This window comes from Psychrobacillus sp. 05T411 (assembly GCF_056396485.1).
Window position 1 is genome coordinate 115,343 of the sequence record NZ_JBFTLO010000002.1, and the last position, 57,671, is coordinate 173,013.

Consider the following 57,671-nt stretch of genomic DNA (forward strand, 5'->3'; position numbering starts at 1 on the left):
GGGCCAAGGACAACACCAACGTAATTTAAATCGAAGCCTTGAATTGTATAAATAGAGCCAGCTTCATGAACTGTCTCCGCTTTTTCAGCCCATGTGTATTTGGTGCTTGTTGTGTTCCATGGCATTTTGTATTCTCCAGTGGATTCTTTCACGTAATATGTACCGCCATCTTTTTTATGTAAGTAATCGAATGTTGATACAACACGACTTAGACCAAATGCATTGTTTTGCTCCTTAATTTTTTCGTGCATATCTTTCATATTTTCAAACACTGCAAATTCATAGTTCTTATCTTTCGGAATTGGCTTTAACTTTTTACGTTTAAAAGAGTTAATCCAGTTAATCACATCATCGTTTGCTTGCATACGGAACTGGTTTGTTAATTGGTATTCCTCATGATAGGTACTATGCTTCTTTAATTGCTGTAACGTTGCTGCCCCCCATAAGCTTTTCAACTTTAATACTTGATCCTGATCATAAATTATGACAACTACCTTCGCTAACTTCAGTAGTTCCTCTAAGTGATTGTTGCCGTGGAAGTTATTGTACGTATCAGATTTCGTTAATAATAAATGCGCCTCATCCACGAAAATGATATCTACTTTTTTGCTCTCTTTTTGCAACCTATTTACAAGAGGAGTGGGTTTTGCAAAGTTCTTCCCTTTTAGATGTTTCACTTGTTTCGCAATGCCTTTGTACGTCTTGAACATTTCTTCATGGTTCACGACTAAATAATTTTCTGTACCAAAAAGATTAGAGGATGCTTCCTCTGCACGTTCCTGAATCGTATTAAAAATCGAACTTAGCACGACGCTTTTTCCAACGCCAGCCTCACCTTCAATGACTAATAAGCTGCCATATTCACTTGTAGTTGCTTTTACCTGCTTCTCACAAAATTCGAGTACTTTTTCTTTTAATTCGAGTTGTTCTAGGGATAGTTCTTTAAATGGAGATAATTTAAAAATGTCTTTGTTTTCGATTACATGTAACTCATGGTCGACAAGCTTTTGTTCATGCAACTTCTGCCAAAGTTCTTTAAATAATTGTTGATCGTAATATGGCTTGTTGTAGTAGTTGTGGGTAAAATCACTTGCCGTTTTACTTTTATTTTGAAGTGTATATTTTTCATCACCTAGGAAGTAGTTAATGAGTTTCGTCTCTAAGTGGAACGTTGCCGAACGATTAAACTTCTCATGTTTAATGAGATTAATTTGGTCAATATTTTTACGTCCTTTAAAATGTGCCTTCATTCGATTTTTAAAATAAACCGTCTCACCGATGTAAGCTTCCTTATTGCCATTTAACACGTAAATAACTGGATAATTTAAAAATTGCTCGTTATTGCTAATTTGGCTCATGCTTTCAGGTTTAAACGGCCATGAAAGTACTTCAATTGCTGTCAAACTGACACCTTCTTTTAATTAAAATAATGTATTTTTAGATAATAGAAGTAAAGATAAATGTAATCTATTAAAATTTAATTTGTCTTCATCCATTATTAACATGCCTAACTGACCCTCTCTTAAAACTACCTCACCTACGCAAGTCACAATTAATTCTTCCCCATTATCATGAAGTTTCTTTAATCCCTCCAGCATAGGATTTATAGTTAAACTCGAATTTACATAGAATGCTTCTTCAAGATATAGAGTAAATGTCAATCTATCATAATCATCAGTTAAAGTAATAATTGAGTATTTTTCTCTTATTTTTACTTCCTATAAATACCCACCTGTACTCATGGTTAATCCAATATCGGCAAATTCAAAATCTAGTATTGATAATCTTTTTCTAACGGTTGGATTTCTTTCTCCTTCTCTTACTTCATCAGCATCTAAAGAAGTAGTGGGTATGTTAACCACAATATCCTCAAAATCCAAACTATCTTGTCTCTCTATTACTTTATTTTTTCTATTTCTCGCTTTCTGATTTTGCTTCTGTAATCTCTTAATTCGTTCATCATCGGTCTCATTAAATTTATCAAAAGTTTCTTTTAATACTTTTTTAATATGATCTTCCTTTAATCTAGAAACAGCTTTCCCAGCAATTCTAATAGATCTAGCGCCAGTTTCAGTTTCTTTATAGAATGGGCATTCTTCAATATGATTGTAGCCTTTCCATTTCTTAAAATATGCTACTTTAGCACCTTTAGGAATATAAATTAATCTGCAGTTACAATGTGCAATCTCACAATATAAATTCTCTTTTACTATTGTATAATCTTCGTGGTGTGTAATAGATTCTAGTGTCACAATCTCTTTATCAGTTCCATTTCGAAATGCTGCTCTATCAATTATCATACCGCACCACCTGATTTATATTAGTTAAATTTTATCACATAAGAGTGAATTTTTGTATAACTTGCATTACCAAATAAAAATCGCCCCTCAATTTTAGAAGGACGATTAAATCTTAATTAACTTTTTCTTCACTAGGTAAGTGATTCAGCAACACATTCAATCCTTCCACTAGTCTCTCTAGCTTGTTGCTGGCCCTTGTACAATTATTAGATGGAAAAGAAAGGGGAGTATCCGACAGTGAAACAGTCGACTTTTAAAACACAATAAACATTGACGCTCACGTCCCGTAGAAGGTTAAAGTGGAGACGGTGCACCATATTTCTGATTATTGAAATTTATAGATTTAAATTCGAGCCTTTTAGTATATAAAGTTTTTATTTGAAAAACTCCACTTGTAACTTCAAAAGGAAAATTTACGTTTTATGTCACATGACACTGTATTAAATCGTATAATTTCGTAGTATGGAGCTGGCGGATTTGAAACAACCATTATATCAAGGTTTGCAGGGACAGTTTATTTCCAAATAATAAATCCTCTTTTTGTCATATAAACCCCAATATATTTCATTTAAATCTTTAAAATATTTTCTACCTAATTGTGGCTCAACCACTTAAATAAAGTCAGCTATTCCATACATGTACCCTTTGTAATTTGCTAACTCTAATCTTCCTGTTTCAATCAAATGATCTTGTACACTGTATTTATTTTAATGGAACTTTTATACCTCTATCAGTTAACATTCTACCTGTAAAATTTTTGGGTTGATTATCAGAAAATAGCTTTTTTTACATTCAATAAAAATCCCCATTAGTTTAACGAATATTCTAAAAAATACATAAGTTCAAACTTTAAATCGCTTCGAATTTGGAAACCTTTTTCTGAAAACGCTAGGTCGTCAGCATATCTTTTTTAACTAACATCATGTTTAGCGATGTCGCACTTATCAGTTATTATAATATAACATCGTTCCTTCTTAAATTATTTTCTATAAATATCCCCATATGCCGTATGGCCTGCCATTTCTATCATTTTTGTCGTACTACCATACTCTACTGATTCTCCTTTTCTTATATAATATCCTTGTGAGCGATACTCATACCTATTAGTTAACTCCCCAAATAAAATCCATTGTAAATTATCAACAGACATGTTTAATATATTGTAAGCATATTGAATTTTTGTTTCTGAAATAACCTTCATACCTGTTCCATATATTTCTTTCTGGAACCAAAGAAATAATCCGAATGCCTGTTTCCTATCTCCATATTTATCAATTTCTTCAATTTGTTGCATATGAGCGTCAATTTTTTCAACAAGCCTTTTATGTATTGTATATATTCTATTCGCAATAATTTCTGAAGAAACCTTTTCATTTAACGCATAAGGATATATTCTTTTTATCTCTTTTATCTCCGGGTTAAAATACTTCAATATTTTTCTTTTCTTAGCTTTAGTAAAGTTAAATACACATTTATATTCTTCGACACATAACTTTAGTTCTTCATAATCATATCTTTTTAATGTTTTAATAGTTTCCATCATTTCGTCAATATAGATGTCATACTTAACAATTATGTCTTTGAGACTTTGTTCGACTTCGATTACATCATCACTAAATCTTCTTTTTCTAATTTCCGGATGATTCTCTAGCACTTCCTTAAGTTCATTTCTATGCTTAAATGATTCTATTTCTCTTATTTTCTTATTATACTCTCTGATTTCACGTTTCATTTTCTTAGGTACAGTGTGTACGACATTATCTATTGACTCATTGAATTTTCTCTTTCTTTTATTATCTAAATATTCAAAGTAATAACGTTGTTCTAGTATAAAATATTCTCCTTCATGTTCAAGAAAGGGAATTTCTCTATATATTTTCTGTAATTTATTGTTTTCACGAGCAATCTTTAGAATTTTCTCCCTTTTTTCCGAATTATATTCATTTATATAAAATATCATTGCAACAATAGCACTTCCTAATACACCTGAAGTAATTGTCGTGAAAAAAGACCTTACTTTTTCAACATCTATATTGGAATGTACTCCCAGCTTATGTTCAATAGCATTTCCAACATGTAGCATTATATCAGTAGAAATAAAATTAAAGATTGTAAAAATGAAAAGCATAGCAAATATTACATCTACAGCTTTTTTTACATGTTTTATTCTTAAGTTCATATCTCATTCTCCTCTTTTATATGATATGGATAGTCAATCCTATTCGGACAATAAGATAAGGTGTATGAATACCAAGAAAATTACAATATACCTTTAATCATTCTATCAAAAACACTTATAATTTACGATATCTTGACACTAACCGACATTATTTTTCGTAGGGTTCAATTTTTAGAGGGACGATCAAATTTTAATTAACTTTTTCTTCACTAGGTAAGTGATTCAGCAACACATTCAATCCTTCTATTAGTCTCTCTAGCTCATTACTGGCCCTTGTACAATTATTAGATGAAAAAGAAAAGGAACATCCGATAGTGGAGCAGTCGAAGTTCAAACCACAATATAACAATAACGCTCATATTACTTAGAGGGTTAAAAATAGACCACTTGAGATGTCCCTGATTATTTAGTACTATATAGTTAGATTTCAACCTTTTAGTATACAAAGGTTCTAAATGAAAAATCCCCCTTGTAACTTCATAGGTAATTATATTTTCTTAAAATAACTTTACTATAAAGAAAATATTAAACAAAACAAAAAACTCAAACATAAAAATCCTAATAAAAATAAAGCATAAACTTTCCAATCGGAAAATTTATGCTTTTTGTAACATGAAACTGTATGAAATCCTATGATTTCGCAATATGGAGACGGCGGGAGTCGAACCACTGTCTTTATAAAGTGCTGTAATACCAATGTTTTCAATGGTTTTTAGCTATTGTTCTAAATGCTTGATTACGTTTTTGACTACGTTTAATAAAAATTACGTTGCGGGGGCAAGATATTTCCTTTATTAAACCTAGAGATCGAGTAACTAAAGTTATTCAAAAAGTTTTATTGTAAGGCTACAATTCCAGCTCCAGCCAAACTCCACATGTGTGGAGTGTATGTGTCAACACATTGATTGGGGGAATTATAATGCTTGACTATTTTAGAACCAAGCATAATGGTTTTTGTTTCCTTAAATTATACTTATATAAGCATACCTTTACTCAAATAACATTTCCAATAATCCCAGTACCTTATGGATTACTAAAATTTATTATTTATATACACAATTGGGATTAGCCCTTTTAAGAACCTCTTTTTACCAAGTGTCTTATTTGTTTTTTAACTTAATTATTTCGACGTATTTAATTTAGGTTGACATTTGCTCAAGAGGAAGTGGTTGTTTCTTTAAAACTGATCAAACAGCAACGTTTTATAGGAATATTCTCCAAAGTATTGTGTTTATACAATTTTAAAGAGCTAATAGACTGATTCACTTCATAACAGAGATTCGATGATGCGCTATCTATTTTAACATCATAGATATCAATTTGGATAGATTACCGAAATACGCTCTAAGCTTGGATAAACAACCGAATTAATTCATTAAGATAGTTTGTATTCCTTCAATACTCAAGTAAGATTAGGAAACAATACAGTTATTCATAAGTTCACTAATATAGTCCTCAGGTAATTCTTGCCAAGTTATATCAACAAAATCAACTTCGTTAACTAATTGTTGGTCCTCATTCCTGAAGAAATATATTACTTGTTTTTGGGATTCATATTTGGAATTATTTCTTTAATTAATATATCTTTTTTAACTTTACTAAGAATTGTAGAATCTAAATCTTCCATTTCATTAGTTAAAGTTCTTTTAAACTCCTTAAAGTTATAAGATTTATCTAAAGATGTTAAGTAATTATGGCTATATAATAATGATCTTTTTATACTTTTATTTATAATATCTTTATATAGCTCGTATCTAGTAGTTAATTGATAGGTTTCCTCGTGAGTTTTCACTTTTTCCACATCACTTATTTTATATGGATTTAATGAAAGTTTGTAATTATCATCAATACCCATGATTTGAGAATAAAAATCCTTACTATTATTATGTTGTATTGAAAATTCTCGTTTAAAATATGCTATGTTATCAAAGCCCTCCAAAAATGGATGCGTACTTTTATTTAAGATACCATCTATATTACCTTTTAATTTTGAATTACATATACTACAACTTGGTACTAAATTATAAATTGAAATTACTAGCATAGGATGTTTGCTTTGTGTGAAGAAATGATCTAAATCAGGACGGATTTGAAAACTCCTATCACCAAATCCTTTAACTTTTTGTGTAAATGTATACTGAGTATTACAATAAGGGCATATTGAAATATTTAGTGATCTATTATATATTATAGGACTCCAAAAGCTATTCTTTGTTAGAACGAATTTATTGTAATTAAAAATTAATTTTAAAATATTATTTACTTTTTGTAAGTCTTCGTTGGAAGTAATCGAATATTTTCCTTCTAGATAATTGTAAAAAGCAGCTTCAATTTGTAAAATTTTCTCAGGTTTTGATACCAGTATATTTTTGAAGTTTTCGTCAATATAATCAATTATAAATTTAAAATGTTCTTTACTAAATTTTGCGCAAAATTCTTTTACTTCAATTATATCAGATTCATAATTATTATCTTTATGGTATTTTATAAATGAATAATAAATTAATTCAGGTTTATAATTCTTTGGTCCAATATCAAAAAAGTATCTATAATGCTTTATTTTCATATCAACGGAAATCTCAATTTTTTTCATTATTTTTTTCCTCTAATAAATTCTCAAGTTCTGCTATTTTCATTTTTAAAACCATTAATTCATTTTCTTCACTATGTTCTAGAATTTCTTTGTTTAAAAGCTCTATCAATTTTGATTTTACTAGAGGTTCACCTACAATATTGATGAAGGATCTATATTCTTCTATTTTTTTAAAATCAAATTCCCTAAATAATTCATTAATAAAATCATTAATTTTGTTCTTAGCAAACTGCCCTGTCAAGCCATCCTGTATAAAGAATTTTGTTGATAAAAGTTCATTAATATTAGCAGCAAAAGTATCTTCAATTAAAAAGTCATCAGATTCTAGCGGATGCATAAACAAAATATTTTGGTTTGTTATATCTGACACAATAAATGGTGAATGTGTTGTAATAATTAATTGAATTTTTTCGAATGGCATCAAATAATTAAGTGATTTTATAAGCATATCTAAATATTTTTTTTGCCATTGTGGATGTAAATATAAATCCCCTTCATCAATAAATAACAATAAATATCCACTTAAATTTTTATAATAATTTATTCTATTTAAATTACTTAATAAATTTAAAATAGCTAACTCACCACTACTCATATTCCTCCAAGAAAATTTTAACATCGAGTTTTTATAGCTACTTTTAAATAACTTGAAATAGTCAACTATTTCCATAGAATTTATATCAGTTTTAAAATTAAAAGTACTATTAGTAACTTTGTTCATTTGAGATTTTTCTAATAAATTTACTATGTATTCGACAAGTTTTTTTTGCTTTGTATAATTAAAATTTATTTCTTTTTCCAATTCACTTTTTATTCCATTAAATATAGATTGAAAAATTTCTCGAGAAATTTTATCTGATTTTTTATTAAAAGTCATTTTAGTAGAATTAATTATTTTATTAGAACTATGATTGTTTTCTAACTCTAATAAATAGTCATCTAGCTCAAGTGATTCAAAAATTATAGCATTCTTAATCATAATCATTAAGTTGTTGGTTATGAAATTAAAAAAATGTTGAATGCTTTTTTCCCATTTGAACTCTACTATTTTTTCATATTTTTCATTATATTCAACTTGTTTGATAATTCGTTCTCTATTTTCACTTTCTAAATCCATTAATATCTGACTCTTAAAATTAAGTATTTCATCAGGATCTTCTGGGTCATATGGAAGATCATATATAAAATCATCATCATTTTCTGTTATGTCTTCTATATCTAATGAATTGAATTTGTTAATTAAAAAATCAATATCTTTTATAAATAAAAAGAAGTCCTTAATTAACTTATCTATATCTAAATAAAAAGTATCGTCTAACAAATTTTCTTCTAAAATGTTCTTTAAATTAATCTCCTTAACCAAGGTTTGAAAATAATTTATAAATAAATCTTCTAATAAATGAGTACTTAATAAATTTAAGACTTCTTTTTTCTCAAAATCTAAATCCACAGTCTCAATATATCTATTTATATCATTTATAACAGCTAAATTATACGATTTTAAAATATTCTCAAGTTTAAGGTGCAAAATTTTAAAATTCCCGTTCTTTTCAGAAAAACCCTTTATTTTTTCGAAACTTTTCGAATCAATAATACTTAACTTATCATTTATTATTTGCAGTATATAATTAATGTCTCTATAATCATATCCTAATTTATCAATTTCATAATATAAATCCAAATTTTTATGCGTCTCGATATAAACTATATAATATCCAGATAACTTTTGATATTTAGTACCATTTAAATATTCTAGATTAGGTTCAAATACAACTTCTTTTGGATGTCTCAAATCATCTAGCCCATTCTTTTTGAGTAAATCTGGATTTTGAGATATTAATAAAAGTTGGTTATAGGTTAGTTTACTTTTGGCTATTTGTGAAGATGAACTTTCTTTAAATAACTCATAATTTAAACTTAAATCGATTAATTTTTCGTCTGATTTTGCAAACAAATCATTACCATCTACTACATTAGTGTATATAGCTCTAGTGCATAAATCATTAAAATTAATTTTCGATATTTTTTCATAATTTGTATTTTTTTCAATATCTAAATTATATGAATTAAAATAATACTGATTTTTATCTTCTGATTTTAATATGACTATGTACTTTTTAATTCCTATTTTTTTTGTATCCCCACTTAATATATTATTGATTTGATAAATTAAACTAGTTTTACCGCTTCCATTAGCCCCCACAAAAGCTAAAACATTAGTAAATTTTTCACCGTAAAATAAAGTTGTATCGAATTGTTTGTGTTTTCTTACAATTTCATTATCAACTACGTTATATATGTATTTATTACTCAGTTGAATATCTCGTTCATAATCATCTAATACAATTTTCATATATTCTATTATCATAATAATCCCTTTTATGTACCTCCAATTTCCTTAAGAAACAAATTTACCAGATTACTTATCTAATTCCTTTTTTCCTAATTCTCTATCAATAAAAAATTCAAAGGTCATTTCCCCATCCTCTTATACTTCATCTATTCCAGTAATTGCATGGATAGGTTACAGTTAGTTGTACAATACAATTAACTGTAACCTATCCACTCTCTATAAGAGAGAATATTAATATTATTCAATTTTAATAGGATAAACATAATCCTCCCACAATTGTGGTCTAGGATTATTACGGTTTCCTATTCTAATTGATACATTATTAAACGGCATATTATATAGTGCTGCATAAATTGCTTCAAAGTACCTACAAAATGATAGCTTTCTCCCCCAAGATGGAGCAGGGTGATTGATATCTTCTTGCAAAGATATCCATTTAATATTACTTATTATTGCAGGAATACTTAGGCCTTGGAAGTTTTGATTATTTATATTATTGTGATTGAAGCTTGTACCTTGCAAAGGAGAAACATCGTAATATAAATTCCTTAAAATGTTCGCAAAATCACCATATTGATTTACGTTATTTTGTACTTTATCATATAAATCTCTTGCAATATTAAGATGTGTCAATTCAACTCTTGCAGGAGCGTTGGGTGTCGAATATCCTACTGAAAAATCTAATTTATCTATGGTGTTATATTGTAGTCTCCTTCCAAAAGTATAGAACCCAGGAATCCTAATAGTAATCTCATGTTCAGAAATCAAACCTTGATTATACAATATAACAAAAGAAGGATATGGGGTTGACGGATTTCGTACTAACTCCGAATAACCACCTCTATTCAACTGAAGATATCTCCTAAGATTATTAGCATTATTCTGATTATAAAAATGCTGTACGTCACCGTATAGTTGTACATAGTTCCTATTTTCCAATATACACCTTCCCCTTCCAAACTTAACCTTAACAAGGTTAAGCTTCTTTGAACTTTTTAGATTAGCGAATTGATTTCCCATCATTTCTTCAAAATTTTACATTAGATAACATTCGAAGTAGATGCTTTTTCTTATAAAATATAATTGATAATACAATCACTTGGCACTACTGTTCCTCCATTAATGCACTTCATATGTATATAAATCTTTAACTAGTTCCCCGATATAACGTGATGGTGTGCCTTTGTACGTTAAATATACATTTTCCTTTGCACGGGTCATAGAAACATATAGAAGACGTCGGTTGATGTCAATTGTAGAGGTGATATCATCTTCTAATCGATTTTGTAACGACGGGAAGCGATCGTTAAGTCCGGAAATGATTACATAATCGAATTCCAGTCCCTTCGCACCGTGCATCGTTAATAACTTTACGCCCGGTGTTAAGGCGCTGCCGTATTGGTCTCGAATAATTTCGCTTTGGATGTCGCTATAGTATAAGCTTTTTCGCCAACCGTCTAATCGATGACTTTCAAATAGTAAAACCCCAATTGTCGGCTCCCAGCCATCGGCCTGTGCCTCAGCTTGAATATCCTTAATGAGCTTAGCAACTAACTCCGTTTCATACTTGTACGAGTTCGCATTCAGTATCCCTGGCAGTAACCCTGACTCCTCTGCATCATATTCCTGTTCGATGTCCTCAGGATTTAACGTCGAGTCATGCTTCAATAGCGAATTGGCTAAGTCCATAATTTCCTTCGTACTACGGAATGCACCACTTAACTTTTTCGTACGACCACCTTGTACTTTAATACCTACACTTAGCCAAGTGAAATCGGTTTTATAAATTTTTTGTCCTAAATCCGCAGCAACTACTAATCCTTTACGTGCTACCTTACGTAACGATATTAATTGTATTTGCGATAAATCCTGTGCCTCATCGATAAATATGTAGTCGTATTCGAATTGCTTATTCACTTGATCGATATTGTCATTTACGACGTTTGCGTAATCCTGCCACATATATAATGAGTTCACATTTAAGTACGAGTTCCACGCCTCTAAAATCGTGTATATGACTTTACGATCACTCGCTTGAAGGGCCGTCCCTCGACCAGTACGTTGAATGCCTTTATACTCGCCGAAAGTTTTAATACCTTTATCTTTAATCCAAGCAATCTCTTCTTCTACAAACGCTTGATATTTTTTATCTGTATAGAAGCGGTGTGTACCAGATAAATGAATTAAAAATGTACTAAATGTGTTCTTATCAACAGGCTCTTTATACTTCCTTAATTTATGAAGCACTTTCACCGTCCACTTATGATAGGTGAAAACATCGACATTTAGCTTTTCAAGGTCCATTTGCAACTCTTCTTCAAGATCGTTTTTCAGAGATTCATTAATATACTTTTGCAGCGTATTATTGAATGTAACAAATAAAATAGAAGCAGTTGGGTCTACCTCAACGATGTTTTGTAACTTCGTTAGTAATACAGTTGTCTTTCCACTTCCAGGAATACCCTTTACTAAAACATGTTCTCCTCTCGCGTTCACTGCATCCATTTGGGTTGGCGTTAATATATACTTGACCATGCTTTACATCCTCTACAATTCTTTTAGTTGGTTCTTTATCGATTGTTTTTTACTGCTTTCATTGCGATTGCGCTGTCCTCTCGTTCGTCGAATTGGTGAGGTAGAAGTAGTAATTTCATTCACTGTAAGAACTTTCCTAGCTGTAGCATTACTTAGCAGCTTTAGTTTCGTTAAAAGGTTCTCATTCATCTTTTACATACTCACTCTCCCTGCATCGATTTTGAAACGGACAGTATTTACAATGGGCCCCTGGGTTTGCAAAGCTTTTACCGTTTCTATCAAGGTGACCAAACAACGCGATTGATTTTAAGTTATCTTCAAAGGAAACATCATCTACTTCCACAGACTTCGTAAAGTAGCTCCACTTTTCTCCATTAATCGCGAGAATCGAACGCTTCGTTTCATCCCATTGTGTAAACCAACCGGAGACAATTTCTCGAATTTCTTCCTTCGATAATGAAATACCGTAACGCGTAGAGAAAAAATTCAGCTGTGCAATATACTTTTCAAAAAGGAACCGATGATGAAACTCCGTATCAAAGCTTGGTGATTCTTGCAATAAATAACTTAATGCCATTCGTTTATTACACACCGTCTTCGTTTCCTCCAGGAGTGCCGATTGCTTCCGTTTGTTGAAACTGATTGTTTTCGGCGTATAGCCAACCTGCAGTTTGTTAAAGGCTGTTTCGTTATCTTTCGCATTAGCGCTAGCGGTTTTAATATTCAGCAAGTCTAAGTAGAAGGAACGCTTCAGCTCCTTTTCCACTCCGATGTTTGCAACGATTGAAAACTTCAAGTTAACCGCATTCACCATAATTAAATAAAGTAAATACTTCGTAATCGCTGCATCGTATTTTTTACGCTTTTGCACGAGCTCTAGCAGTGAGCTATTGCACAGCTCATCCATCGAATCATCATTAAATGGCCAAGTAACTAAGTTCTGTGATAACGGCAATGCTTTATTATCTAAAAAAGCAAGGTGGACGGATTGGTTTTCCGCAAAGGGTAAAAAGTCACCGTCTTGAAGTGATACAATCTTACTGTCCATCAAGCTTTCTCCGAATAGCGAGTTATCCGTATTTTCCAGCTCTTCGCTAAGGAAGAAGCGCAACCCTTGGATTAGGTCTTGGCGATCGAAATGTTCAAAATCACTTTCGCGCATTTCACGAAGCTTATCAAGTAGGTGCTCAGCTACAGTAATTTCATCCTCCCGTTTGATATTTGGCACAATTTTATCCGCTAAATGTTTAAGCAGACGCTCTACATACATTTTGACATCAATTGTTTTGTCCGTAAAAATAATATTGTATAGCTCTCTCACTGCTTCTAGCGCTTCTAAAATAAAATCTAAGTGTTCCACCTTCACATCAAAGTACGATAATAATCGATTTTTATAAACATAAATTTCGTTGTCTGCTGTTAATGTTATATCGTCAGGTATTAATGCCGCTTCAATGCGCTCCTTATCCACGCGAATCTTTTCAATTTCTACAGTCCATTCCTCAAAAGTTGTTTTGCGATTTAGTCGCTCCTCCAGCTTTTTTAAATCCTTTACGAATAAGTGTGTGGAAGTACCTGCTACCTTTATATAGCCCGAAGCAAAGATGCGCACCAGGATATCAACACTTAACTCTTCGCGGTCGTTAAATTGTTTCACTTCTTCATGAAAGGTCGTTATGTTTAAGGCATGCAGGTCGATTAAAAATTGTCCGATTGGATAATCCTTTAGCGTAAGTGGCTTCATCGAAGCGACGTCCTCAACTTGAGAACGGATTTCACGTGCTCGAGGCGAAATAAGAAAATCATGAATTTCCTTATCGGTATGCACCTCGTTTTCAATAAATCCCTTAAACTGATACATATGATTAAATTCATAATACTTATCCGTCATGTCCGTTATGTCTAGGCTGAAATCCCCCTCGCACGCATGCAGGAACTTTTGGGCGATTCTATTCATATATGCGGGCGTTTTACTAACAGACTGGAAAACATATTTATCCTTTTCTAAAAACACGTCCACGGCTTCAAAAACATTTGGATAACCTTCCTGGTAATTAATCAGCTGCACAATGTCATAGCCAGCCTGATCCAGAGCATTGATGATTTGTTTCTGAATCGGCGTTATGAAGTAAAATCCGTGAAGGACGATTTTTTTGTTTGATAATAAGCGCGTCGTTGCTCTACGAATGAAACCCTTTAGTTCCTTTTCATCATAGTCTCGAGTGAGCGGCTTTAAATTCGCCATTTGACGTTCAAGGTCATTGTCGTTGTTGTACACATCAGATAAAATGTCCACAATCATGTCGGTAAACGTTGCTTCAGTATCGTTCTTAAATTCCTCTATCCATTGTCGATATACAGTAAAGGATTCATCCTGTTCTAGGGATTTCCATATGCTTAACGCCAACTCTTCCTCTACGGAAATATTTGGCGTTAATTTGTTTCGCACTTTGTCACTCGTTTCTTCTGCCTCAGTGAACATACGTAGTGATCGCAGTAATACTTGCTTATTTTTTGACATCGCATTGAAAACTTTTTCATTTTGGATGACGTTTGCTTCTGCTAGTTCACGCAGCTTTTGTGAAATGACCGAAAACTGTTTTAATTGGGTTTTTGAGCTATACCAATACCAGCTCTCATCGCCGATTTTATTTAAAATTTGACCAAAGGTTAAGACGGGGCTCTTTAACCATTCGTTTTCTTGAGATAAATGCTCATAAATCCCTTTACGCAAGGACGTGGTCGACGTAATATGTAGCGCATCGTTCCATTGTGAAAATACAGAATGGTCTTCATATAGCTGTTCGACAGTCCCATAGGTCAAAACTTTTATTGACATTGGTTAGCGACCTCCCTTGATAAGGTGATGCCATGTGTTTGGCTTTTGTGCATGATAAGTAGAAACAGGTTTTTCCATATCGAATATTGCGAGGCATTCCTTCGCACGGGTTAATGCTACATATAAATTTCGCGTTTCTTCCTTTAAAAGCTGTGGTTTTTCATTGTTCATCATTTCATTGTAGTTGTCCGTTACATTTTCAAAATCTTTTCCAGCTTTGAAATACCAAGCATAGTCAACGTTATTTTCTTCGTCTGCTTCTACAAGAATTTCGCTATTTCTCGCATACGGTAACACGAATTTTTCATGAACGTACGGCAAAATAACCGTATTGAACTCAAGTCCCTTTGATTTGTGAACCGTCATCACTTTAATATAATCCTGCGTGAAATCTGCGTCCGTTAATTCCGCCTCATCGTCACGATTATTCGTGGCGATTTCAACGCTTAACCATTTGTACAATGAATACAAATCCGTATTTTCATTTTGTAAAGCATTGTTCATTAACGTCATAATTTTATGTAAGTTTAAAATGTATTGCTTTTCTTCATTTTCTAATAGGTTTGCTGCTTTTTTGTCTGGTACCTTAGCCGTCTCCAAATTATCTTTAAATGGTGTGTTTGATAAAAAATCATTTAAGACAATATTGGCTGGAGCTAGCTTAAATTGCTCGAGCGCCTTTTCCCATGTAATCGGAACTTCGAAGGTTAAATCGTCCATTTTAAAACAGCCATCTTCCTCCTTTAGCTCGGGCAAATCAACTGGCCTACAGAATGCCGTTTGGGAAAGCTCAAATAGCGCAAGCGAATCATCCGGGTTTAACCATGAATAAAGAAGTGCATTTATATCCTTTGCAGCAGTGGTTTTAAATAACGTCCCTTCCTTCACGATTTGGATTGGAATCTTAAGGCGCCGGCATTGCTCAGTCAATAGATCATTAATCGCACTGACTTCTCTATTCTTTCGGACTAATATACTTAATACGCGAGTATCGTCTTCTTTTTCTTTCGGGCGTTGTACCATTTCATTGTATAGTTCTAAAATCGCCTCCAAGCTAATCGGGTTATCACATTGGATGTAGCTTTTTTTCGCGAGACTTTTCGGACGAGTTGATTTCATGCGCTCATCGTTTGTTAAATGACCAAGTTTTCGCCAGTTAGTGAAGATATTCTCGATTTCATTTAATACGTCCTCCGCTGTGCGATAGTTTTTCACAAGCTTATGACTTACGACAACGCGCTTCGATTCTTCCAGCTGCTTGGAAATAAGTTCAAAGGCAGTCACGTTTGCACCACGGAATCGATAAATCCCTTGTTTAATATCCCCTACGACTAATAATGGAATTTTGGCGTTGATGCTTAATTTGGCTATGAATTCGATTTGTAATCTGTCCGTATCTTGAAACTCATCGATAAATAAATAGCGGAACTTTTTGCTTAAGCTTTCCATTGACCGATCGCTATCGATTAAGCGCTTCAAATATCTTGTTAAATCCGATAAACCTAAAACGTCGCGCTCTTGCTTATAGTCGTTTAAACTTTTTTCAACACCCGTAAGCGTATTCACCATTAACGCTTCAAATGAATTCGTCGGCGATACTTTGTCTATAATGCTCTGAGCGAACGCACCCTTTTGCTCAAGCTTGTCCGCAAAGGTCGTAACAAAATCACGCACTTGGTAATATTCGATTCCTTCTAAAACACTCGAATCATAAGTGTTTGAACAATATGCATCATTTAAATGCTTTTCGATAAACTCACGTTTTTTCATCGTCAATGCTGAAATGGTTATGTTTTGACCAAGACCAATATGGTGACCATAATCGTTTAGCACAAACTTCGCAAAGGCCGGAATCGTCATAATCTTCATCTCACGAAGCTCTTCTAAATAACGCATAAAGCGGTTATCCTTTGTTTTTTCATACATATCCATGAAGCGCTCAGACAACTTTTCTAAAATGTTATTTGCTGCTTCGTTCGTAAATGTAATCATTGCCACTTCATTTACATGGTCGATGTATCCCATGTTCAATAAATAAAGAGTACGTGACACGAGCGTATACGTTTTCCCTGAGCCGGCACCTGCCATTACTGCAATATCCGCAGCGGCTAACTCGTGTTCTATTTTATATTGATCGATGTTAAAGGTTTCGGAATCTTGATTCTTCAATAATGGCTCGTATTTTTCAAAGTCTTTCCCATCGTAAATAAATATGTTGTGGTCGATACTAAAATCGCAATAATAATAGACGATTCCTTTACGCCCGTAGTCCTCTTTTTTCTGCTTAACTTCAGCTTCTGAAACGTTTCCAATTTCCAATACCGAATGCTTTGCCACATCATTCGTTTTCACAGGCGGCAGCGTTAAAGGAATGCTTTCAACAAAATCATCGAACTCGTCAAAGTTGTCATCGTTTAATGAAGGCACAATGTCGTTACTATTTTGTAGAGCCTCTAACACAAGATCAACGTCACTTTCACTATAGAGCGTGTAGATTGAGCCAGAAATCGTCGTTAGCCGTTTACGCTCACCCTTCCCTTCTGTACCGAAGTAAAGCAGCTCATAGTTGTTGTTGCCCTTATATTTTCTGTAATGCTGTTGCTTTCTTTCCTTCATGTTTTTACCACCCGTGAACAGCTGCAATCCTAGTCGTTTGTCGCCCTTCTGTAGTAAAATATCCGTCTGTGCTTGTAAATCGAAACGATATTTGATTTCGACATTGTCAAACTTACCACTTTCCTTTAGCAAAAAGTAAAAATGCAAATCTCGAACTAGCGAATTGTATGCCTTACGCACCGCGGTAATTTCGCTAAAGTACTCTATTTCCCTAATTTTATGTCGACGGATATAAGCCCCTTCAAACTCCTTCACTGAGGGTAAATCCTGAAGCTCTAGTATTAATAAGTACAGTTCTTTCAAAAGTAAAGGGCGTCGCTTTTTAAACTTACGATATTCAACCCGCTGGAAGTCCGGTTCAATATATTTGGCTGCTAATTGTTGTTCTATGTATTCAGCTGATTTTAAAAAGGAAAGCACTACTTGCAATTCAAACTTATTATAAAAATTCGCCATATACTCACTCCTGTTGCATTTAAATTGTTATATCAAATATTTTTTTAAAATCTATGAAAAATCTAATAAAATAGTAGTTATTATTCATTTAAGTATAGTATTATCTATCTAAACTGTCTAATTTATTTGGTATTTCTAGAGGATAATATCCTCAAAAATACTGTACAAAAAATGTATCATATCATTAGGGATATCCTTTGAAATAATGCATCTAGGATGCTTTGTTCGAAAAACATCATTATTATAGATTATATTTAATGAGTACCAATTAAATAGTTGAGGTGTTAATAATGGTAGAATTTAAAAACTTACGAAACTCTGATTTAATACCTGGAGAAATATTTGAAGCTGGATTAACAGGCGGCTTTTTTGCAGATGAAGTAATTAGTAATATTTTTAAATTTGATAACTTGAGAGGTATTGGTAATCAAGGTGGAATCCGTAGAGCAATGATTGAAAACAATCCTTCTTTTATTAATGAAGAAGCCTTTCTAATTATATTAGATACAAAAAGTGATTCAGACTGGCCAAATAAATTTAATAGTTCAACCAAAATTTTGAACTATTATGGTGATAACAAAGATTGTAAGAAACATTATTTAGATACTAAACAAAAAGGAAATGCAGCTTTTGAAAAATACTTTCATAGGGCTTATAGTAATACCCATGAACATATTGCTCCCTTCTTTTACTTTGAACGTATAAATGGAAAGGATGCACGATTTATTGGAATAGCAGTTCCCTTTGTTGAAAAAACACCATTGAATACTGCATTAGAGTTAGGAAAATTCATAAAAAGTGGAGAGGGTGAGTACGAAAATTATGTAGCCAGTTTTACAATTCTTGAGGTTCCTGTTCCACGTAAATGGCTTTACGACTTGAAAGTTGGTAATTTCGAAAGCAAATATATACCAACTGTTTGGCATAATTATTTGCAAACTAGAAAACTACCTCCCAATAATGATGTTAATGGTATCTTTCCTAACTCAGATATAACTAATCCTCCCAGAAACACAGGGTATCGCATGACAGCATATCGTAAAACTCAAGCGAAATTTCGTAGTCAACTATTAGACCGTGAGTCTGGGTGCCAATTGTGCAGGCTATCTTTACCTTCATTATTGGTAGCAAGTCATATTGTTCCTTGGGCTATTGCTGACGAATCTCAAAAAGCAGATCATAATAATGGGTTCCTTCTTTGTGTCTTCCATGATGCTTTATTTGATAAAGGTTATATTAGTTTTAATGAAAAAGGTCAAATTCTCATATCAGATGAACTACCATCCTCTGAGTTTGAACGGTTACATATTAGTGAACAAATGACTATAAATATACTTCCTGAACAAGAAGAATACCTACGTTTTCATCGAGCTACAATTCGAACTAAAATTTCCTTTTCAGAGTAATGCAAAAAACAAACTCGAGCTATGCGTTTCAGACAGTAGACAAATTTAAAGATTTTTAAGTTTATCTACTGTCTTTACTTTTTTTCACTAAAAGCAAGACTATTGAATTTCTTTCCCCTCTTGAACACCAACCAGCTTTTATAAACATTTCAGTTTAACCCTTCTAAAGATAAATTAAAAAAGCATTGAGAAATGAATTCCCGATGCTTTTTTTGACAATATAAGCGGTTCTTTTTTGATAACAAAGAACTAATATAATCTATATTTTATTAAGTTGAAAAAAACCTAACTTTGGATCACTCAATAGAGTTCTATCTAAATACATATTCCCACATTCACAGGACGTTTCAGGAATATAAATACAATTATAACAAGCTGAGCCATTCGAACCGTGTAAGCCTTGCCCCATCGTCATACCTAGCTCCGTACAAACCGGATCCGAACTACACCAATGTGATTTCCCAAGGGCCTTATCGAGCATATGGAAAAATTTCATTTTATTTCCTAAGCGTACAAGACCACCAAATGTCCCTTCGATGTCACCTGCAGACGTATAAATAAGTATACCAGCTTGATTTTCATTCATATATAGACGCTCACGAATAGAAGCCATATTATACCCACTTGTATTCGCTATTTCCTCCATAATTAAATGAGCAAGTGAATGCATCATAATATTTCGTGGATTATTAATAATTTCCGGCATATAATGCTTCATATTGGCAATACGATCTAAATATTTTTCAAAGTATTGTTGCACTTCAACTTTTTGTTCCCATTTACCGATTTCCACCAAATCAAATTGAATGAAAATCCCTTCACCAAAAACGCTATACGCTGGTAGCCACTTTTTCTCGTTCGGTATTTCTTTATGATACATTAAATCATAACTTGGTTTAAATTTGTAAGAGCCGTCCTCTTCAACTGAACTTAATCGTTTAAAACCTGCTAAAGCAGCAGTCTCACGAAGCTTTGTTACACGATTAATTTTTTTAATGAACTTTGTATATTCACCTGCATAGTCTTCGGCATCGGCATCTTCATTCGACCACTCTTCAAAAATTTTCAAATACTCTTCGTTCTGAGCAGACTGTAAAACATCAAATTCTTTTTCTCGTAAAATCATAGGGGAAGATAAATCACCGTTATCATCATCAACACTCATACTCGATTCCATGTAAAGAATGGTCTTTTCACAATCTTCTTTCGACACAACTAACTGTGAACTTGCTGCATTATAAAGCATCTCTACTTTATCCTTTATATTATTCTGAGATTGGACTAGCCCATGTACAACTGTTTGACGCTGTAAAAAATCTAATAACATATCCACATTATGATTCTTTTCACCTGGCAATGAAATAACACTTACCTTTTGTGGCAAATATACGTTGATAGAGTTTCGTAAAATAGCAACAGTTGGCTCATTACATGGCTCAAATTCATCCGAGCACCATGCTTTATGACCTTTACATATAAATTTGCGCTCATCTCCATATAATTCTTCTGTTATTACTGAACTATTCTCACGCTTAGCGGTAATACCACGTAAGGAACGATTTTTTCCGCATGAACATTTAATAGACCAAGAATCAAGCGTTGCTCCACCACTTGTATTTAATGTCATTGTGCCTGTACATTCCTGTCCGCTGTGTACCCATTCAACCCAAGGGAAATCAGAAATATGTCCTTCCCTACAAATGGTAATAAACGGTACTTGCTTCATATAACGATTCTCATTACACGTTCTACAAAACTTACGTGAACTTTCCGCACTATAATTTAAACGATGCAACTCCTTACAAAACGGACAATAGTGCCATAACGGAAAACGTAATAAAGGTATCATTAAATTCGAATTCGCTGTATCTTCATGCGCCTTGCGATAATCTGGAGGCAAATAAAGTTTGTTAACACCTAAAAACCCTTTTAGACGAGGTTCAAACACTTCAAATTCCACACGATTTTTTTCATTCTTCGTTTCTTTTGTAAACCAATAATCTAATGCACCGACAATTGCAGTCTCTCCTTCAGGACTTACAATTAAAGAGCCTGGACCATTCGATCCTATGAGCTGACTTCTTCTTAAAGGCAACCTTCTCATGATAATAAATCCTCCAAATCGTCATCTATACTCGTAGATGTTACATCTACATTTGAAATATCCATAGTTATTTTTCCAAGACTTGTAGCGTCGACACTTCGAAGTGAGTTAATCATTGGAATAGCATTTGGATATACTTTTGAGGCAATCGGGTCGCCACTCATATACATCATACCTTGAGCATCCTCATCACTTGCTTTCCAACTAGTAAATTTAGCACTTAGCATTAATTTATCAAACTTTAAAAATGCGTTTTTAAACGATTCCACTTGCTCTTCATCAACCAACTTTACGCGAGCAGTGAGCTTTTTAACAAAATCTTTAAAACTTTCATCTCTTTTTATCGCAATATACTCATCTACATTCGGTTCCATCGCCATTACTTTTGAAAAACGCTGCCTTAAAAATGCAATGATAACTGCATTTAAACCTCGGTCTAAACTCGCATCAGAAAACGGAGTCACGCTTGTCGTTTCAACTTGCGCATAGAGACGTTGATGATATTCGATAAAATGTTCAAAATGTGACTTATCACGTGAATTTCGGTTCGAGTACAGTGTAAAAATAATTCCCGGTCTTTCCATCCAGCGACGTCCCACACGACCTGTTACTTGAATGTACTGAGCTGTTGTTTTCGGCTGTCCCACAACGGTCATCATCGATAAGCGGTCGATATCGACACCTACTTCAATAATATTGGAAGCTAGGCATACATCTAACACTTGTTTTTGATTTTTCACTGTTAGCTCAACTTTCAATTTATCAATGGTTTTTGTTACTTCATCACTTTGCATACGCGAAGTTAATTCAAGAGGATCTTTGATAAAACGATTTTCTTGATATCCTTCTCGATTTTGAATGGAGCGCATATAGGTTGGTATGTCCATTGAACATAAATTAATGCCAGCACCTAAGTCACGTAAACTATTATAGAATGAAAGTAATGTCCAATACGGATCTCGTTCATTCACCGGAAGTTGATTTCCTTCTTGTAGTACACCTGAAAATACTTTAACCTGAGCCATTAACAACCCAACATTAGATGTGAAAATTCCTGCATATTTTCGTCCAGGTAACGGCTTTCCATTTTCGTCAACAGCCACTTTTGCGAAAAAGGAATCGTCAATATCTAGCCCTGGACTTGGAAATAATTTTGCTTGCTTACGACCAAATAAACATTTTGCCTGCATTCCAAATTCCTTAATCGTAGCTGTCGCTGAAATAATTTTCGGTTTTATACGCTTTCCTTTTACCGTTTTTGTACATAATTCCTCAATCACTGTTTCAAAGAGCCCTGCTAATGTTCCAAGAGGTCCAGAAATTAGATGGAGCTCATCTTGAATAATTAAATTGGGGGGTGTCACCAATTGCTCTCCGTTTTCGCTAATCCCGAAAATAGCCCTTGCTTTCGGATTCCATGTCAGTTGTACAAATTTATCAACCGTACCTATTAAAAATGTTGGTTTATACTCATAAATAGCTTCATCGATAAAATATACAGGAATTTCAGCGGAGAAATCACATTCCGTATCAGGACAAAATGTCACGAATCGGCTTCCTACCTTTTTATAGCCTACAATTAACGTATTTTTGCCATTGCCTATTTTTCCAAGTGTACAACCGCACCAAGGACATTTCGATACAACGAATTCACTATCTCTTCTACTTTGCTTTATTCCACGTAGCTTCTCAAATGCAACACTATAACTATTTGGTGACGTACTACCCCCAACCCACATCCCAATTGAGTATGGCGTTTTTCCTAAATATTGTGGCTGTTCTCTTCGAATCACTTCCATTGCACACATTAAACGTGAAGAACGTTGGAACTGATCTGCTGTTAGTAAACGTAATGTGTAGCGCATTATAACGTCCACGCCAGCATCTTGAGGATTTAAAATACGGCGATAGAACATTTCAAATGCAGCAACACCTAAATACGCTTCTGTCTTACCACCACCTGTTGGGAACCAGATTAAATCGACAATATCTCTTTCAAGTGACTCATCATTTACAATCGAATCGAGCGACATTAAGAAAAACGCAATTTGGAATGCACGCCAACTATTTGTACTTGTTTGCAATTTATCTAATTTAAATACAGTATCTTCATACGGTATATCAAATGTAATTTCTGAACCGTTTATTGTTGCTGTACGAGTTTTTTTACCATTTACTTGTTGCAATAAAATTGCTCTATTAGCAAGGATAAACGCATCTTTCACTTGTGTATTCTTTAAATGCTGCAAGCCATTTTCCATTCTTACTAAGCTTTCCCTACATAAATTTAAGTTGCACATTGCGGCATTATGTAACTTGGCATCCAGTATAGGAATTTTCACCTCTCTTTCATCAATCCACTGACGATAGCCATGAATAATTGGCATTAGAATCATTTCTAATTGTGCAATAGATTTCGCATTGACCAAATCTATCATTTTAATATTGATTTTTTCTAATTTCCCATCAATCATCACATCTACATCAGGTGTCATACTTGTTGTTTCATACGTTGGGATAAACGTTGACCGAATCTCTCTAACTACTTCAGCATCATCCCAGGTTATAGAGCAACCGTGGCCAAACGCATAGTTGATTTTATTACGATATAATAACTCGTCATTTGCTTCATCATCTGTCATTGGTAAATTTCGCTGATAATGCTTAGGATAGCTAATAAACTTGCCTTGTTCATCTGTTTGTAAAATAACCCCTGCCTGGAATAACATCACTTCATCTGATTGACTGCTTTCCTTTTTACCTGTTTTCGAGCGATTCGTTACTGTTACAGTCGTTAAACGTTGACCATAAACTTCGCGGCACTGGATATGAAGCTCCATATGAATACTAGTAATCTCTTCATTTAGCTTATTGAAAAGCCGTAGACGCTGTTTATATACACGCTGCTCTAGCAAATCCTCCACTTGCAAGTCCACTTTTGAATCCACCGTCTCACGAAGCCACCATTTCCGATTCCCTTTTCCTTTAATCGTAATCATATGCGATTTGTAACGTGCACCTTCTAATTTAACAGTCAGTATTTTAGTATCATTACTAATGTTGCATGTCACACCTAAAGAAGATGGTAGTCGCTCATCATTTTGAATCGCAACCTCTTCCGAATCTTCTTCCACTATGGCATCTCGTTCAACAGGCTTCTTTTCTTCAGTAGCATTTTCCAATACGACTTCATTACCTACTGTTTCTCCTACTGTTGCATCAATTGGGAATAGTACACCTGCTGCATAACGACGCGAAGGGTATTCATACTGTAAAACTTCCTCTTGTACGCCACCATTCGACCAGTAATAATTTTTATATGCTTCGTCTGCTGCCAGTTCTGTATCCCCTATCACATTTAAAGGTAACGAGAAGTCATGTATTGCGCTTGGTCCCACAATTTCTACTTTTGCTGCATCAATCATTCTTTCACGATTAAGAAGTGACTTGTCCATTGTTAAGTTCATTATTAATTCCTCCAAATAGTAAATACATCTCGATAATCTACCATAATCGGTGAGTAGTCGATTTCTTCTACAACCTCTATGTTGAAGGATGCTCCTTCTACTAAAGGCGATGTAAAGGTCGCATAACGGTTATCAATCAAATTTTCAACGACCGTTTCATCTAGTTCATTTAATAACTGTTTTGTTATAAAACGTCCTGCTTGAATATGTTTAGAAGTTAATATTCTGGAAGACTCCTGAATTTCTTTCTGTGTCTCTTCATCAAACTTTAGGGCAACAAGTAACTGATCAAACACTTGCATCGAAATACTGTCTTCTTTTATCCAGTTACGTAAATTCTGAGGGTTAGCCGTAGTAATACCATTTTTCTTTAAATAGCGAATTATTTTTTCCTCACCGTTTTTTTCGATAAGACGTCGGAGCCTTCTTTTCCATACTCTTTGCCATTTGCGATGGTTAACGTGCTCTTCTCCCAGCAACTGATTGGCTACTTCGATGATTAAATCTGTATTAGTATTATTACGGAAAAGTAGCCAATCCCCTGGCTCTATATCTTTTATTTTTGTACTCGACAGATGTAATGTTTCGCGGTCAATTTTACGCACTTTTGAATCAATCGGAATAAATGTATAATAATTATTATGTAGTACAATTAAATTCGCTTCCATTCTATCAATAGCATTTATCTTTTGTGCATTTTCCTCATGACGCGAAATAATCTCATCCTTTTGAAACTGCTCTTCCTGCGCTTGTCCGAAGTCTACTTCAAACACCTGTCCGTCTATCCCTTTGAATATTTGGACATTTTCATACATGTTATCTATTACATCGCTTTTCTTTATATTCTTAAATGGCTTTGTTTTACGGATTTTATTTTGAAAGATATCAAAGCTAATAAAATGTGTTACTCTCGCTAAAAACACTCTCGATAAGCGCTCATCATAAAACTCTGGCGAACCAATAATAAACACTTCATCATAAATCTTTCCGCCCTTTAAATATTCCGAAGCACGTAAAACAGGTACACCATCTATGTCTTTAATAGCACTGTCAAAACGCGTCACAATACATTGATTCAAGTGACTATTAATATGCTTTTTCACTTCCATTTGCAAAAAATTATCTTGAATATAATTATCCCTAATATCTTTTAAAGAGATTATAAGGGGACGCCCATATGTATTAAATAACTGTGAATATTGTACGCGCAACTCTTTAAATCGCTCGATAATTTCAGCGAAATATTTTTCAAACAAAATGCTATATTCATCAAAGCTAGTAAAAAAGCGATTTAAACTTTTTCGAATATCTCGGAACATTTCATTTAGATAATCTTCATACTCATATCGCTCCCTAATTTCACGACTAAATTGCTTCATACATTCATATAATGTGGCGATTTCTTGCTGTTGTACATGCTTGAAATAAACTTTTTTACTCTCTTCATATAAAAAATTTGTCAATTCTACATTTAATTTTTTATTATTTCCAAGCAAGTAAGCTCACCCCTTTTGGTATTTCTATTTGTGCACCTTGTAGTTGCTCAACAATTTCAGTTGTAATAATGGTTTTCTTGTTCAAAATAACATCTTGCTCAATGGCGTCTCGTAACATTTCAGAAGTTTCTACGTTTTCAAATTGGTCGTCTAAAATAATTTTACCTATTCCTTTAAACTCATCCATTCTCGCAACAGCTTTTGCGGCGCCAATCATCAATAACCAGTCACTGTCAGTTAAATGAAACGTATCTTTATCATCTTTCATCATCCATTGAATATTACGAAACGTTTGCATAGAACCATCTTTTAATATATCTCCATGATAAAATTCGACATCTTGATATTGCAGCCAAAAGTAATCCGAGTACATATCAAACTCCGTTCGATTTCCAATAATATACGCACTTGGAACGTTAAGCATTTCACGCTTATTTATTTTTTGTGAGGAATATATTTTTGTTAAAGGACCCGAAATTTTCTCAATATTATTTACAACACGTGCATTTAAAATTCGATCTAATTTTCGATTTGTAATAATAATATGCGTCTCCCATTTATAATAGGGTACATAATCAGTCACACCTGCATTATTAGCAATAAGTAGATGCCATGGGCAACTTTCTGTAAAATCTTTTAATACTCCTTGAACAGAACACCTCTTCCATTGATCTCCATCTAAATAATAGACAATAGCTCCACTCTCTAGCTTTTGGAATCTTTTCGCAACCATTGTACTACTAATCGTCTGCTCCATATGAGCATCAAACATACCATGTAATAAGAAATACGAGAAAGTTAACGCGTTAGGTAACGATAAATAAATATTAATTGTTGATTTATTAGCTCGACTATATTTATTTAAAAAACTTCCTAGTTTCATAGAAAAAAGCATCCAGGGTTCTATTTTTTTATCAAATCTATAATAAATTTCTTCAAATTTCACTTTAATCAATCCCTCTTCCTAACTCCGTATGCAATATGTTGATGACTTGTTCTTCGTCTTTGCATGAGATATAACCATTCATAATAATATCATCTCAATTACTTACGTAATCAGAATATATTTAATTTATTCTACAAACGATAATGCATTCTTATTTGAAATTTGTTCCTTGTGTTAGAAACAAACGTGAAAATCACAACATTCACGTTTGTTGAATAAACCTGGATATTATTTACACTGGGAAATGATTTTAATTATCTTCTTCAACCCACATCCCTATAGAATACATAGTTGCTCCTCACTCAATTAATTCTGTTGAACGTAAAATATTATAAAGCTCAAATTAATCGTGAAGAGCGTTTAAATTCATCAGCGACAACATTAATGCCTATTAAAATAGCAGCTTAAGAGATTTATTCTCAAGCTGCTATTTCCGTTGTCATTTTGCATGTGACCCACATAAAATAGATTTTAATTCTTCAACACTTAATACATTATCTTTTCTTCTATGAATAATCATACGATGACAATTGGCACTTTCATACCGCTGTCCTATATAATACTTTACTATACCTTCGACACCTTAATCCTCTTCAAGTTTTTCAGCTTCTATATCTAGCTCTCTTGAATCCCTTAGGGTTTAAGCAATGAAATTGCTTCTTCAAATCCATCACCTAAATCAGTATAATGCTTGTATTCTCTTGCAGCGTCCACTTGGTTTAAGCCCTGGAAAATTATCATTAATATCATTACCTTTGTATGGACTGTATATTTTATTTTAACTCGTTGTTTAACTGACTAAGGATGTATGTATTATTCAACCAAAAACACTGCTTCGTCATCACTCGACCATCTGGCAATTCATCCCCATAAACAGGATTCTTGCCTATTACTTCACCATCTTCAAGTACATAGTAACGCTCGGATGTATGTGGACGTATATGAATGACTCCATCGTTCCCCTTTTCGGGAAAGTCATTTTCAATAATGAAGTCATTTTTCCTTGTTTTTTTGTTTAATTTAACTCCCTGACGTACAATTTTTTGGACAGATTTATAATCTTCGCTAGCCAATTCTAAATCTTCATTTGAAATATTCCATAATTGGCAACCTTTTAATAGATAATTATCATCTTGCTTTTGGAACACAACGAATAAATATCGTTTTGAACTTAAATCATTGTAGAAATCAGATTCCTCCCATTCCTCTTTTGCAAACTTCTTTAGTTTAATAGAGGGGAATGAAATACTTTCTTTATTTTTGCCGTTTTTTTCAAGGCGGATAGCCTTTACTTCGATACCTGCTTTAATAAATTCCTCTGCTCGATTTGATTTAACACCTAGCATTCGATATGAAAGTGAGCTCCACATACTTTTAGAATTATTAGGTGTATAAGGCACATCAAACTCTACACAGAGCTGCTCATCTGTTTTACCCTTGTGTTTGTTAATTTTATCGATAATAAGCTTCTCAAATGTTTGCGCATCCAACTCCTTTGCATTCGATAAAATACTTTCATATGTATTTACATTTTTTAATATATACTCATTTAGAATGTATGTCATATAAGACTGCTTAAAACAAAATGCACGTTTTGGTGCTTTGATTTCAGGAGCATAAAAGAGTTGAGGTACAAGGCTCTTAGCTGCTGTAGAGCCCTTTGTACAAGCACCTAAATACATTGTAGCACCCTCGGATAATTCCTGGGCTTTACCTTCTTTTACTTTATTAATAATTTTCTCATAGTCTTGCTGAATAATTTTCATGTCTTCTTCAGGTGGAGAAAATAGTGTTACAAAGTTGATTGGATATTCCATTCTTAGTATCAAGCGATTGCGTAAATAATGCACCAATAGTGTTAATCGGAGTTTTTTAAATGCATGTGAAGTATAAAAATCTTCTTCTACAGCGTTCTGATAACTAATCATGGTAATAACTAGTCTTTCACCCGCTGAGTAACCACCTTTTTTACCGATTTCATAAGGCGTTACTTTTAATTCAACACCAGCTTTTGGAAAGTCAGGTTCTTGATCGTTATTGATTTTATATTTGAAATGGTATTCTTCTATTAAATGTCCCATTCCGCCCTTATAATTTGGATTATTTATTTTTGTTATGATTTCTTGTTTTAATTGCTCATCAATACTAGCAGCGTTTAGTACCTCTAAAAATATTTTCCCGATTAATGTTTCACCATATTCTTTAATACTTAAAGGATTCGTATCATCGTATTTTAAAATATTTATCACTCCTTATATAGTCCTAATTAAACTATACCTCAATTTAAAATAAACTGGAAACTTTCCACACATTAACATATGTCTCCACGTTTTATTAATATGTATCACTATTATTCAAACTAAAAAGTTGATCTTTTTCCCTCGATGATTTATAATACAAATATGTAGAAAGGATGTTCGTTTTATGAGTAAAAAGCTAAATGTAGTTGAGCTGTTTGCTGGTGTTGGAGGATTTCGTTTGGGGTTAGAAGAAGCAGATGCGGATTTCTTTAAAACAGTGTGGGCTAATCAATGGGAACCTTCTAAGAAAGTCCAGCATGCTTTTGATTGTTATGCTAGTCATTTTGAAGAAGGGATTAAAAGTAATGAAGATATTGCCACAGTACCTGATTCTGTTTTTCAGGAGCTTGAAATAGATTTAGTTGTTGGTGGATTTCCTTGTCAAGATTACTCCGTAGCACGGTCGCTCTCTGGAGAGAAAGGTCTTGAAGGAAAGAAAGGTGTACTTTTTTGGGAGATTAAGCGTGTGATTGAAAATTCCCATCCAAAGTATGTATTATTAGAAAATGTGGATCGCTTATTAAAATCACCATCTAAACAGCGCGGACGAGATTTTGCAATCATGTTAGCAACGTTCCGTGATTTAAATTATATTGTAGAGTGGCGTGTAGTAAATGCTGCTGAGTATGGTGCTGCACAAAAGCGACGTCGTGTTTTCATTTTCGCTTATAAAAGCACATTGGATTATGCGGAAAAGCAATTAGATATTGCGATGAGTGATGTTGTGTTTAAAGAAGGTTTCTTTGCAAAAACTTTTCCTGTGAAGGATAAGCCTTATCAAAAACGTAAGGATGAGTTTAAATTACCAGTAGATGTTTTAGAAATCTCAGATGAGTATACCCGTAACTTTTATACAGCGGGTTTAATGGTAAATGGCAAGGTATTTACAGCTCAGACTCAAGTATTAAATGAGGAGTATAAACCACTTATAGATATTTTGGTAGATGAAGAAACTATTGAAGAAAGTCATTACTTGACAGAAGCTGCTAGCGAAAAATTTGCATACTTACGGGGACCTAAAAAAATTGAACGTACTTCTGCTGAGGGGCATCAGTATATCTTTTCAGAAGGTGGCATGTCTCCAACGGATGATATAAATGGTCCAGGGCGTACGATGCTAACAAGCGAAGGTTCCGTCAACCGTAGTACACATATTGTTGAGATATCAGGTCGAAAGCGTTATTTAACCCCTGTTGAATGCGAACGATTAAATGGTTTCCCAGATAACTGGACAGAGGGTATGCCAAATCGTATGCGTTACTTCTGCATGGGTAATGCTCTTGTTGTTAGTTTAATAACGGCTATGGGAGAACAAATCAAGAAAATAGATTTGACTGAACAAAAGGGACATACACAGTTAAATCTTCCTCTATGAAATCTATTTGAAGGGGCATTATAAATAAATGAAAATGAAAGTTTATGCTCTAAATTTTAATACAGATACATTTAAAATAGAGGCAGATATGGTCGAATTTAATTATACTTCTCTAGAGGACCAGTACAATCAACTAGTTGATTTATTAGATGCTACTGGATTGGATGTTATCGACTATAACAATGATATTGCTATCCTGGTTGATGATATAGGTTTTGAGAAGACCAATAATCCTGTTTATAATTTAATTACTGAAGACGGTCTTACATTTAAATTAGCCGGAAAACTCTTGTTTGTTCGTAATATTTATAATGAAGAGAGTACAGACTTTGGAAGTATCACGTATGAAGATGTATTTCATTTGAGAAGGTTATTAGATATTCAAATAATCGGTGTAGTCAACTAAAAATAAGAAATTACTATTAATTGCATAAACAAAGATGACGATAGCAAAGATAGTTAAAACGTGAGGTTTCTTGAATATATGAGACAAGCTGAGTAATAGTGGAATCATAATCGCAATAAAGCAAATTATAAATATATATTATTACGTTGAATAAGCCCTAACATCCATTAAAGGTGTTAGGGCTTTTACTATTTATTAAAACTATTTAAGGAGGAAGTCATATGAAAGCATATGAATTAAAACAAACGCAGCAATTAGAACTACTAGAAGGTAGTATCTGCATGGAAAAACCAGAAAAAATAGTAGCAGCAAAACGTGTAAATATTGTACAGGTAAAACTGGTAAGAGAGAAAACTTTGCTATACAAAGACCGTAAAATCCGTTCGCCACGTGACGCATTTGAACTCATTCGTGATTTCCTAGGGGATGTTGACCGAGAGCATTTTATCGTTCTTTGCCTTGATACAAAGAATCAACCTACTTGTATACAAGTAGTGCATATAGGAAGTCTTAACTCTAGTATAGTTCACCCAAGAGAGGTGCTGAAACCTGCTCTACTGAGCAATGCCGCTTCAGTAATAGTAGCGCACAATCATCCCAGCAATGTGTCTGATCCAAGCCCAGAAGATATTGAAGTCACGAAACGATTAGTTCAAGCAGGTGAAATAATTGGAGTAGAACTATTAGACCATCTCATCGTCTGCACTAGTACATTCCGCTCTCTTAAAGAATCGGGCTATTTCTAAAAATAATACACAAAATATCCCCTTCTGAAAGGTGGTGATAATTTTGTTAGAGAAAATAATTATACCTGTAATAATAGCAGTAGCTTCAGAAGTAATTAAGGAGCTATCAAAAAATAATTAGTTGCTATTTGCTACTACAATCTAAAAGGACGTGAACGAATGAATCAACAAAATTGCAGTTGCTGCGGTACTTGCACAAAATGCACTATTAAACTGATTATAGATTTGATCAAACGAAAAAAATAAAAGAAATAAACAGAGACTTGAGAAAGCAAGAAGGTCAATGAATGCCTTCTTGCGCTTCCAATTTCCATGAATTTTTATTCAAAATAAGTCTTAAACTGCAAATATCACTTTTTTTATAAGGACTGCATAACCGAAATTAAACGTTCAAGATCAAATAAGGCAAACAATAATTCAATACAACGAAAGGCAGTGATTGAATTATGTTTCATGATTATGATGATATTTTAACTGTTGAAGAATTAATGGAAGTACTAAAAATCGGTAAAAACACCGCATATCGTTTATTAAATACCAAGGAAATTAAATCTATTAAATTTGGAAGGATACACAGGATACCTAAAAATAGTTTAATTGACTATATTATTTCAAAAAATAAATGAGTAACAAACTATCGAATTGGAATAGTATGTTCCATTCGTGCTAGAGAATTTTCATATTTAGTAATTTCCCTTCATGCTGTGTAGTTTAAATTCTCAAACCTAAAATTCATCTTTTTTTATTAAAAAGTTAAATGTTTCGGGTAGCGAAATTCGAAATAATATATTTTTGTATTTTACTGTATCACTTTTTTTTTCGTTTTTTATACTGATCATAACCTAACCAAATAATTTCACTTCCTGTAAAGTTTTTATCGTTATTAGCTTTACTTTTATAACTATTCACCTTCTTACTTATTACAGTATATGCAATTTCAAATATTTTATTTAGATATTCTTCTTTTTCGTTTTGGCCTTCTTTATTAAAAGTATATTCCTTTAATTTAGAATGTCTGTCATTTAAACATTCGTCTAGATTATTCATGGAACCGGAAAAAGTTTTATACATAACATATGAAGTTTTAATTTCTTCTGGAATATCTTTTAATTCAACCGCAGAATCTTGCTCGATTACTTCAAACAAACCTTTTTTTAATTCTTGAAATAGTTTATTATAAATTTCCCAAAATTTTATATCTTTCATATAATCATTAATAAAATCTCCTTCGTTTAATATTAAATATTTCAGCTTAGTTCCTTGTATAGAAATAATTGGTGATAATTTTTCAAAGCTGCTCTTAATTCTACTTTTGTCCATTTCATCAAATATATTGTATTTGAGTATGTAATCTGTAGATTCGTATCTCTGTAAGGACCAGAAGAATTCAGGTAAATTTGTGGCTTCACTAAATTGATAGAGATTTAATGAAGGATTTATATAAATATTTCTTTTTTTCAAACTATTGATGTATCTTTTGTTATTTAACGTTTTAATAAAGCTTCGATACTCTAATTGAAGATTATTAAAAACAGTTTCTTTAATTAAGGGATATTTATTATCATCTTTGGAATTATTTTTTATTTTATTCCCTTTACTCCCATCTACTTTTTCTACATCAAGCAAGGAATATCTTTTAGGGTTTATCTGCATTGGTAATAATCTACTCTTTACTATTTGAGGAGCCTCTTCTAAATTAGAATACAAAGAGTCAATTGTATATGTCATAGAATAAATATACATAGGAAATAAAGTTTTAGGGACACACTTATAAATATTATCGGAAATATTAATACATTTGTCTAAAAAAAATGAATTACAAATTTTACTCATTTCTGTTTTATTAATTAATTCTTCTAAAACCATATCGAATGCTTCTTTTGATTCAAAAAAAATTTCTTTAAAAACTTCTTCATTACTTTTCCGATTTTTTTCTCTCCAAAAAAAATCCCTTAATACCACTATTGAATCCAGAACAGAAGAATAAATACAATCAGAGATAATAGCATCAAGTAATTTTACTCTATACTCATTTAATTCTTCTAAATTAGATTCATTTGAATTTTTTTCCTTATTATTTAAAACTATAAATCTCAAGAATTTTTCAATCTTTTTTCCAGTTCGCAATAGATATTTATCATCTTTACGGTACCATTTAAAATCATTTTGAAAGGAATTATTAAACCCAAAATGTTTATAAACACTAGCATTGCCCACAAAAAAACCTCCTATAATCATATACAGAACACTCTGATCTCCTACATCACATTTCCGAATTGAACTTGTAATAAATTTTCTTATTTCATTTCCGAGAGTTTCTTTTAAATTACATATAAAATTTAATTCGAATAGGACATTACTTATTAAATATTACACGGAGGGCTGTCTAATGACAAAGCTTTTAAAAAAAGATTTTAGTAAAGTATATCGCCAAGAAAAGAAAAATTTTTCTAATTCGACGGAGATAGAATTTGTTTCTTTCGATAAAAATGAAAATTCTCTGGCACAAGTGGGACATGATCATCCAAATCCAATGGAAATAGAATTTGTTTCTGTCGGTAAAAACGAAAATTCTCTGGTACAAGTGGGACATGATCATTACGATCCAATGGAAATAGAATTTGTTTCTGTCGGTAAAAACGAAAATTCTCTGGCACAAGTGGGACATAATCATTACGATCCAATGGAGATCGAATTTATTTCTGTCGATAAAAACGAAAATTCTCTGGCACAAGTGGGACATGATCATCCAAATCCAATGGAAATAGAATTTGTTTCTGTCGATAAAAACAAAGATTCTCTGGCACAAGTGGGACATGATCATTACGATTCAATGGAAATTGAATTTGTTTCTGTCGATAAAAACGAAAATTCTCTGGCACAAGTGGGACATAATCATCCAAATCCAATGGAAATAGAATTTGTTTCTGTCGATAAAAACAAAGATTCTCTGGCACAAGTGGGACATAATCATTACGATCCAATGGAGATTGAATTTGTTTCTGTCGATAAAAACGAAAATTCTCTGGCACAAGTGGGACATAATCATCCAAATCCGACCAAAGAGGAACTTATTAACAATCAATCCAACATAAATACAGTTTTTAACAAAAGTACAGTAGTAAAGAAAAAGCCTATTATACGAGTTACAACACCCGGTAATAAAGAAGAAATTAAAAATACGACTAAAGAAAAAACTTCCTATTTTACCATTACTCAAGAGCTTATGAACCAAATCTCATTTATAAACTTGAACGACGTTTTATATTATTTCGATAATAATTATAATTACTACGTTCCTATTACAAAAGATAAATCTGAAATATTTATCAGACAAAATATTAGTTCGTCTTATAAAAAAATTTTAACAAGTTTTGGATGTAAAGAAATATATCAATGGCTAGTATCAGAAAGATCATTAAAAGTTGATGAAAATGATTTGAAACAAAAGACTAAATACATTGCTTTCAAAAATTGCCTAGTCAACATTGATACATTTAATAGTTATCCGCATAATAAAGAATTATATTTTACATCTGTAATAAATGCAGATTATCCCACATTTCATAATGAGACCTTATCTGGGGTGCATTTTGAAAGTTTTATGGCTCAAGTAACAAATGAAAATAAACAATTATACATGAGAATTCAAGAACTTTTTGGATATGTAATTTCAGAAATACGAGAAGCAAAAATAATTCCTTACTTAATAGGGCCGAAAGATTGCGGTAAATCCATTGTATTAAAAATTCTAGAAATATTAATTGGAGAAAACTTTTTCACTAATCTAAGCTTCGAAGAGTTGAATAACAAAAATTATTTGTATGAATTATATGAAAAAAAATTAAACACTTGTGGAGAAACTTCAGAACTTACGTTAAAAAAATTGGATACTATAAAAAAATTATCTGGAGGAGATTATGTTATGGCAGATAGAAAATATGAACATCCAATTAAGTTTATCAACAAAGCTGTATTAATATTTGCTGGAAATCATCTACCTATTATTAAGGGTATTGACCCTTCTAATGCTTTTGCAGAAAGGTTGCTTATATTTCCATTTTCAAATCCAGTACCGAAAGAAGAACAGGATCCTTTTCTTATAAATAAGATAAATAATGAGACTAGCTATATTGCTGTTTGGGCACTTAAAGGGCTTAAAAGACTCATTAAAAACAACTTTGAATTTACTGACTTTGTTGAAATACATGACATCATAAGGGAGTATAAGAATTTAAAAACAAATACAGTTGAAAACTTTATTACAAATCATTGTATTGTAGATTCTTCAAAAAAAGTTCACTCTGTAACTTTAAAAGAAGCTTATGAGGATTATTGTTATAGGAATAATGAGACACCTGAAAGCAATTTGAAGTTACACAGTTATTGTCAAAACATCTTAAGACTTAATAAATCAAAATTTAGAATAGGCCCTTCTAATAGAAATGGATATTTAGGATTAGGGATTATAAAAATTGATCGAGAGTAGGGTTTAAATAAATGCCAAATATACAAAAAATAGAGCAAAGTTTAACAGAATTAATCTCAAGTACTATCAAATCAGAGATACAAAAAATTAATGGTCTTTCCTCAGATTGGATGAGTCTATCTGAAGCTGCTAAATATGCGGGAGTATCTTATAATACTTTTATTAAATTTCGCACAATGGGCTTAAAAGTATGTGAAATCGAGGGTATTAAACGAGTATCTCGCAAGGAAATCGATTGTTTTTTTGAAAAACATAGTTACTAAGGACTTTTAGAGAGGATTTTCCTTTAGTTAAAATATATATTATAACTAAGAGGATCAATCCTCTCCTTATATATTTTGCCCCCGCAACAGGTATAGGAGGAAAAATTATGGCAAAGAAAAAAATATCACCAGTTAAAAGTTACACGCTTAAAAATAACGAAAAAAGATACGAATTTCCAGTGTATTTAGGTATTGATCCGCTAACTGGTAAACAGAAGCGCACAATGAAACGTGGCTTTAAAACAATCAAAGAAGCGGAATTAGCATTAGCTCGAATAAAGCTAGATGTAGCAAATGGCACTTATCATCAGGAACGGGTGGAAACATACCAAGAAATATATGAACTATGGGTAAACCAATATGAAAAGACCGTTGAGGAAAGTACATTCGTTAAAACTACGAGTCTATTTAAAAACCATATACTACCTGCAATGGGTTGCTACAAGATTGAGAAAATTAATGTGGATGTATGCCAGAAGCATATTGATGAATGGGCTTCAAAATTAAAGAAGTTCCGTGTAGTAAAAGCATACGCAGCTAAGGTGCTGAACTTTGCGATTAAACGAGGGTATTTACAAACTAATCCTTTTACACTGGTAGATATGCCTACCACTGCTAATAAGAAGGCAAATATAAATGACGAAGAATCTGAAAACTTTTATAATCGTGAACAGTTAATAGAGTTTTTAACATGCTTAGAAAAGGAAAGTAATTATAAAGCATATACTCTTTTCCGATTACTTGCTTTTAGTGGTATGCGTAAAGGTGAGGCATTAGCGCTTACTTGGAATGATCTAAACTTCAAAACGAATGAGCTTCGTATAAATAAGGCCATTGCAAGAGGTAAAGACAGTCAGCTATATGTAAAATCCACAAAGACAGGTATTGCTCGTACAATCAAAATGGATGATAAAACGATGGCAATATTAAAAGAGTGGAAGAAAAAGCAGAAGCAAGACTATCTCATTTTAGGCTTTAATACGACGCAGCCTAAACAGCTGGTATTTAGCAATGAACAAAATGAATACTTGCAACCTACAAAAACACGTAAGTGGATTTTACATGTTCAAAACAAATATAAGTTGGAGACAATTACAACACATGGTTTACGTCATACGCATTGTTCTTTGCTATTTGAAGCAGGTGCAAGTTTGAAAGAAGTTCAAGTTCGCTTAGGACATTCTGATGTAAAAACAACAATGGACATTTACACACATGTGACACAAAAAGCAAAAGAAGAAGCAGTTTTAAAGTTCTCAAGCTATTTGAACATATAATGTTTTTGACTACGTTTTTGACTACGTTCGAATGATACTCATTGAAACTACATGATATAGACAAAAAGAAAAAACCCTTGAATACCAAGGGTTTAGACACTGTATGAAATCATATGATTTCGTAATATGGAGACGGCGGGATTTGAACCCGCGTCCAGAAACTCTAACACTTAAGCTTCTACGCGTGTATCTTGCCTATTTAGGTTTCGCGTAGCACTATGCCGACAAGCGGGCGTCATGTACGCTAACTTGGAAATCTCTTGCTGACAGCTCAAGTGGCACTGCCAACCGTATCCCACTAAAGTTGAGCTTTACCTAGCCACATGGGCGATGGATAGATAAAGCAGATCCGAGCTTACGCTGCGAATGCTAAGTTGTTGTTTGTTTTGCCTGTTATTATAAAGTCCGTTTTTGCGGAGCCGAGCCTCCGACGCGCAACTCAAGCTCAGACTATCCCTGTCGAATCCATAACGTCCCCGTTTATGGAATAATGTAAGCTTTGTTACATAGCTAACTATACATCAAAAATGGTCAATTTTCAAGTGATACATTCTACCAATACTGGATAATGTCTTACTGATTGCGTTCTTTAAACGCTCTTTCAATATCACGTTTTGCTTCTTTTTTCTTCAAAACGTCGCGTTTATCGTAGTCTTTCTTCCCTTTTCCGACGCCGATTAATACTTTTGCATAGCCATTTTTTACATACATTTTTAAAGGAACAATTGTGAAGCCTTCTCTTTTTGTTTCTCCAATTAGTGTACTAATCTGCTTTTTATGTAAAAGTAGTTTGCGGGATCGTAAAGGGTCGTGGTTGAAGCGATTACCTTGTTCGTATGGGCTAATATGCATATTGGAGATCCATGCTTCGTTATTTCGGATGCGTACGAATGCATCTTTCAATTGCACTTTGCCGTTACGGATGGATTTGATTTCCGTCCCTTGTAGGACAATACCTGCTTCAATTGTTTCTTCTATAAAATAATCATGGCCTGCTTTTTTGTTTTGTGCCAGCACTTTATCGTCATGCTTTTTTGCCATCTCATTCACCTCTCAAAACTTACGAGGAGCGACTAAGCGCTCCTTTATTTTTTCTTTGGTCGTTTACGACGTTGCGATTTTTTGGCAACGGATTCGTAAAATTTCTTTTTCTGTTTTACTTCTTTTTTAGGTCCTGGTTGAGAGGAACTTCTTCTTCCTGCACCTTCTTTTTTCTGTGCATGAATGACTTTTGGTGCTTCTTTTCTTGTGCGGTGGAATGCTTTTTTCATTCCTACGATTTCAAAATCGATCGCCGATTCTTCAGGTTTCACTTCCGATACGCGAACGGTTACTTCATCCCCGATTCGGAATTGCTTACCAGCTCGTTCTCCAATCATCATCATTTGACGGTCATCGAAACGATAATAATCGTCGGTCATATTCGTTACATGTACAAGACCTTCTATTGTATTTGGAAGCTCAACGAACATACCGAAGTTTGTAACCGAGCTAATAATACCTTCGAATTCTTCGCCGATTTTATCGGACATATATTGTGCTTTTTTCAGCGCATCTGTATCACGTTCTGCATCTACTGCACGGCGCTCACGTTTGGATGTATGCTCGGCAATATCATCGATAATCGCTCCCCAATGATTGACCGTTGCTGAACTAACATCTCCGTTTACTAAGTAAGTGCGGATCAATCGGTGAACGATTAAATCGGGATAGCGTCGAATTGGTGATGTGAAGTGCGTATAGAACTCCGTCGATAAACCAAAGTGACCTAAGCATTCCCCGTAATATTTTGCTTGTTGAAGGGAGCGTAATAGCATAGTTGAAATGACTGGCTCTTCTGGCATACCTTCAATATTTTCAATAATTTCTTGTAATGCTTTTGGATGCACTTCATTGCCAGTACCTTTAACGACAAGTCCAAAATTCGTTAAAAATGCGAAAAAGCGTTGTAGTTTTTCCGGTTTTGGATCTTCGTGAATACGGTATATAAAGGGAACGTCCATCCATTTAAAATGCTCTGCTACTGTTTCATTGGCAACTAACATAAATTCTTCGATTAGACGTTCTGCAACTGTACGTTCGCGAGTGGCAATATCCTTTGGCCAGCCGTCTTCGTCTACGATAATTTTTGCTTCTGGGAAATCAAAATCAATGGCACCACGTTCTTGACGTTTTTCTCTTAAAATCGCTGCAAGTTCACCCATCAGTTCAAACATCGGCACTAAGGCTTCATAACGCTCCATTAAAGCTGCATCTTTTTCTTCTAATATTTTAAATACATCGTGGTAAGTCATTCGTTCGATTGTCCGAATCACACTTTGGAAAATTTCATGTGATACGACCGTACCAGACCCATTAATGATCATTTCACAAGATAATGTTAAACGATCCACTTGTGGGTTCAAGGAACAAATCCCGTTTGATAAACGATGCGGAATCATCGGAATAACACGATCGGCTAAATACACACTTGTCCCACGATCGTACGCTTCACGATCAAGTGGAGAACCTTCTGTTACATAATGACTAACGTCGGCAATATGTACGCCGAGTTTATATGTGCCATCCGGTAGTTTCGTTACTGTAACCGCATCATCTAGATCTTTTGCATCTGCTCCATCAATCGTTACAATTACTTCATCACGTAAATCGCGACGACCATCTAAATCTTTCTCATCAATTGCATCTGGAACAGATTCTGCCTGGTTAATCACTTCTTGTGGGAAGTCGATCGTAATTCCATGCTTATAAATAATGGATAGAATATCGACACCTGGATCATTTTTATGACCAAGAATTTTCGTCACCATTCCAGTTGCGGATTTTCTTTCATTAGGCCATTCGGTAATTTCTACAACTACTTTATGTCCCTCAATGGCGCCTAATGTATCCCCTTTTGCGATAAATACGTCCATTGGTACTTTTTTATCATCAGGGATGACGAAGCCAAACCCTCGATTGTCTTGGAAGGTTCCTACGACTTGAGTGATGCCTCTTTGTGTAATTTTAATAATGGAACCTTCACTTCGATCACCATGTGATTCACGGGATACACGAACAAGTACTTTGTCTCCGTTCACTGCACCATTTACTTCCGTCGGTGGGATAAAAATATCATCCATCCCGTCTTCTTCCGGCGCAACAAAGCCAAATCCTTTGGCATGCCCGATAAACTTCCCAACTACTAGATTCATCCTTGCTGGTGTACCATAACGATTGGATCTCGAGCGGACAACAAGGCCCTCTTCTTCCATTTGAACAAGTGTTTTGACAAACTCTTTAAAATCATCTGCATCCACTAATCCAAAATGATCCTCTAATTCCTTTGTTGTTAATGGTTTATATTCTTCTTCGCGCATTAGTTCTAATAATGTTTCTTTCATATTTTCCATGTAATCATCCCTCCTTTTTCAGCGTGTGCACATTTGGTCTGTTTTACACATTCCAATCAAGCGACTCTAAAAAGTTTAATATATCTTCGTGCAATTGTTCTTTTTCAGGACCAAGTGTAATGACATGTCCTGAGTTTTCATACCAGTTCAATTTTTTCTCTAATGATTCTGCTTGTTCAAAAATTGTGTTTGCCGAATTCATATCGATTACGGTATCTTTCTTGCCTTGTGTGACGAGTAGTGGTGCATATATATGATCCACATGGTCTCGAACATTATAGACAAACTCTCGTAGTTCCGCCAAAGTCTCCATTGGGGTTTGTCGAATCGCTTCTACTTCTTCTTCTATTTGTTCTGCTGTTTTTCCTTCATACTTCTTATATTCTTTGGCATATTTTAATACGCCTTCGAACATAATGTCTGTTGTTTTCATTGTCATTGGTGAGCACATCGTGACAATTCCCTTCACAGGAACTGTATACCCCAATTTCAATGAAAATACGCCTCCAAGTGAAAGTCCAGCTACAGCAATTTCTTCATAGCCTTCTGATTTTAAACGGTCATAGCCGCGCATAACATCTTTCCACCAGTCTTTCGGTCCGGTTTCAAGCAGTTCTTCCGGTGGTACGCCATGTCCTTTATAATGCGGCGCAAGGGATGTGTAGCCGTTTTTCTCTAAGAAACGACCAAGCATTCGAACATCCGATGAATTGCCTGTAAAACCATGTAGCAATAGCACAGCTCGTTTTCCGGCTTCAAAGAAAAATGGCTTTGGTGTTGTAATTTTCATATAAAATACCTCCAATCAACAACTGCAAATATAGTATGTAAAAGAAAACGCCTAACCAATCAGATGTCGGTCAGGCGGTTCGGTTAAAATCAATTAATATAAAATTAAAATCTTGTTACGGCAATCGTCAAAATAAAAAATAACACTGCAAGTACAATCGTTATTCTATGTAACACAAGGTCCATGCCTCGGGCTTTTTGTTTTCCAAAAAGTTGTTCAGCTCCACCAGAGATGGCTCCTGAAAGACCAGCACTTTTCCCCGATTGTAACAATACAACAACGATTAATGCGAGCGATACAATGACAAGTAAAATCATCAGTAACGTATGCATTTGTTCCACCTCCTGATAAAACGTTCACAACATAAATAATTTTACCAAAAAGTGTGCGAACATACAACTCTTTCAGAAAAATAACCTGGTCAACAAAATATTTTACAACTAAAGCAGACAAATTTACAATTAAATGCTTCAAAATTCCAACTAACACTATCTATTATCCAACTAAGAAATTTTTCGATTAAAAAGAGAGCCAGCTGTATTTGCTGACTCCCTTTGAATCTCATTATTTTAAGTTATAAAATGTGTCTTTTCCTAAGTATTGAGCTGTTGTATCTAGTTGATCTTCAATACGTAGTAATTGGTTGTATTTTGCTACACGGTCTGAACGAGAAGGTGCACCCGTTTTGATTTGACCAGCGTTTGTAGCAACTGCGATATCGGCAATTGTTACATCTTCTGATTCACCAGAACGGTGAGAAATAACTGCTGTGTAACCAGCACGTTTAGCCATTTCAATGGCATCGAAAGTTTCTGTTAAAGTACCAATTTGGTTAACTTTTACAAGAATTGAGTTTCCAACGCCTTGCTCAATTCCTTGTGACAATTTCTCCGTGTTTGTAACGAATAAGTCGTCTCCAACTAGTTGAACTGTTTTCCCTAATTTTTCAGTCAGTAATTTATGTCCAGCCCAGTCGTTCTCGTCTAATCCATCTTCAATAGAAACGATTGGGTATTTTTCGCAAAGCTCTTCATACCAAGCTACCATTTCTTCAGATGTTTTCACTACGCCTTCACCAGCTAAATGATATTTCCCGTCTTCTTTATTGAATAATTCTGAAGCGGCAACATCCATTGCAAGAAGTACTTCTTCTCCTGCTTTGTAACCAGCTCTTTCGATGGCAGTCATGATTGTAGAAAGTGCTTCCTCGTTCGATTTCAAGTTAGGAGCAAATCCACCTTCATCTCCAACAGCTGTGTTTAATCCAGCTTCTTTTAACACTGCTTTTAAGCTATGGAAAATTTCAGCACCCATACGTAATGCATGGCGGAATGATTCTGCTCCAACCGGCATTACCATGAATTCTTGAATGTCTACGTTATTATCAGCGTGTTCTCCACCATTTACAATGTTCATCATTGGAACTGGTAGTTGTTTGGCATTGAATCCACCTAAATACTGATACAAGGGAACATCTAAATAATCTGCTGCAGCATGCGCCACGGCAATCGATACTCCTAAAATTGCATTTGCACCTAGGTTTCCTTTATTTTCTGTACCATCTAGTTCAATCATCGCGTGGTCAATTCCCACTTGGTCAAGAACGGAAAAATTCTCTTCTAATTCAGCCGCAATGATATTATTTACGTTATCAACTGCTTTTAAAACACCTTTCCCTAGGTATCTTTCTTTGTCACCATCACGAAGTTCTACTGCTTCATATTCACCTGTAGATGCACCAGATGGAACGATGGCACGACCAAATGCTCCGCTATCTGTAAAAACCTCTACTTCTACTGTTGGATTCCCGCGTGAATCTAATACTTCACGTGCTTGTAAATGTGTAATAATTGGCATTTTTAACTCTCCGTTTCGATTAGTGTTTTACCTGTCATTTCAGGCGGTGTTTCTATCCCTAACAAGTGTAACATGGTTGGTGCTAAATCGGCTAAAATTCCGTCAGAACGAAGCGAAATTTCTTTTTGAGTGACAATAACTGGCACTGGATTTGTTGTATGTGCAGTCATTGGTTGTCCTTCTAGCGTCGTTACTTCATCCGAATTTCCATGATCCGCCGTTATAATTGCGTGACCACCTTTTGCTAAAATAGCGTCTACTACTTTTCCTAAACATTGGTCCACTGTTTCAATTGCTTTAATTGTCGGCTCTAGCATTCCACTATGACCAACCATATCTGGGTTAGCAAAGTTTAAAATGATGGCGTCAAATGTATCATTTGCAATTTCCTTTAGAAGCGCATCTGTTACTTCATACGCACTCATTTCTGGTTGCAAATCATAAGTTGCGACTTTGGGAGAATTGATTAAAATTCGCTGTTCTCCAGGGAATGGCTCTTCCCGACTTCCACTCATAAAAAAGGTTACATGCGGATATTTTTCCGTTTCCGCAATGCGCAGCTGGGTTTTGCCATGTTTAGAAAGTACCTCTCCTACCGTGTTATACAAGTCGCCTTTTTCGAATACTACATCTGCAACCACATCGTCGCTATAGTGAGTAAACGTAACAAACTTCAAATCGGTTGGATGCTTTTTGCTTAGCTCCAAACTATCGAATGTAGGTGTATTCAACGCCATCGATAATTGAATGGCACGATCCGGACGGAAATTAAAGAAGATAACCGCATCTCCAGAATCGATTGTTACTGCTGGCTTTGCATTCTCTTCAATGACAAAAGGTAATACAAATTCATCCATAATATCTTCTGCATAAGATTTCAAAATACCAGCTGTAGCAGATTCTGCTGTTTTTCCTATTCCGTCTACGAGTGCTCGGTAAGCTAGTTCCACTCGCTCCCAACGACGGTCACGGTCCATCGCGTAGTAACGACCACTGATGGAAGCAAATTTTCCGATACCTATTTCTTTCATTTGTTTTTCCGTTTCTTCTACGAAACCAACAGCTGTTTGTGGGCCAACATCACGTCCATCTAAAAAGCCATGAACAAAAGCCTCTTGTAACCCCTGCTCTTTTGCTAGCTTTAATAAAGCAAATAAATGCGAGTAGTGACTATGAACGCCACCATCAGAAAGCAGCCCCATTAAATGCAGCTTGCCCCCCGTCTGTTTTACATGCTCGATTGCAGCTAAAAGCTTGGGCTCTAAAAAGAATTCTCCTTCTCGAATAGACTTATGAATACGCGTTAAGTTTTGATAGACAACTCTTCCCGCTCCAATATTCATATGCCCAACTTCGGAGTTCCCCATCTGCCCTTCTGGTAACCCTACTGCTTCACCAGATGCGATCAATGTAGCATTGGCATAGTCTTTCCAGTAACGATCATAATTTGGTTTATTTGCCTGTGCTACTGCATTTCCGAATTCTTCACGGCGCAGTCCAAATCCGTCTAAAATGATTAAAGCTACTGGACTTTTAGGCATTTTGTCCAGCCTCCAATAATTTGACGAAAGAATCTACTTGTAAACTTGCTCCTCCTACTAAAGCGCCGTCGATATGTTCTTTTGAAAGCAGTTCTTCAATATTTTCTGGTTTGACACTTCCGCCGTATTGAATACGTACGCTGTTTGCCACTTCTTCTCCAAAGCCATCGAGAATTGTTTCACGAATTGCTTGGCATACATCATTTGCATCATCAGCTGTCGCTGTTTTACCAGTTCCGATTGCCCAAATTGGCTCATAGGCAATAACGGAGTTTTCCACGTTTTCTTCGGAAAGTCCTTCTAAAGCTGCCATTACTTGTGCAGATACGATGTTTACTGTTTCATTTTGTTCGCGCTCTTCTAATGTTTCTCCTACACAAATAATCGGAGTCAACTTATTTTCAAAGGCAGCTTGTACTTTTTTATGAACAGCTTCATCTGTTTCATTGAAATATTGGCGTCTTTCGGAATGTCCGATAACGACATAGTTCACACCTAAATCTTGTAGTTGATGGCCACTTATTTCCCCAGTAAAGGCCCCTTCTTTTTCTTCATGCATTGTTTGGGCGCCGATTCCGATAAACGAATCTTTTGTCGCTTGCACCAATTGATCTAAAAAGAGTGCAGGTGCACAAATAACCGCATCCACTTTACTGCTATCTACTTGTTTTTCTTTAAGCTCAAGAGCAAAATCTTTCGCTTCTGAAAGTGTTTTATACATTTTCCAATTTCCTGCAATTATAGGTTTACGCATATACATTCTCCTCCATTACTTATCGTTTAAAGCGGATACACCTGGTAAGTCTTTCCCTTCCATAAATTCAAGAGAAGCGCCTCCACCAGTTGAAATATGGTCCATTTTTTCTGCAACATCAAACTTTTCAACAGCAGCAGCTGAATCTCCGCCACCAATAATTGTATATCCAGCCGTTTCAGCCATTGCGTCTGCTACCGCTTTTGTTCCATTGGAAAAAGCATCCATTTCAAATACACCCATCGGCCCATTCCAAATGATTAGCTTACTATTTTTAATAACATCCGCATATAAAGCAGCTGTTTTCGGTCCGATATCTAAGCCCATCCAGTCAGATGGAATTTGGTCGATATCTACTACTTTTGTCTTGGCATCTTTTGAAAACTCGTCTGCCACAACCACATCTACAGGCATATAGAATGAAACACCTTTTTCTTGCGCTTTTTCGATAAAGCCTTTTGCTAATTCGATTTTATCTTCTTCTAATAAAGATTTTCCAACATCATGTCCTTGAGCTTTAGAGAATGTATACGATAAGCCACCACCGATAATAATATTATCTACTCTATCTAATAGGTGATCGATAACACCAATCTTATCTTTTACTTTTGCCCCACCAATAATGGCTGTAAATGGACGCTCTGGATTAGATAAAGCTTTTCCTAACACATCTAATTCTTTTTCCATTAATAGACCGGACACAGCTGGTAATAATTTTGCAATACCTTCTGTTGTTGCATGTGCGCGGTGTGCAGCACCAAATGCATCATTGACATACACATCTGCTAAAGATGCAAATGCTTTTGCAAGTTCCGCATCATTTTTTTCTTCTCCAGCATGGAATCGTACATTTTCTAATAAAATGATGTCTCCATCTGCCATTTCAGAAACCGCTTGCTCCACTGCTTGTCCAATGGAATCTTCTAACTTTCTAACAGGCTTATTCAAAAGTGTCGCTAAATGCTCTCCTACTTTTGTCAAACGTAGCTCTTCTTTTACTTCCCCTTTTGGGCGTCCCATATGACTTGCTAAAATTACTCTAGCACCTTGCTCGATTAAATAGTTAATCGTCGGTAATGCCGCACGAATACGAGTATCGTCCGTAATTGCTCCGTCTTCCATTGGTACGTTAAAGTCTACTCGACAAAAGACACGCTTTCCTTGTAAAGTTACATCGCTTAATGATTGTTTTTCCTTCATGAATAAGCCCCCTTGTTATGTAAAAAAAAGGAGCGAAGGGTAACCCTTGCTCCTTTTACCCTCTTATATTATAGAGGTTCTTACTTATAAATTAAAGTCCACGTGAAGCCATAAGTAATGCAAGGTCGATACAACGAGCAGAGTAGCCTGATTCGTTATCATACCAAGATAATACTTTCACCATATTATCTCCTAAAACCATCGTTGAAAGTCCATCAATTGTTGAAGAAGCTGTATTTCCATTATAGTCAATAGATACTAATGGAAGTTCATTGAAAGCGAGAATTCCTTTTAATTCATTTTCAGAAGCTTGTTTTAATGCTTCATTTATTTCTTCTACTGTTACTTCTTTTTCAAGTTCTGCTACAAAGTCTACTAAAGATACATTTGGTGTTGGTACGCGAATTGCCATACCATCTAATTTTCCTTTTAGTTCAGGAAGTACTTTCGCTACTGCTGATGCTGCTCCTGTTGTAGTTGGGATCATAGATTCTCCTGCAGCACGGGCACGACGATAATCACTATGGGGTAAATCTAAAATACGTTGGTCATTTGTGTATGAGTGAACAGTTGTCATCATTCCGCGTTTAATACCAAATTGATCGGACAACACTTTTGCAAGTGGTGATAAGCAGTTCGTTGTACAAGAAGCATTTGATATTACATGATCTGTTTCTGGATTATAATTATCTGCATTTACACCCATAACAAAAGTAGGCATATCATCTTTAGCAGGTTGAGATAGAATTACTTTTTTAGCTCCCGCTTCAATATGCTTGCTAGCTTTTTCCGTTGTGCTGAAAATACCAGTACACTCGATTACGATATCAATTTCTAGCTCTTTCCAAGGAAGGTTAGCAGGGTCTTTTTCCGCAATTACTCGAATGCTTTTACCGTTTACAACTAAGTAATCTCCTTCCGAAGACACTTCTGCATCTAATATTCCATGCACCGAATCATATTTAAGTAGATGCGCAAGCATTGCAGCATCCGTTAAGTCATTGATCGCTACTACTTCTATTTCACTTTTTTCTAATGCTTCTCTAAATACTTTACGTCCTATACGGCCAAATCCATTAATCGCTAATTTTACTGTCATGTTATATTCCTCCTAGTTGTTTTGCGAAATGATCTGCATCATTTCATTTGCTGCACCTTCATCTGTTACTAAAACAGTTTGCTCCGGTGCTTGTTTAAAGTAAGACAATAATGCTTTTGCTTTTTTTGCACCACCAGCAACTGCTAGTAAATGCTCTATATGTTGTAACTGTTTTAACTGAATACCAATTGTTCGAATCCGGTGAACTGCTTCACCTTGTTCATTAAAATAATAGCCAAATGCTTCACTAACGGAGCCCGCTTCTTTTAAGCGTTCGATTTCATGCTCCTTTGTATTCCTTCTTCGAGCCATTTCTTCTGCATCACCAATGCCGTGAATAATAATATTGGTTCGCTCATATAGATCCATCATTTCTTGAATGAAAGGCTCTTTCTTCATCGTAGTGTACGCTTCTTCACTTAAACTATCCGGCATATATAAGGTTCGGTACGTTCCATTCATTTTCCCCGCAAATAGGGAAGCAATGGTATTTGCTTGAAAGGAAACATCTTTTCCGACTCCGCCTCGAGCAGCGATAAACAGTAGCTGTTTCCACTTCGTTGTCTCTTGTACAAAATTAGTAATGGAAGCAATTGTAGAACCACCTGTGACTGCGACGATTTTTTCGTCCGTTAAAATACTTTCCAAATATTTGGCTGCTTCTTGAGATAAAAGCATTGCAGCATTTGTATTAGTATCTACATTTCCAGGGACAATAATTACTTCTTTAATGTGTAAATGTTGTGAAAGTTGTCTTTCCAGCTGCAACCTACCTGACCATTCTCGAACTACTTCTTTTAAGTCCACTAATAGCTTGGTTCCTTCCGGAGTTATGGCTGCGCCGTCTCTTGAAATATCGATTAAACCTTGGTTTCTCAAAGTATCTAACTCTTTTCGAGTCTCTCTTTCTGACAACCCTAATTGTTCCCCTAAAACTCGCCTGCCAATTCCTTTTGTAAGCTGAATCGTTTGAAGTATTCGATACCTCTTTTGTAACAACTCGCTCATTTCGGGTATTAGCTTTAGCTGAGCAGTGAGCAATGATTCCATATTTCACTTCCTCATTGATTATGACGTTTTTGTCCCACTTAGTTAAAAAATGTCCCACTTAGTTAAAAAAAAAGTGAATTTCTATAAATAATCATATAATAGAATATGCAAATTCGCAACTAAAGTGTATGACTTTTTGTCTTTTTTGTGAATTCATGCGTGGATTTTGCGATTTAGAGGGAAGATTCAAAGAAAATATTCCGCAAAATAGGTATCTTGCGATTTTGAAGCTGCATTTTGCGATTCTGAGCGGTGATCTTGCGATTTCTGACTTGTATCTTGCGATTTGAGACTGAGATCTTGCGATTTGACCCTTCTATCTTGCGATTCCCAAAAACTGCAAAAAAATTCTGGAGCATTATGTAAGTAATGTCTCCAGAATAGTTGGATAATCTATTTGACCATATTGGATGATTTCATTTTCAAATTCGATTACAGGAATCATCAGCATATATTTTTCATGCAGTGCATCGTCTTCTTCGATGTTAAACTCCTTTATTTCAAAAGCGACATCCTCTTGAACTAATTTCAAAACTATTCTTGCCTCTTCACATAAATGACAGCCTGGCCTCGTGTAAAAATGGACAATCATTAATATCAGCCTCCCAAAATCATTTGATCCACTTTTATTATAAACCTTTTAAAGTTCTTATTCCCTGAAAAGGTTAAAATGAAAGCGATACTTTTTATTCGTTCGTTCGTCTATAGCAATAAGAGGAGGTCAGCAGATGGAAATGGAACAGCTATACAAAGAGCACAGCGATAGAGTTTATAGCTATATATACTTACTAGTACGCCATAAAGAATGTGCCGAAGATCTTACACAAGAAACATTTTATAAAGCATATAAAGGTTTAGATTCCTTTAATAAACAGGCTTCTACCGCCACTTGGCTATTAAAAATTGCTCGTAATATAACCTATGACTATTTTCGAAGGAAAAGAGTCATTCAATTTTTCACCTTTGAAAAAGAGCATGATTTAGAAACAAAGACATTATCGCCGGAGAGTCGCTTTGAACAAAAGGAACAGCTCACTAAAATGTATGACTCCTTAAGTAAACTAAAAAAAGACTACCAGGAAGTTCTGCTCCTACGCAAAGTACAAGAATGTTCGATCAAAGAGACAGCCTATATACTCGGCTGGACCGAGGCGAAAGTTAAGATGAAAATGACACGAGCACTTGTTGCCCTTAAAAAGGAATTTCATCAGGAGGGAGGTCATGCAAATGGAACCATCAAACGAATTCGATAAGTTTTTTGAGGAAATCAAAGATGTGGAGCGTTCAGATAAAGCAAAGCAGGATACGTGGCTAGCTTTAAAGGATAGAATGTCAGCAAAAAGAAAACGCAATATATTTCCAGCATTTATTTCATTAGCAATCGTAGCAATTGCCTCTTTTTTAATCTTTTCTTTTACTTCTTCTTCGGAGACAGAGAAATCCGCTGAATCACTTTCTAATGAAGAAGTGATTATGGCAGTACTAAAAAGGGAATATAAGGGGCCAGACATGGAGCTCATACGTTTAAAAAATGAGTGGTTCAACCTCCAAAGTAAAACGGATACAAAGAACCAAGAAGAGTATGATCAACTCCTGCAATCAAAGGAATACAAAGATTATATAGATTATTATTTTACTACTTTCGGTGAATACTTTACGGAAGATACGTTAAAACATGTGGTTTCTTCCGTTTTGGTGTTCAAGTATAATCATCTTTTAGAGGATACAGATTTAGAAATGCATTTAGAAAACGTAGATATCAAACAAGAGAAAGACCACCCCAATATCTATCGCCCGATAATAGAAGTTTCTTTAACTAACAGCCAAGGACAGAAAATTTATCATACATTGCGAGAAGAATTCATCTTTTCTACATCAGAGCCTGGAAAAATTGGGAGCTATAATGGGGTTAAAGATGGTGGAGGCCTAGAGCTTCAAGAGAAAATAAAATATTTTAACGCATATGTCGAAAATAATGGAGATGTGAGAACACCATCGATTGATGTTTCCTTCGACACACTTTGCTTCAATGGTCGCTGGCCTGATCAACAAGGTGAAGTAGAGTTTAAGTTGGGATGTACATTCGTTACAAAAAAAATAAAATCCATCATGACTAAATTTGACAATCTCCTTGTTAAAGAAACAACAGAGCAAGAGACCAATGAGAGGACCGAACTGCTCCCTCAAATGGAAAATTATCAGATTTACCTAACAAACGCTGACGATAAAGGAACGACTTTATATACGATTACCTTATACAAAGATGGAGTTTTGGTGTTCGCTCCCGATTCTAACCTTGGAATTGCTGGAGACATCACTACAGAACCACATGTTTTCTTATATGAGGAGATTAAACTGATGCTTGATGAATTTGCAGACAATGAATAACAGAAAAAAAGCCCTAAAAGGGCTTTTTTTCATAAAATATTTACCATTTGCGTCCTGCTCCGCCGCCACCGGAACTACCTCCGCCAAATCCGCCGAAACCACCACCTGAACTTCTTCCACTTCCTCCTCCGAAGCCGCCAAAGCCACCTCCGAAACTTCCTGGTCCAAACATTCGTGTACTAGAGCGTCTGCCACCAGAACCCGGTCTTCCACCACCGCCTCCCCGACCACCAGACATGATGGTGTAAATCAGATAAATAACGACGATTATCATAATAATAGTTGAAAACGAAAAGCCTCCACCAGATGCTGGATTTTTCGGTTCAACTAGTTCCCCGTCCCAGCCATATTCTGTTGCAACCTCATTGTATAAGACTTGATATGTGGAAAGGACAGCATCATCTACCGACCCTTGTTCCAAAAAAGGTGTCGTATATTCATCAATAATCCTTCCTATTTTCCCATCTGGTAAAGCGCCTTCTAAACCATAGCCCACAGTAATTGCTACATCTCGATTACCTTGCTTTTCAGGATCTGTTTCAATTACAAATAAAACACCATTGTTCTTCTCCTTATTTCCAATACCAAACTCCCGTATCACATCCACACTAAACTGATTGACATCTTGCCCATCCAAAGAATTAATAATCATCACAACAATTTGTGCTCCAGTCGCATTATCTAAATTGTAACCTAGCTCTTCTACTTGTTGTTTGGTCGATTCAGATAAAAAACCTTCATAATCTTGCACATATAATTCTCCAGGTATCGGCTTTGGTATATCAGAAGCAGCCACAGTTACTATTGGAATGAAAAGAAATAAAAGTAGCGCAACGCTAAGCAAACGCGCAACTTTACTCATTACTTCTCATCTCCTTCAAAATCCACTACTGGAGCGTCTTGTGCAGCTGCATCTGCTTTAAAATATTCTTTTTCATCAAAACCAAAGATAGAAGCAACAATACTTCCGGGCATACGTTTTACTTTTTTATTGTAATTTGCAACTACTGCATTATAATCTTGTCTTGCCACAGACAAACGATTTTCCGTCCCTGCAAGCTCATCCATTAACTGTCGGAAATTCGCATCCGCTTTTAATTCTGGATAGTTCTCTACAACTACTAATAATCTGCTTAATGCACCGGATAATTGATCATTTGCCGCTGCTTGTTCTTCTGGCGTATTTGCCCCTGCCAAATTCGAACGAGCGTCTGCGATGTTACTAAGTACTTCTTTTTCATGCGATGCGAAACCTTTTACCGTATTCACTAAGTTTGGAATTAAATCTAAACGACGTTGTAGCTGATTTTCTACTTGCGCATAAGCACTATTCACATCTTCTTCGCCATTTACAAAACCATTGTAACTAGGTATTAGTATTGCTGCAAAAATAGCAATAATCACGATAATTATTACTAACGGTCCTAAAACTTTTTTCATCCTATTCACCTCTAACTAAGTATATTGTTAATGTACCTTAAAATTGAACATATAAAACATACTATGTATACGGTAAAAAGGATAATAGGTTTCAAAAAACACCCTTTCCAATTAGAAAAGAGTGTTTTTTAATCTATTTTTTCCCATCAGGTGGGTGACTGATCTTTTCTTTATTCGTTACTTCAAGTACATCGAGCAGGAAAACAAAAATCGGAATTCCGACAATCAATCCCCAAACACCAAAAAAGCTTTCCGAAAAAATGAGAACGATAAAGGTATAAAAAACGGGTAAATCAGTTTTGGAAGACATCAGCTTTGGATTCAATATATATGCTTCAACTGCATGAATAATCATAATAGCAATTAAGACATAAAATACTTTCAAAAACCCTCCAATTGTAAAAGCAATTAAAGCTAAGGGAATAAGCGATATAATTACTCCTGCTACCGGAATAAGTCCTAAAAAGAAAATCAAAATTGCCAATCCAAATATTTGCGGAAATCCTAAAATGCTTAATGCAATTACTGTCAAAATAGTATTGACAATAGCAATAATAAATTGGGCTTCAATCACTTTACCAAAAGTGCGAGTAAACTTCGAAGCAAAATATTCCACTTCAAAATAAAAAGGTGCAATCTTGCTATATTTAAACTTGCTTGTGAATTCTTTTAATCTTGGTTTTTCTAACAAGAAAAACAAGCTCAAAATTAAAGCAATGATAACTTGAACACTTATTTTACTAATACCTGTAAAATATTTTAGTAGAAATGAAAAACCGTTTTCCAAATAAGCTGCAAGCTGATTTTTAGTAATAATCATTTCTATATAGCCAATTATTACATTTTCCTGAGGCTGTGTATAAAAAGCAGTAATTTGCTTAGCAAGTTGACTGATTTGTACCGTGATAATAGGCAAGTATTTCACGATGCCTAAGGTCAATAACCCGATGATCAGTGCATACATAATGATTACAAGGGTTTTCCGGTTTAATCGTATGTATTTGACTACAAACTCAATGAGGCGATCCATCAGAAAAGTGAAAATAAACGTTAACAAGATTAGATTGATCATACTCCTCATGCTATAGAGGATGAAAACAATTAAAGCAAAAATTAAAACTCGTTTTACTCCTTTTTTTTGAAAAAATTCCGTTACAACGTCCATATACCGCAAAACTCCCTATTCACTTTTTCGAATTAAAATTACCATTATAACGCTTCTTTTTTAATTATTACCGTATATTATGGAGATAACAAGTGAAACGTTCTCCTCAATTCATGGAACATCAAAAAACACGCCCAAACGTTTCAATAGCGTTTTGCGTGTTTTCTTATAATTCCAGCTTAAAACTGAATTACCTTGTATATGCCCTCGGCGAGGATCGAACTCACATTTAAAGCTTCGGAGGCTTCCGTGTTATCCATTACACTACGAGGACTAGCGACTTATATATTATACAAATGAATTCAAAATAATTCAACCTAACTTTTCAATGCTTAATATTTGACCTTCCTTGACCATAATGTGTATGATAAAGTTACAACTGAGATATACTTTTCAGTAATCAACTTACAATACCACCTTTGAAGGAGGCAAACAGGATGAATTTAATTCCTACAGTAATCGAACAAACAAATCGTGGGGAACGCGCTTATGATATTTACTCACGATTATTAAAAGACCGTATTATTATGCTTGGAAGTGGCATTGATGACAATGTTGCGAACTCCATCGTTGCTCAACTTCTATTTTTAGAAGCAGAAGACCCTGAAAAAGATATTTCCATCTACATTAATAGCCCAGGTGGAAGCATCACAGCTGGTATGGCAATCTACGATACAATGCAGTTCATCAAACCGGACGTACAAACAATTTGTATCGGTATGGCAGCTTCAATGGGAGCATTCCTTCTTACAGCTGGAACAAAAGGAAAACGTTACGCACTTCCGAACGCAGAAGTAATGATTCACCAACCACTTGGTGGCGCACAAGGGCAAGCAACGGAAATCGAAATTGCTGCAAAACGCATCTTATTCTTACGCGACAAGTTAAACAACATTATGGCAGAGCGCACTGGTCAACCGATTGAAATCGTATCAAGAGACACAGATCGCGATAACTTCATGACTGCTGAACGCGCGAAAGACTATGGTCTAATCGATCATATTATCGAACGCAGCGAAATGAAAAAATCATAATAAAGAATTGTACCCAAGGAAATTTTACTTTCCTTGGGTACTTTTGTGGGGAAATAAAACTAGGTGAGACGTAAAACGTCGTGTATGCGGTCAAGTATCGACTCTTTTACCTGGAGAAGGATGTCAATTTATAAACGCGCAACGTTTACAAAAAAACAAGACACAACCATCCTCGTCTCACTCCAAGTAAGGAGCTATTTTATGCTTTGGTTGCTTTCACTGGCAATTTGGTTGCTCTCATGCTGAATTGGTTGCTTTCGGAATAAAATTGGTTGCTTTCAATGACCGATTGGTTGCCCTAATCCATTTATTGGTGGATTATTTACAAAAAGAGCCATCCCCTAGTCAAGTTTGACTAAATGGGACAGCCCTTTCTTAATATTCTTCATTGGAGATAAATTTTGCTAGTGTTTCTACTGCTTCTTCCTCGTCAGAACCTTCTGCACTTAAGTTTACAGTGATTCCTTTACTAATTGCTAAGCTCATGATTCCCATAATACTTTTAGCATTTACCTTTTTCTCATCTTTTTCTAAATATACATCCGCGATATAACGGTTTGCCTCTTGTACAAATAATGCTGCTTGTCTTGCTTGTAATCCTGCTGGTAATTTCACTTCGACTTGTTTCTCTGTCATTAAAATACGCTCCATTTCACTAAATTGTTTCGCCTCTACGAAGTGCATCTGCGATTTCATCTATTTTTCGTAATCGATGATTAATACCAGATTTACTAACGTTTCCAGTAGAAACCATTTCACCTAACTCTTTTAAGGTCACATCTTGATATTCTACACGTAAACGTGCGATTTCCCGTAGTTTTTCTGGCAATTGATCGAGACCGATCGAACTTTCTATATATCGTATATTCTCAACTTGACGAATAGCTGCACTAATCGTCTTATTTAGATTAGCCGTTTCACAGTTAACTAAACGATTCACGCTATTTCGCATATCTCGGATAATGCGCACGTCTTCAAATTTTAATAAAGCACTATGAGCACCGGCTATGCTTAGAAAATCAGAAATTTTTTCTGCTTCCTTCAAATAAGCAACAAAGCCCTTTTTCCGCTCAATCGTTTTCGCATTTAACTCAAATCCATTCATCAATTCCACCAGTGCATCACTATGTGTTTTGTACAATGAATAAATTTCTAAATGATAAGAAGATGTTTCCGGATTATTAACAGATCCTCCAGCTAAAAAAGCACCTCTTAAATAAGCGCGCTTACAGCAATTCTTTTTCACTAAATCTTTGGAAATAGAATATTCAAATTGAAAATGATCTTTCAATATTTGTAAATCCTCTAGTAACTCTTTCGATCCTTCTCGGATACGGCAAATATAAATATTATTTTTTTTCAATCTCATTTTTTTTCGAACGAGCAATTCTACTTGATACGGATATAAAGATTTTATCAATGTGTATAATCTTCTAGCGATTGCCGCATTTTCAGTTTGCACATCTAAACTAAGCGCCTTATTGCTAAATGAAAGCGATCCGTTCATTCGAATAAGGGCTGAAAGTTCAGCTCTTGCACAACATGGTTTGGACTCTTCTTGCGTCATTTCTTTTTTGGTTTCAGAAGCAAACGACATAATCCGTTTCCCCCTTTCTAGCTAAGGATTACAATAACTCATTATGTATGTAATCACTTACGCATATTCTACAAGCCATTTCGCTACTTTCATCGCATCATGACGTACTGCGCCACCATGGACAATGGAAATGTCTTTTTTCACGACTGCTAAGTTTAATGTTTCTAGTTTTTCTATATCTATTTTGACAGGTGATGCTTTTTCCTGCTTGTATAAAT

At 34.6% G+C, this 57,671-nt stretch carries 44 protein-coding genes, 1 tRNA gene and 1 other RNA gene (2 of these 46 running past the window's edge); 11 read left to right on the forward strand and 35 right to left on the reverse strand.

The window, feature by feature from the left end:
* From AC1DFT_RS02075 to AC1DFT_RS02120, 10 genes are all read right to left on the reverse strand, one after another.
* On the reverse strand, positions 1–1,403 hold the 5' portion of the coding sequence (locus AC1DFT_RS02075; RefSeq protein ID WP_477917156.1) for a DNA/RNA helicase domain-containing protein. It extends 235 nt beyond the left edge of the window; the window shows 1,403 of its 1,638 coding nt (coding positions 1–1,403); its start codon is at positions 1,401–1,403; the stop codon falls past the left edge of the window.
* 315 nt (positions 1,404–1,718) lie between these two features.
* Positions 1,719–2,300 (reverse strand): hypothetical protein, encoded by a 582-nt coding sequence (locus AC1DFT_RS02080; protein WP_477917158.1) that lies wholly within the window; start codon positions 2,298–2,300, stop codon positions 1,719–1,721.
* A 979-nt stretch (positions 2,301–3,279) separates the two neighbouring features.
* Positions 3,280–4,479, reverse strand: a complete 1,200-nt coding sequence (locus AC1DFT_RS02085; protein WP_477917159.1) for a hypothetical protein — start codon at positions 4,477–4,479, stop codon at positions 3,280–3,282.
* Positions 4,480–6,013: 1,534 nt separating this feature from the next.
* Positions 6,014–7,072: a hypothetical protein gene (locus AC1DFT_RS02090; protein ID WP_477917161.1), complete on the reverse strand. Its 1,059-nt coding sequence runs from the start codon at positions 7,070–7,072 to the stop codon at positions 6,014–6,016.
* Positions 7,059–9,440 carry an AAA family ATPase gene (locus AC1DFT_RS02095; RefSeq protein WP_477917163.1) on the reverse strand — a complete coding sequence of 794 codons (2,382 nt, stop codon included), beginning with the start codon at positions 9,438–9,440 and terminating at the stop codon, positions 7,059–7,061. Before AC1DFT_RS02095 ends, AC1DFT_RS02090 begins: the two co-directional genes overlap by 14 nt.
* 222 nt (positions 9,441–9,662) lie before the next feature.
* Entirely contained in the window at positions 9,663–10,274 is a 612-nt protein-coding gene (locus AC1DFT_RS02100; protein WP_477917165.1) for a hypothetical protein, read from the reverse strand.
* Positions 10,275–10,544: 270 nt separating this feature from the next.
* Entirely contained in the window at positions 10,545–11,960 is a 1,416-nt protein-coding gene (locus tag AC1DFT_RS02105; RefSeq protein ID WP_477917166.1) for a 3'-5' exonuclease, read from the reverse strand.
* A 12-nt stretch (positions 11,961–11,972) separates the two neighbouring features.
* Positions 11,973–12,149: a hypothetical protein gene (locus AC1DFT_RS02110; protein WP_419959485.1), complete on the reverse strand. Its 177-nt coding sequence runs from the start codon at positions 12,147–12,149 to the stop codon at positions 11,973–11,975.
* The gene (locus tag AC1DFT_RS02115) at positions 12,142–14,799 is read right to left on the reverse strand and encodes a hypothetical protein (RefSeq protein WP_477917168.1); all 2,658 of its coding nucleotides are present in this window, start codon (positions 14,797–14,799) and stop codon (positions 12,142–12,144) included. The genes AC1DFT_RS02110 and AC1DFT_RS02115 overlap by 8 nt, the downstream gene beginning before the upstream one ends.
* Before the next feature lie 3 nt (positions 14,800–14,802).
* Complete coding sequence (locus AC1DFT_RS02120; RefSeq protein ID WP_477917170.1) at positions 14,803–17,871, reverse strand: UvrD-helicase domain-containing protein; 3,069 nt, start codon at positions 17,869–17,871, stop codon at positions 14,803–14,805.
* 290 nt (positions 17,872–18,161) lie between these two features.
* Here AC1DFT_RS02120 and AC1DFT_RS02125 point away from each other — a divergent pair, with 290 nt between their 5' ends.
* Positions 18,162–19,277, forward strand: coding sequence for an HNH endonuclease (locus AC1DFT_RS02125; RefSeq protein WP_477917172.1), 1,116 nt, complete (start codon positions 18,162–18,164; stop codon positions 19,275–19,277).
* Between the two features lie 259 nt (positions 19,278–19,536).
* On the opposite strand, the gene drmB is transcribed toward AC1DFT_RS02125, so the two are convergent.
* The 5 genes from drmB to AC1DFT_RS02150 all read right to left on the reverse strand — a co-directional run bounded on the left by drmB (position 19,537) and on the right by AC1DFT_RS02150 (position 29,539).
* Positions 19,537–21,381, reverse strand: a complete 1,845-nt coding sequence (drmB, locus tag AC1DFT_RS02130) for a DrmB family protein (protein ID WP_477917173.1) — start codon at positions 21,379–21,381, stop codon at positions 19,537–19,539.
* A complete protein-coding gene (locus AC1DFT_RS02135) occupies positions 21,378–24,848 on the reverse strand; it encodes a helicase-related protein (protein ID WP_477917175.1) in 3,471 nt (1,156 codons plus the stop codon). Before AC1DFT_RS02135 ends, drmB begins: the two co-directional genes overlap by 4 nt.
* A 2-nt stretch (positions 24,849–24,850) precedes the next feature.
* Positions 24,851–26,344, reverse strand: a complete 1,494-nt coding sequence (locus AC1DFT_RS02140; RefSeq protein ID WP_477917177.1) for a hypothetical protein — start codon at positions 26,342–26,344, stop codon at positions 24,851–24,853.
* A complete protein-coding gene (locus AC1DFT_RS02145; RefSeq protein WP_477917179.1) occupies positions 26,331–27,227 on the reverse strand; it encodes a hypothetical protein in 897 nt (298 codons plus the stop codon). Before AC1DFT_RS02145 ends, AC1DFT_RS02140 begins: the two co-directional genes overlap by 14 nt.
* Positions 27,228–28,063: 836 nt before the next feature.
* A complete protein-coding gene (locus AC1DFT_RS02150) occupies positions 28,064–29,539 on the reverse strand; it encodes a Sau3AI family type II restriction endonuclease (RefSeq protein ID WP_477917181.1) in 1,476 nt (491 codons plus the stop codon).
* Between the two features lie 175 nt (positions 29,540–29,714).
* Here AC1DFT_RS02150 and dcm point away from each other — a divergent pair, with 175 nt between their 5' ends.
* The 4 genes from dcm to AC1DFT_RS02170 all read left to right on the forward strand — a co-directional run bounded on the left by dcm (position 29,715) and on the right by AC1DFT_RS02170 (position 32,743).
* Complete coding sequence (dcm, locus tag AC1DFT_RS02155; protein WP_477917182.1) at positions 29,715–30,965, forward strand: DNA (cytosine-5-)-methyltransferase; 1,251 nt, start codon at positions 29,715–29,717, stop codon at positions 30,963–30,965.
* A gap of 28 nt (positions 30,966–30,993) precedes the next feature.
* Positions 30,994–31,371, forward strand: a complete 378-nt coding sequence (locus tag AC1DFT_RS02160) for a hypothetical protein (RefSeq protein WP_477917184.1) — start codon at positions 30,994–30,996, stop codon at positions 31,369–31,371.
* A 221-nt stretch (positions 31,372–31,592) separates the two neighbouring features.
* Positions 31,593–32,117 carry a JAB domain-containing protein gene (locus AC1DFT_RS02165; RefSeq protein WP_477917186.1) on the forward strand — a complete coding sequence of 175 codons (525 nt, stop codon included), beginning with the start codon at positions 31,593–31,595 and terminating at the stop codon, positions 32,115–32,117.
* 446 nt (positions 32,118–32,563) lie between these two features.
* Positions 32,564–32,743 carry a helix-turn-helix domain-containing protein gene (locus AC1DFT_RS02170; RefSeq protein WP_477917188.1) on the forward strand — a complete coding sequence of 60 codons (180 nt, stop codon included), beginning with the start codon at positions 32,564–32,566 and terminating at the stop codon, positions 32,741–32,743.
* 181 nt (positions 32,744–32,924) lie between these two features.
* Here the strand turns inward: AC1DFT_RS02170 and AC1DFT_RS02175 are convergent, their stop codons facing one another.
* On the reverse strand, positions 32,925–34,334 hold the full coding sequence (locus tag AC1DFT_RS02175; RefSeq protein WP_477917189.1) for a hypothetical protein: 1,410 nt from the start codon (positions 34,332–34,334) through the stop codon (positions 32,925–32,927).
* A 172-nt stretch (positions 34,335–34,506) separates the two neighbouring features.
* On the opposite strand from AC1DFT_RS02175, the gene AC1DFT_RS02180 reads away from it, so the two are divergent.
* From AC1DFT_RS02180 to AC1DFT_RS02190, 3 genes are all read left to right on the forward strand, one after another.
* Positions 34,507–36,606 carry a DNA primase family protein gene (locus tag AC1DFT_RS02180; RefSeq protein WP_477917191.1) on the forward strand — a complete coding sequence of 700 codons (2,100 nt, stop codon included), beginning with the start codon at positions 34,507–34,509 and terminating at the stop codon, positions 36,604–36,606.
* Between the two features lie 11 nt (positions 36,607–36,617).
* Positions 36,618–36,869 carry a DNA-binding protein gene (locus AC1DFT_RS02185; protein WP_477917193.1) on the forward strand — a complete coding sequence of 84 codons (252 nt, stop codon included), beginning with the start codon at positions 36,618–36,620 and terminating at the stop codon, positions 36,867–36,869.
* Between the two features lie 107 nt (positions 36,870–36,976).
* Positions 36,977–38,146, forward strand: coding sequence for a site-specific integrase (locus tag AC1DFT_RS02190; RefSeq protein ID WP_477917195.1), 1,170 nt, complete (start codon positions 36,977–36,979; stop codon positions 38,144–38,146).
* A gap of 124 nt (positions 38,147–38,270) precedes the next feature.
* Here AC1DFT_RS02190 and ssrA read toward each other — a convergent pair.
* From ssrA to AC1DFT_RS02250, 12 genes are all read right to left on the reverse strand, one after another.
* Positions 38,271–38,624, reverse strand: a transfer-messenger RNA (tmRNA) gene (gene ssrA / locus AC1DFT_RS02195).
* Positions 38,625–38,719: 95 nt separating this feature from the next.
* Positions 38,720–39,187, reverse strand: a complete 468-nt coding sequence (smpB, locus tag AC1DFT_RS02200; RefSeq protein WP_477917197.1) for an SsrA-binding protein SmpB — start codon at positions 39,185–39,187, stop codon at positions 38,720–38,722.
* 44 nt (positions 39,188–39,231) lie between these two features.
* The gene (rnr, locus tag AC1DFT_RS02205) at positions 39,232–41,538 is read right to left on the reverse strand and encodes a ribonuclease R (RefSeq protein ID WP_477917198.1); all 2,307 of its coding nucleotides are present in this window, start codon (positions 41,536–41,538) and stop codon (positions 39,232–39,234) included.
* A 43-nt stretch (positions 41,539–41,581) separates the two neighbouring features.
* Positions 41,582–42,328 (reverse strand): alpha/beta hydrolase, encoded by a 747-nt coding sequence (locus AC1DFT_RS02210; RefSeq protein WP_477917200.1) that lies wholly within the window; start codon positions 42,326–42,328, stop codon positions 41,582–41,584.
* Between the two features lie 104 nt (positions 42,329–42,432).
* A complete protein-coding gene (gene secG / locus AC1DFT_RS02215; RefSeq protein ID WP_477917202.1) occupies positions 42,433–42,660 on the reverse strand; it encodes a preprotein translocase subunit SecG in 228 nt (75 codons plus the stop codon).
* Positions 42,661–42,892: 232 nt separating this feature from the next.
* Positions 42,893–44,185, reverse strand: a complete 1,293-nt coding sequence (gene eno / locus AC1DFT_RS02220; protein ID WP_477917204.1) for a phosphopyruvate hydratase — start codon at positions 44,183–44,185, stop codon at positions 42,893–42,895.
* A gap of 2 nt (positions 44,186–44,187) precedes the next feature.
* Positions 44,188–45,726, reverse strand: coding sequence for a 2,3-bisphosphoglycerate-independent phosphoglycerate mutase (gpmI, locus tag AC1DFT_RS02225; RefSeq protein ID WP_477917206.1), 1,539 nt, complete (start codon positions 45,724–45,726; stop codon positions 44,188–44,190).
* Positions 45,719–46,480 (reverse strand): triose-phosphate isomerase, encoded by a 762-nt coding sequence (tpiA, locus tag AC1DFT_RS02230; RefSeq protein ID WP_477917207.1) that lies wholly within the window; start codon positions 46,478–46,480, stop codon positions 45,719–45,721. The genes gpmI and tpiA overlap by 8 nt, the downstream gene beginning before the upstream one ends.
* A gap of 15 nt (positions 46,481–46,495) precedes the next feature.
* Positions 46,496–47,680, reverse strand: coding sequence for a phosphoglycerate kinase (locus AC1DFT_RS02235; protein ID WP_477917209.1), 1,185 nt, complete (start codon positions 47,678–47,680; stop codon positions 46,496–46,498).
* A 91-nt stretch (positions 47,681–47,771) separates the two neighbouring features.
* Positions 47,772–48,779 carry a type I glyceraldehyde-3-phosphate dehydrogenase gene (gene gap, locus AC1DFT_RS02240; protein ID WP_477917211.1) on the reverse strand — a complete coding sequence of 336 codons (1,008 nt, stop codon included), beginning with the start codon at positions 48,777–48,779 and terminating at the stop codon, positions 47,772–47,774.
* A gap of 12 nt (positions 48,780–48,791) precedes the next feature.
* On the reverse strand, positions 48,792–49,829 hold the full coding sequence (locus tag AC1DFT_RS02245) for a sugar-binding transcriptional regulator (RefSeq protein ID WP_477917213.1): 1,038 nt from the start codon (positions 49,827–49,829) through the stop codon (positions 48,792–48,794).
* 358 nt (positions 49,830–50,187) lie between these two features.
* Positions 50,188–50,421 carry a glutaredoxin family protein gene (locus tag AC1DFT_RS02250; RefSeq protein ID WP_477917215.1) on the reverse strand — a complete coding sequence of 78 codons (234 nt, stop codon included), beginning with the start codon at positions 50,419–50,421 and terminating at the stop codon, positions 50,188–50,190.
* A 136-nt stretch (positions 50,422–50,557) separates the two neighbouring features.
* Here AC1DFT_RS02250 and AC1DFT_RS02255 point away from each other — a divergent pair, with 136 nt between their 5' ends.
* Both AC1DFT_RS02255 and AC1DFT_RS02260 read left to right on the forward strand, forming a co-directional pair.
* Positions 50,558–51,082: an RNA polymerase sigma factor gene (locus AC1DFT_RS02255; RefSeq protein ID WP_477917217.1), complete on the forward strand. Its 525-nt coding sequence runs from the start codon at positions 50,558–50,560 to the stop codon at positions 51,080–51,082.
* Complete coding sequence (locus AC1DFT_RS02260; RefSeq protein ID WP_477917219.1) at positions 51,051–52,217, forward strand: hypothetical protein; 1,167 nt, start codon at positions 51,051–51,053, stop codon at positions 52,215–52,217. The genes AC1DFT_RS02255 and AC1DFT_RS02260 overlap by 32 nt, the downstream gene beginning before the upstream one ends.
* Before the next feature lie 40 nt (positions 52,218–52,257).
* Here AC1DFT_RS02260 and AC1DFT_RS02265 read toward each other — a convergent pair whose 3' ends face one another.
* The 4 genes from AC1DFT_RS02265 to AC1DFT_RS02280 form a co-directional block, all read right to left on the reverse strand.
* Positions 52,258–53,079, reverse strand: a complete 822-nt coding sequence (locus tag AC1DFT_RS02265) for a TPM domain-containing protein (RefSeq protein WP_477917221.1) — start codon at positions 53,077–53,079, stop codon at positions 52,258–52,260.
* On the reverse strand, positions 53,079–53,657 hold the full coding sequence (locus AC1DFT_RS02270; protein ID WP_477917222.1) for a LemA family protein: 579 nt from the start codon (positions 53,655–53,657) through the stop codon (positions 53,079–53,081). Before AC1DFT_RS02270 ends, AC1DFT_RS02265 begins: the two co-directional genes overlap by 1 nt.
* A 133-nt stretch (positions 53,658–53,790) precedes the next feature.
* Positions 53,791–54,822: an AI-2E family transporter gene (locus tag AC1DFT_RS02275; protein ID WP_477917224.1), complete on the reverse strand. Its 1,032-nt coding sequence runs from the start codon at positions 54,820–54,822 to the stop codon at positions 53,791–53,793.
* Positions 54,823–55,024: 202 nt separating this feature from the next.
* A tRNA-Arg gene (locus AC1DFT_RS02280) sits at positions 55,025–55,096 on the reverse strand.
* 163 nt (positions 55,097–55,259) lie between these two features.
* Here AC1DFT_RS02280 and clpP point away from each other — a divergent pair.
* Positions 55,260–55,856: an ATP-dependent Clp endopeptidase proteolytic subunit ClpP gene (gene clpP / locus AC1DFT_RS02285; protein ID WP_477917225.1), complete on the forward strand. Its 597-nt coding sequence runs from the start codon at positions 55,260–55,262 to the stop codon at positions 55,854–55,856.
* A 375-nt stretch (positions 55,857–56,231) separates the two neighbouring features.
* Here the strand turns inward: clpP and AC1DFT_RS02290 are convergent, their stop codons facing one another.
* The 3 genes in view from AC1DFT_RS02290 to AC1DFT_RS02300 are tightly spaced (at most 57 nt apart) and all read right to left on the reverse strand, a layout consistent with a single transcriptional unit that may run on beyond the window.
* On the reverse strand, positions 56,232–56,492 hold the full coding sequence (locus AC1DFT_RS02290) for an HPr family phosphocarrier protein (RefSeq protein WP_477917227.1): 261 nt from the start codon (positions 56,490–56,492) through the stop codon (positions 56,232–56,234).
* A gap of 19 nt (positions 56,493–56,511) precedes the next feature.
* Complete coding sequence (gene whiA, locus AC1DFT_RS02295; protein WP_477917229.1) at positions 56,512–57,453, reverse strand: DNA-binding protein WhiA; 942 nt, start codon at positions 57,451–57,453, stop codon at positions 56,512–56,514.
* A gap of 57 nt (positions 57,454–57,510) precedes the next feature.
* Positions 57,511–57,671: the 3' portion of a gluconeogenesis factor YvcK family protein gene (locus tag AC1DFT_RS02300; protein ID WP_477917231.1), read on the reverse strand. 796 nt of this gene lie beyond the right edge of the window; 161 of the gene's 957 nt are visible here — the last part of the coding sequence; its start codon lies off the right edge, out of view; it ends in the stop codon at positions 57,511–57,513.

Excerpts from the sequence above, each read along its gene's own strand:
- AC1DFT_RS02080 (WP_477917158.1), bottom strand. The coding sequence starts at position 2,300 with ATGATAATTGATAGAGCAGCATTTCGAAATGGAACTGATAAAGAGATT.
- AC1DFT_RS02085 (WP_477917159.1), bottom strand. The coding sequence starts at position 4,479 with ATGAACTTAAGAATAAAACATGTAAAAAAAGCTGTAGATGTAATATTT.
- AC1DFT_RS02090 (WP_477917161.1), bottom strand. The coding sequence starts at position 7,072 with ATGAAAAAAATTGAGATTTCCGTTGATATGAAAATAAAGCATTATAGA.
- AC1DFT_RS02095 (WP_477917163.1), bottom strand. The coding sequence starts at position 9,440 with ATGATAATAGAATATATGAAAATTGTATTAGATGATTATGAACGAGAT.
- AC1DFT_RS02105 (WP_477917166.1), bottom strand. The coding sequence starts at position 11,960 with ATGGTCAAGTATATATTAACGCCAACCCAAATGGATGCAGTGAACGCG.
- AC1DFT_RS02110 (WP_419959485.1), bottom strand. The coding sequence starts at position 12,149 with ATGAATGAGAACCTTTTAACGAAACTAAAGCTGCTAAGTAATGCTACA.
- AC1DFT_RS02115 (WP_477917168.1), bottom strand. The coding sequence starts at position 14,799 with ATGTCAATAAAAGTTTTGACCTATGGGACTGTCGAACAGCTATATGAA.
- AC1DFT_RS02120 (WP_477917170.1), bottom strand. The coding sequence starts at position 17,871 with ATGGCGAATTTTTATAATAAGTTTGAATTGCAAGTAGTGCTTTCCTTT.
- AC1DFT_RS02125 (WP_477917172.1), top strand. The coding sequence starts at position 18,162 with ATGGTAGAATTTAAAAACTTACGAAACTCTGATTTAATACCTGGAGAA.
- drmB (WP_477917173.1), bottom strand. The coding sequence starts at position 21,381 with ATGAGAAGGTTGCCTTTAAGAAGAAGTCAGCTCATAGGATCGAATGGT.
- AC1DFT_RS02135 (WP_477917175.1), bottom strand. The coding sequence starts at position 24,848 with ATGAACTTAACAATGGACAAGTCACTTCTTAATCGTGAAAGAATGATT.
- AC1DFT_RS02145 (WP_477917179.1), bottom strand. The coding sequence starts at position 27,227 with ATGAAACTAGGAAGTTTTTTAAATAAATATAGTCGAGCTAATAAATCA.
- dcm (WP_477917182.1), top strand. The coding sequence starts at position 29,715 with ATGAGTAAAAAGCTAAATGTAGTTGAGCTGTTTGCTGGTGTTGGAGGA.
- AC1DFT_RS02160 (WP_477917184.1), top strand. The coding sequence starts at position 30,994 with ATGAAAATGAAAGTTTATGCTCTAAATTTTAATACAGATACATTTAAA.
- AC1DFT_RS02165 (WP_477917186.1), top strand. The coding sequence starts at position 31,593 with ATGAAAGCATATGAATTAAAACAAACGCAGCAATTAGAACTACTAGAA.
- AC1DFT_RS02170 (WP_477917188.1), top strand. The coding sequence starts at position 32,564 with ATGTTTCATGATTATGATGATATTTTAACTGTTGAAGAATTAATGGAA.
- AC1DFT_RS02180 (WP_477917191.1), top strand. The coding sequence starts at position 34,507 with ATGACAAAGCTTTTAAAAAAAGATTTTAGTAAAGTATATCGCCAAGAA.
- AC1DFT_RS02185 (WP_477917193.1), top strand. The coding sequence starts at position 36,618 with ATGCCAAATATACAAAAAATAGAGCAAAGTTTAACAGAATTAATCTCA.
- AC1DFT_RS02190 (WP_477917195.1), top strand. The coding sequence starts at position 36,977 with ATGGCAAAGAAAAAAATATCACCAGTTAAAAGTTACACGCTTAAAAAT.
- smpB (WP_477917197.1), bottom strand. The coding sequence starts at position 39,187 with ATGGCAAAAAAGCATGACGATAAAGTGCTGGCACAAAACAAAAAAGCA.
- rnr (WP_477917198.1), bottom strand. The coding sequence starts at position 41,538 with ATGGAAAATATGAAAGAAACATTATTAGAACTAATGCGCGAAGAAGAA.
- AC1DFT_RS02210 (WP_477917200.1), bottom strand. The coding sequence starts at position 42,328 with ATGAAAATTACAACACCAAAGCCATTTTTCTTTGAAGCCGGAAAACGA.
- secG (WP_477917202.1), bottom strand. The coding sequence starts at position 42,660 with ATGCATACGTTACTGATGATTTTACTTGTCATTGTATCGCTCGCATTA.
- eno (WP_477917204.1), bottom strand. The coding sequence starts at position 44,185 with ATGCCAATTATTACACATTTACAAGCACGTGAAGTATTAGATTCACGC.
- gpmI (WP_477917206.1), bottom strand. The coding sequence starts at position 45,726 with ATGCCTAAAAGTCCAGTAGCTTTAATCATTTTAGACGGATTTGGACTG.
- tpiA (WP_477917207.1), bottom strand. The coding sequence starts at position 46,480 with ATGCGTAAACCTATAATTGCAGGAAATTGGAAAATGTATAAAACACTT.
- AC1DFT_RS02235 (WP_477917209.1), bottom strand. The coding sequence starts at position 47,680 with ATGAAGGAAAAACAATCATTAAGCGATGTAACTTTACAAGGAAAGCGT.
- gap (WP_477917211.1), bottom strand. The coding sequence starts at position 48,779 with ATGACAGTAAAATTAGCGATTAATGGATTTGGCCGTATAGGACGTAAA.
- AC1DFT_RS02245 (WP_477917213.1), bottom strand. The coding sequence starts at position 49,829 with ATGGAATCATTGCTCACTGCTCAGCTAAAGCTAATACCCGAAATGAGC.
- AC1DFT_RS02250 (WP_477917215.1), bottom strand. The coding sequence starts at position 50,421 with ATGATTGTCCATTTTTACACGAGGCCAGGCTGTCATTTATGTGAAGAG.
- AC1DFT_RS02255 (WP_477917217.1), top strand. The coding sequence starts at position 50,558 with ATGGAAATGGAACAGCTATACAAAGAGCACAGCGATAGAGTTTATAGC.
- AC1DFT_RS02260 (WP_477917219.1), top strand. The coding sequence starts at position 51,051 with ATGCAAATGGAACCATCAAACGAATTCGATAAGTTTTTTGAGGAAATC.
- AC1DFT_RS02265 (WP_477917221.1), bottom strand. The coding sequence starts at position 53,079 with ATGAGTAAAGTTGCGCGTTTGCTTAGCGTTGCGCTACTTTTATTTCTT.
- AC1DFT_RS02270 (WP_477917222.1), bottom strand. The coding sequence starts at position 53,657 with ATGAAAAAAGTTTTAGGACCGTTAGTAATAATTATCGTGATTATTGCT.
- AC1DFT_RS02275 (WP_477917224.1), bottom strand. The coding sequence starts at position 54,822 with ATGGACGTTGTAACGGAATTTTTTCAAAAAAAAGGAGTAAAACGAGTT.
- clpP (WP_477917225.1), top strand. The coding sequence starts at position 55,260 with ATGAATTTAATTCCTACAGTAATCGAACAAACAAATCGTGGGGAACGC.
- AC1DFT_RS02290 (WP_477917227.1), bottom strand. The coding sequence starts at position 56,492 with ATGACAGAGAAACAAGTCGAAGTGAAATTACCAGCAGGATTACAAGCA.
- whiA (WP_477917229.1), bottom strand. The coding sequence starts at position 57,453 with ATGTCGTTTGCTTCTGAAACCAAAAAAGAAATGACGCAAGAAGAGTCC.